Below are 57,671 nucleotides of genomic sequence, written 5' to 3' on the forward strand. Positions count from 1 at the left end.
TTGTGATGCTTCCCATATTGCAGCAGAACTTGTGGTGCGTTATAAGTCTGGGAATGAAAGAAAAGCAATTCCCGCACTTGCCTTAAATAGTGATCAGGCTGTTCTCACTGCTTGTTCTAACGATTACGGTTACGAATATGTATTTCAAAGACAAGTACAAGCCTTTGGAAAACCTACTGACGTTTTTGTAGGACTTACCACTTCTGGAAATTCGCAAAACATCATTTTGGCGGTGGAGGAAGCTAGAAAAATTGGAATGAAGGTAGTGCTATTTTTAGGTGGTGATGGTGGGAAACTAAAGGGTAAAGCCGATGTGGAAATCATTGTCCCCTCAAAGGTTACTGCAAGAATCCAAGAATGCCATATCCTGATTGGACATATCCTTTGTAGCATCATTGAAAAGGAACTCTTTGGCCTCGATTGATTCAAATGTGATCCAAATCAAAAATGCAACCATCGAAACAAAGGATGGGTTAAAGATTTGGAAGGGAATTACTTTAGAGATACAAAGAGGTTATATCCACGGCATTATCGGTGAGTCGGGTTCGGGAAAGTCAACGCTCGGATTCTCATTGTTTGGGATGGTGCCGAAGGGTTGTCATTTATCCTATGAAAGATTTAGAGTTCTTGGGGAAGATGTTCGTTCTAAAAACCTGGGAACCAAACTTTTTATGGTTCCGCAAAATCCCAATTCAGCTTTCCATCCGTTTCGCACCATCAAAGCACAGGTCCAAGATTTTTTTAAATTATCGGGTTTTGAAAATATTTCTTATGAATCTTTGTTTTTGATTTGGGATCAGTTATCGATTCCTAGAAATCATTGGAAAGTCTATGCAAGGACTTTGTCTGGTGGAGAAAAACAGAGAATTCTACTTTCCTTAGCTTTTTTAAGAACCCCAGAGATTTTGGTATTAGATGAACCTACCACGGGACTCGATGCCTTTTCGGAAAAAATTGTCTTGGAAACCGTCCAAAACCTTGCAAAAATGGGGATGACAGTTGTTTTTATTACACACGAGCTTCGGATCGTCGAAAGTCTGGCCTCTCAAGTTACGATAATGAAACAAGGGGAAGTCATAGAAACCATTTCGGTTCTAAACCACAACCTGGAGCCAAATACAGAATATGGAAAACAACTTAAGGAAGCCTCTCTACTATTTCAGTAATTGGACTTTTCTGTTTTTAGTTCTAATTCCCTCAGTTCTTTTCGCAGAACCTGGATTAAGTCTTAGGTCAGTGGATACGGGTTCGTATCCAGAAGTCAAAATTCGATTCCACTCCAACCATTCTTTTGAATCCCAAGGTTTTGTGATTTCAGAGCAGATGGGTTCCAATTCTCGCCTGACTGATTCCTTTCACCTTCACAAGACAGAAGTGAAAAACCCCGTACATTTATACATTTCGATTCCAAGTTATACCAATGCAGAAGATCGTCGTTGGCTCATACAATTAGCAAACCAATTGGTGAAAGTAAGTGAACAAAGTGGCGGAACATCCAAGTTACAAATTCAGTCGGACGAAAATAAACATTTTTTTGAACGTATTCGCTCAAACGTACTTGATATTTCCTTTCCTTTTCCAAAAGTTCCCCCGCCTAACTATCCCATTCGAAACTGGGAAAATTTCCTTGCGGGGATAAAGAAAAACCAAACCACGGAAGATCATATCCTAGTTTTTGTAAGTTTTTCACCTGAATGGCAAGATCGATTTGAAATTCCAGAACTTGCCAAAAGAATTCGCGAAAAGAATTTACAATTGATAGTGCTCGCACCGAGCAGTTTGGAAGCGACTAAACTTGCCAGTTATGCGAATGGAAGGCATTATCCTATTTCTAAACCGAATAGTTATTCTGAGTTGTTTTCGTATTTACGAGCTTTGGGTGAAACAGATTACGAACTAATTTATGTTTCCCCTTGGAAACTCTCTAGGTGGAAAACAAACTTTGTTTCCGGTGGATTTGCTACAGGTGACCAGGGCATTCGCTTAGAATTTCAATATGAACTTTCCTTTTTAAAAAGTTTATATTTACATTTATCTGATCCTTTGTTTTTCTTTCCTGTTAGTTTTTTTCTCATTTTTCTTTGTTTGGCGGCATTGTATTATTTGCGTGGGTATGAAGAACCACGCCCAGGTTTGGTAACCCTTCCCAACCAAGAGTCTGATTTTTCGGAAAGGAAGGAAGAACTCGAAGTTTATGACAGGATGTATGGGGAAACCATGGAGAAGGCCGCGCGCGATCGAGAAATCGCTGTTGCCATTGCAGAAAAAGAATCACTTCCAGGTGTATCCTATTCCTATGCGGTCCTTATGCGAAAAGATTCTAATCATAATCCGATTCAATACGTATTGCAGTTTGATGAAGTGACCATTGGAAGTTGGGAATCTAACCACTTGGTACTTGATGATCCGAATGTTGCGGGAATTCATGCAAAGATAAAAAATAAAAAGGGAAAGTATATATTGTTTGATTGTGTCTCCGAAACTGGGGTATACTTAAATGGAAAAAAATTACTTCGTCCTAAAGTTCTTCATAATTTAGATGAAATTCAAATTGGGAAAACGATTCTTTCGTTTCGAGGCAGGTAGAGTTATGGTTCGGATGATACAAATGAGACTCGTTTTCCTTTTGGTTGTTTCTTTGATTTTTTCTACTCTGTTTTGTTCGGGAAAAACAGCAAATAACGATGCCACAACTTCTCTATTACTTGCCAAAGAATCAGGTGAAAACGGATGTACTGTGGCAGGACTTGGAACTCAAATCAAAGCAGGTTATACAGGAATTACTACGACAGCTAAAACAGTATCTTTTTCCCTTTCGGGTGATACTCACTATGCGGTGTTGCAAATTGCAGGTGCCCAAATTGCCACAAGAGTCGTACTTTCACGTTATGCGAAAGTTGCAATTTATGTTTCGAGTAGTTGTCCTCTGGATTTATCCTCAGCAGTATTAGCTAAAGAAGGTACAGAATATACTAAGGTAGACTCACCGGCTACCATCATCAATTTTACAAAATCGGGAAGTTATTTAATTTATCTTTACCAAAAAGAAGATCCTACCACAAACCCGTTGACCGTTCTTACCGATGGAACACCCGTCCAAGCGATTTCCGATTCGGATTTGACGGACATACTGAATGGAGGTTCCACAAAAACATTTAAGTTTGCCTGTAATTTGGGTTCGGGAGTTTGTCAGAATTACTACGGGTTTCTGACAAGCTGTCTTTCGGGAACGAAACAAACATCCAAATGTACAGAAACCAGTGCTGTCGGTTCTTGTAAAGTCACTCAGTCCAGTGTAGGATTTATCATTAGCGTGTATACAGCTCCTCTGACTGGTGGAGGTGGGGGAACTGCGGCTGCCAATTGCACTGGTCTTTCTGGAACCTATGTGGATGGGGCTACCATCCAAACCCCTTAGAACTTATCTATTTTTTCAAATTCCCTGGACATACCACCCCATGTCCGAGTTATGACTGGAAGTGGGGGAGTCTAGTTATGAAAACCATGTTTGAGAAGATTTGGAATGACCATTTGGTTCACGAGGAAGATGGAACCTGCCTCATCTATATTGATAGACACCTTGTCCATGAGGTAACAAGCCCACAGGCTTTTGAAAGTTTAAAACTAACAAACAGAAAAGTGCGTAGACCAGACGCAACTTTTGCTACGATGGACCACAACGTATCCACAAGAACTCGGGATTGGAAATCTGTAGATCCCATCTCTGTCCTTCAGATGCAAACTCTTATGGACAATTGTAAAGAAAACGGAATTACATTATTTGATATCAACCATCCGGACAATGGAATTGTCCACGTGGTGGCACCAGAACTTGGTTTAACTCATCCTGGTATGACCATTGTTTGTGGGGATTCCCATACAGCCACTCATGGTGCTTTTGGAGCTCTTGCTTTTGGAATCGGAACCTCAGAAGTAGAACATGTTTTGGCAACACAAACTCTTGTCCAAAAGAAACCAAAAACTTTAGAGATTCGAGTGGATGGAAAATTATCTCCCCTTGTTTCTGCAAAAGACATAGTCCTTGCCATCATTGGTAAAATTGGCACTGATGGGGCAACAGGATACGTGATTGAATTTACAGGAGAGGCCATTCGTTCTCTCAGTATGGAAGGTCGTATGACCATTTGTAATATGGCGATTGAAGCGGGTGCTCGTGCCGGTCTCATTTCTCCCGATGACACTACTATTAATTATATTAAAGGAAGAGATTTTGCTCCTAAAGGTGATGCCTTTGAAGTAGCAGCTGCTAAATGGAGAGCTTATGCTACTGATGCTGGTGCTAAGTTTGATAAAACAGTAATACTCAATGCGAGTGAAATTGCACCTATGGTTTCTTGGGGAACCTCACCTGGCCAAGTCATTCCTGTAACAAACGTAGTTCCAAGTCCTTCTGATTTCACAGATCCTGTGCAAAAAAAATCAGCAGAGTCCGCTCTTGCTTATATGGATTTAAAACCGGGTCAAAAACTATCGGATGTTAAGGTAAATAAAGTATTTATTGGTTCTTGTACGAACTCAAGGATCGAAGACCTTCGTGTGGTAGCAAATACAGTCAAAGGTAAAAAAGTCAGTAAAGATGTAGAAGCCATCATTGTTCCAGGTTCTGGTCGCGTGAAACGACAAGCCGAACAGGAAGGCCTAGATAAAATCTTTTTAGAAGCTGGATTCCAATGGCGTAATCCTGGTTGTTCTATGTGTCTTGCCATGAATGACGATGTTTTATCGCCAGGTGATCGTTGTGCTTCCACTTCCAACAGAAACTTTGAAGGAAGACAGGGGAAAGGGGGACGCACCCATTTAGTCGGACCAGCAATGGCAGCGGCCGTGGCAGTGGAAGGACATTTTGTAGACATTCGGGAGTGGAAATAAGATGAAAGCATTTACAAAGTTAAAAGGAATCGCGGCTCTTTTAGATAAGGCAAACGTAGACACAGACCAAATCATTCCTAAACAATTCCTTCGCAAAATTGAAAGGTCAGGCTTTGGCCAACATCTATTCCATGACTGGCGATTTTTGGATGACGCTGGTAAAAAACCAAATCCAGAATTTGTTTTGAATGCAGAAAGATACAAAGGTGCCAATATCCTTGTCACAAGAGATAACTTTGGATGCGGATCTTCCAGAGAACATGCTCCTTGGGCCTTAGAAGATTACGGATTCCGTTCCATCATCTCTCCTTCCTATGCAGATATTTTTTATAATAACTGTTTTAAAAATGGAATGTTACCCATTGTTTTATCGGAGAGCCAAGTAGAAGAAATTTTCCAGGCCATCGATAAAAAACCAGGTGCCAACTTGGAAATCGATTTGGAAAACCAAGTGGTCATTACCGAAGAAGGGAAAAAATATCCGTTTGAAGTGGATGCATTTCGTAAACACTGTTTGCTCAATGGTTTGGATGATATTGGACTGACTCTCCAAAAAGCAGATTTTATTCAAAAATTTGAGGAAAAGAACCAAAAAGAAGTTCCCTGGTTGTATGCAAAGACTGTATAATCGCCGTATGAAACTGTTTTCAATTTTACTCGGATTTTTACTCGTATCAACCAGTCTTTTTGCTGATGAACTTTTGATCCAGGACACCAAACAGGGGTTAGGGAGAGAAGCCATTCGCGGAACTACGGTTGTGGTTCATTACACAGGAAAGTTAACCAATGGAAAAGTATTTGATTCTTCTCTTGATCGCGGCGAACCTTTTAGTTTTCAATTGGGCCAAGGACAAGTCATCCAAGGTTGGGAAAGAGGCATCGTGGGAATGAAAGAAGGTGGGAAACGAAAACTGACGATCCCTCCACAATATGGATACGGCGCACGCGCAGTTGGTCCCATTCCTGCCAACTCAACTCTTGTATTTGATGTGGAACTGATTAAAGTAAAATAAATGATAGATCCAATTTCCAAAGGCATCGATGACTTAGGCAACAGCTTACTTCAGGCTTTGAACAATGTACAAGGTATCTTTGGAAAGGAACTTTCTGTTGCCAAACCCATTGTAGACAATGTCCTCCAACTGATTGGCAATACCCCTCTCATTCGGTTGAATCGGATTGGTTCTGAATATACAGGGGTTCAGTTTTATCTAAAAGCTGAATTTTTAAATCCTACTGGCTCTGCGAAAGACAGAACTGCTATTGCGATGTATTTGGATGCCGAAAAAAGAGGGAAACTAAAAAAAGGAATGTCTGTAGTGCTTGTTGGTGCTGGATCTTCCTCGGTTAGTTTCACTTGGATTGGAAAAGTAAAAGGATATCCTGTATTCTGTTTGGTTCCACTGCAAACTTCCCCAGAGCGCATCCAGTTATTACGTAGTTACGGGGCAGAAGTGACTGTCACCAATGAATCAGATTTGGGCCGTCTTTCTGAACTTGCAGAAGATAAAGCTAAAAAGTTAGGTGGATGGATTCCTGATGAAGCATCCAATCCAGCAAATCCCAATTTTCATTTCAAAACGACAGGTCCTGAGATCTGGAGAGACTTACAAGGGAAAGTGGGAGCTGTGATTTCGGCACCGGGATCCGGTGGAGCGATCACTGGAATTGGGCGATTTTTAAAATCACAAGACCGCCGGGTGAAAGTCATTATTGCGGGAAAACAAAACTCGCCTTTTATGGAATATGGAAAAACTGACAATCCAAAAGAAAGAGAAAGAATCCAACTTCCTGCCGTTTATGATCCCAAATTAATTGATCATTATTTTCATGTGACGAAAGATGAAGCCTTACACCTGCAAGCTGACCTTTACGAAAAGGAAGGAATTTTTGCAGGACTTACCACGGGGACAGTCATCACAGGAGCTCTTAGGTTTTCGGAATCTATTCCTGAGTCCGAAAGAAACGAAAGAAATCCTTTTAATATCGTGATTTTATCCCCTGATCGGGATTAAGGTTTTTCGCTAAACAGTTTTTTTAGTTCTTCAAGAGAACTTTTTGCTACGGTTTCGCCTAATTGGATAAATTCCGCACTCCGCCAAAACTCAAACCAATTGGAATTGGGTAGAATTGGATTCAAATACACATCTGCTTCCTGTGCACTGTATTTTCCAATTCGATACTGCAGGGAATACAAACTATTTACAATAATATCGAGAACATTCAAATTCAATAGTTTGTTTGTTTTCATCTCATCTTTGGAACTAGGCATGGAATTGATGGCGATGATTTTCTGAATTCCTTCTTGGGTAAGAGCAGAAACGGGAAGAGGGTTCACAATTCCACCATCTACATAGGTTTTTCCGTTTTCTTGGGGTTGGGGTACAAACACTCCTGGGATTGAGATACTTGCCATCACTGCATCTAATACCTTTCCTTCGGAGAGGACAATCTCTTGTCTTGTGGAAATATCACAACTAATGAGTCTTAGTTTGATCGGCAGGTCTTCAAAATATAAATCCCCCAAATATTTTTCAAGAAGTGACCTAACATGTTTTCCATGTAAAAGTCCTTGGCCAGGAAAAGACAGGTCCACAAGTTTAAACATTTTGAATATACTATCAATTTCACCAAGTAGTGGTAAGATCCCTTTATAACCTAGGCCACTAGCCCAAAAGGCACCAATGATTGCACCAATACTTGTTCCTGCAATCATATCGGGAATGATTCCTTCTTCCTCCATAACTTTCATGATTCCGACTTGGGCAAGACCTAATGCCGCACCGCCCCCGAGGGCCACACCCATTTGGACTCCCGAAAGTTCTCTTGCTTTCCGCCGGATATAAATTTCCCATTTCCCGTGATCGACGATATCTCGAATATTTGTTTCATGGTAGAAAATTTCGTTTTCTTTGGATTCTTTTGTAATGGAATCGCAGAGATTGTTTTTTTTATCATTTGATAGATAGTTTTCTATATGATCAGCTTCTTCGATTAACAGTCGTTTGAGTTCTTCGTCCGTATCAGGAAAAACTTCTAAAAAAATAAAGGAATGACTGGCATAATGTTTTCCTAAGGTTTCTTTAATACGTTCCGAATCTTTAAATTTATAAGACTTTTGGTATGGATTTTCAGTTTGTCCATTTTGCGTAAAATGGAGAACCACAGATTTTTTTCCTGATTCCTCTTCGATGGATTTTACTAAATCTTTTGCTAAATGGTCTTTTGCCATCGGGTCAGAATGCACCAAACAAACGACGGAATTACGAAAGTATTCCCTTCCTCCAAGTAGTTCACCTCGAAGAGACTTGGTTAACATTTTAGAAAAGGTGATCGATAAATAAGGTATTTTTTGGATTAACTTTTGAAACTCTGTTTGGGATAAAACTAAAAACCTAGATTCGGAAACTGTAACTGCTGTATGACTATGTTTTTCTCCAGTGAGTAGGGATTGGATTCCAAAATACTCCCCTTTTTTCAGGTATTGTACTTCTTCTTCGCGTTTGCCTTCTCCTTTTTTGGGAAGAAACAATTTAATCCCACCAGACAAAATTAAAAATAAACTTCGGTTTCCATCTCCCGCACTGAAAAGAACCTCTTCGCGTTCGGATTCGACAATATGAACCGCCTCGGCCACCCAAACCTTTTCTTTTTTCGATAAACTTCGGAATAGGGGTAAGCTGGAAACGAGGTGAATTTTCCCTTCTAAATCTTTCATAAGGACCTTTTCCACCAGAGTTTCAGATAGGAAAGAGAGAGAAATTTCGTTTTTTATACGTTTCTAAAAATTTTCGTTGACTATCTATATGTTAAGTAGTAGATATATGTTTAGTAAACAGGAGTCTATATGATCACACATTTGAAAATTAAAGATTTTGCACTCTTCGAATCCTTAGAACTTTCCCTTTCGGATGGTCTCACTGTCTTCACTGGTGAATCCGGTGCAGGAAAATCCTTAATTTTCGATGCATTGGCTTCTCTCTTTGGGGGACGGTGTTCGACAGCGAACATTCGCCAAGGAAAAGATCGTTATTCATTACAGGCAGTCCTTTCCCTTGCGGGGCAAAACTTGGCCAAAGATTATTTGATGGAACAAGGCTTTCGTTATACAGGAGATGAAATTGTAATCACCAAAGAACTGATGAAAGATGGAAAAGCAAGGGTTAAAATTGGTGAGAGTTTAGCATCTACCTCTCACTTACGTGAGCTTGGGAAAACTATGGCAGAGATTCATTGTCAGAATGAACAACTCTTTCTACTAGAAAAATCCAACCAATTAGAATTTTTAGATCGTTATGGCAATTTGGAATCTTTAAAATTTAAATTCAAATCTGCTTTACAGCAATATCGACATTGGAAACAGAAACTCATTGATTTTGAAGAAACCAGAAGGACTATGCTTAAACGGAAAGAAATCCTCGAATATGAAATCGAAGAGATTGAATCCGTTTCTCCCAAAGAAGGCGAAGACGAAAGTTTATCTACTGAAGAATCTCTATTAGCAAATGGAGAAAAATTAGCAGAAAACTATCGTTTGGTGTTAGAGGAGTTGGTAGAAAAAGAAAATTCCATTTTGAAAGTTTTTCCAACCTTAATCCACGCCATCCAAAAAGTTTCCATTTTAGTTCCAGAAAAAAAGGAAATGTTAGAAGAATGGGAAGAGGTATATGACAGATTAAAATCCCTGAAATCAGTCATCAGGGAGGAAGAAGAAGAACTTTTTTTTAGTCCAGAAAGGTTGGATATGGTTCAGTCCAGACTCCAAGATATAAAAAAACTAAAGAAAAAATACAACGTTAGTCTTACAGAAATCAATCTATTGTTAGAAGAGAAAAAAGCAGAGTTAGAACGTTGGAATGAACAAGCTGGGGATGAAGATTTTTTAAGAATCAAAAAAGACCAATGCCTTGCTGAGTTGAAAGAACTTGGATTTCAGCTTTCTAAGTTGCGCCGCAATGTGATTTCCCAGTTCGAAGAAGATGTCCAAAAAGAAATGGCTGATTTGGGGTTGGAAGGTGGCAAGCTCCAGGTAGTTCTTCGTTGGGAGGAGAACCCAGAGGGTGAGGTGGAAGAAGGTTCCAAGTCTTATTTTCTTTCTGAGTCTGGCCTAGACCAAATCGAGTTTTACTTCAGCGCCAATCCAGGGGAAAAACCACGCCCACTCAGAAAAGTTGCTTCGGGAGGGGAATTGTCACGGGTCATGCTGGCACTTCGTAGTGTCCTTGGAAAACAGGCACCTTCTCCGCAAATGTTAGTTTTGGATGAGGTGGATACCGGACTCGGTGGCGAGGCAGCGGAGGCAATGGCAACAAAGCTTAAAAAACTAGCAAGAAACTCACAAATCCTTCTCATCACACATACGCAGCAAGTGGCGGCTACCGGCCACCACCAAATCAAAATCGAAAAACGTCAGGAAGGTGGTAGGACAGTGTCTTATGCCTCACTCCTTGACTTTGAGGAAAGGAAAAGGGAACTGGCGCGGATGATTGGTGGTAAACAACTGACCTCTGCGGTGCTTAAAGCGGCGACAGATTTACTGATGAAAAAAGCGGGGTAGTGTCGTAAAAATAGTATTTGGCGAAAAAGGGAAGACTGAAAACTCTATTCGTAATCCTTCAATGGGGTCCCATTCATGTTTTTTCCTTTCGCTAAATCAGATTCAATCATTTCCTCGGTTCCTCCGCAAACCATTCCTATTTTAATCATCTTTGTATCCATCGTAGGTTTTACGATCATAGTGGAGAGACTTGTATATTTCTTCCGACTGAAAGCGATTCCTCAGGATCACTTTCGTCGTGTCAGAGAACTTGCTCGGGAACAAAAATGGGATGAAGCCAAGGACATACTTGGTCAAGACATTCAGTCTCCTGCTGCAGTTCTTTTGCGAATGGCATTTGACCTCAAAAGACGTGGAGTCCAGTTTTGGGAGGAAGACATTCGCCAAGAAGGATTCCGCCAAATTTATCTAATGGAAAGATATTTAACAGGTCTTGGTACTATTGCCACCATAGCTCCGTTACTCGGGGTTCTTGGGACAGTCATCGGGATTGTTCGATCCTTTGCAGAAGGTGCCGGAACCCAAGGTGCAGAAGTTGGTATTTCGGAAGCCTTAATTACCACTGCAATGGGACTTGGAATCGCCATTCCTGCTTACATTTTTTATAATCTTTTCTCTCGTATGAAAGAGGAAAGAATTACAGAAATGGAAAACGTTACTGATTTGGTGTTACCACACCTAAACAAATAAACAAACTAAATGAAATTTCGCAAAACGCAAAAATCATTTAATAACATCGAGCTTGCACCTCTCATTGATGTTATCTCCTTTATAGTGATTTATTTTTTGATGAATGCAACTTTAGAGAAAAACACTGCTTTGAAAGTAGAGTTACCGCGCTCTTCTAGTGTTGCTAAAGAAAAACAAAAAGATGAACTTGTGATCACTGTAGATAAACAAGGTAAAATATATTTAGATCAAAATTCGGAAGCGGTTCCGCTAGAAGGACTTACCGAAAAGATCAACGGATTTCTTGGTCCTGAAAAAGAAAGAGATCCTAAAAAAAACAAAGTCATTATTCGTGGAGATGGTGGTGCGTCCTACCAAGTTGTGGTTAAGGTAATCGATGCAGTTAATGCTGCGGGTGTTAGTCGCTTTAACTTAGCAATGGTAAAAGGCACATCTAAGTGATTCTTTGAATATTCGAAAAAAAATAAAATTTGTAAGTTTCTTTGTTTTATCTCTCCTGTTACTTGTTTCGGCAGAGTGGGTATCCCTTTGGTCGAATCGATCTATATATATAGATAAAGTCATTACCAAAATTGAGTTTAAAGGAAATATCAATACTTCCTCAGACGATATTTTGGATTTGATGGATATGCGTCCAGGGATTCAACTTTCTCAAGGACTTTTGAATGCCGATATGCGCGCATTATTTGTTTCTGGATATTTTTATCATATTGATATCCAAGGAGAGGCAGATGGTGATGGCGTAAAAATCTTAGTTGTAGTTAAAGAAAGACCGCGAGTCAAAGATATTGATTTTATCGGTGCCGATGAAGTATTTCCTTCAGACTTAAGAGATAAAATTCCATTAAAAGAAAACGAAGTCATTACGCCGAAAAAAGTAACTCTTTCCAAAGAAGTGATTTTGAAAAAGTATCGCGATGAAGGTTTTTTCTTAGCTTATGTTCGTTTTGAGACAGAACCGGTAAACCCTGAGACTAATACTGTTAAGGTGAAGTTTATTATCGATGAGGGTGAGGAAATCCCCGTCAGTAAAATTAACATCTTTGGAAACAGTGAAATAGATACTTATGATATCCAAGGGATCATGGATCTAAAAGAAAGTGGTATTATAGAATCGGGAGTATTTAAGGAATCTGCATTTGAATCTGATAAACAAAAAATAGCCGCTTATTTAAAATCCAAAGGATATGTAGATGCTGAGCTAAGCAACGAAGGAACTAATTGGGAAATTCGCTGGGAAAATCCACAAAAGAAAGACAAACGTGTTGTTATTGTTAATTTTAAAATCATAGAAGGTGAACAATACTTTTACAACGGTTACTCCACAAGTCATGATATGACCATAGCACCCAATGGGATGCCACAATTTTTGAATAAAGAAAATAACCCTGTTGGCACACCAAAAGAGGAATGGTCTCCGGTTTACCCCATAAAGTATTTGGAGGATCAATTTGAATTTGCGCCTTCCGATGTGGGTGAAGTATTTGATGAAACCAAATTCCAAAAAGACCGAGCTTCAATTAACGAAGCTTATTCGGCAAAAGGTTATCTATTCGCTCAGGTAATTCCGCGAAGAAAGGTAATCGAACTAAGTGAAGGCTCTATCTCTCGTTATGAAAATTGTGACAAAAGAGGTAGTGCCGATGCCATTGCTGATTGTAATGAAGAACATAGCCGTTTGAACGTTGCCAAACTCAGAAAGATTTATGAAGAAGAACCGAAGTTAAGAGGAAAAAAATTCATTCATGTGGATTTTACCATTCGTGAAAATAATCTAGCGTTTATCGAAAATATTATCATCAAAGGAAACAAAAAAACGCAAGATAGAGTGGTTCGTCGTGAACTCCTTTTTAAACCTGGAGACCTTTTTAACTCCACTCTTGTAAACAGATCCAGGGAACGTATTTTTAACTTAGGGTATTTTAAAGAAGTAAACTTTAATATGCGACCAGGTTCCGACGAAACCAAAATGAACTTGATTATCGAACTTGTGGAACAACCAACAGGAACGGTTTCGATGGGTGGTGGTTATGGAACCATTACAGGTTTTTCTATCTTTACTCAATTAGGTGAAAATAACTTAAACGGAACGGGCCAACAGATCAATGGTCGTGTGGAGTTTGGACCTATCCGAAGATATTTACAAATTTCCTGGACAGAACCTTGGTTTATGGACAAACCTTGGTCACTCACACTCTCTGCATTTTATTCTTCTAGAACTTTGTTTGTGGGTGCTACTTCCATTACAGAAAACAACAACCAAGGGATTAAAGAAGTTGCCTCCTATGAACGTTCGGGTGTGGGTGTGAGTGCTGGTCTTGGGCACCGTTTTCTCATTAACTGGACACACTTTCATCGTTATTCGCCTTCCTTTTTTGCATCGACAAGGCCTACCTCGCTGGTATCGGATCAAGTATTGGCGGAAGTGGACCGTGGTTGGCAATTTCGTTCTCAGTTGACCAATGGTATCGCTTATGATAGCCGCGATAACGTATTTAACTCTACGCAGGGGTTCAATTTAATTTTTTCTGTAGATAACGTAGGGCAATTTCTTGGTGGAGAATCTCACTTCGACCAATTTAGTCCAATTTTAGAATATTATCATACCTGGTTTGATTATACGTTTTTTGGCCTTATTCGTAAAAACGCTCTTAGGCGATGGCGTGTGGTTCAACAGTTTAGGACTTCTTCTGTTTTTACATTTGAAAGGACACCGAAATACAAAGCACAAGATAAAGAAAGAATTCCTTATATTCAGGTGCAAGATCGTTTGTTCCTCGGTGGGTATGAATCTCTCCGTGGTTGGTTTTTTGATGATAAATACTATCCTGATGAATGGAAGGACGGTGCTTCGAGTAGGGTACTTTTTACCTCGGAACTTCGTTTTCCGATCGAACCTTCTTTACTCTGGTTTGTAGTTTTCTTCGACGGTGGAGCTATGTATGAACAAATCAATCGGGCCGTCGGGGAAAGAAAAGAATTCTTTAAGAACTATGATTCACTCGTTCGTGCACAGCGGGCTTCGGAACCAGTGGAAACTTATTTATACGAAAATTATAATTCATACGGACAAAAACTACCCGAATCACCACTCGTGGTGAATGATCCAGGAAATTTGGTACTTTCTAGTAAAAATCTATCGATGCAAAACTTCCGATTTTCTTGGGGTTTTGGACTTAGGATTCAAATTCCTGTATTACCTCTTCGTTTGTATTTTGCGCAGAGAATCCGTTATACGGGAGTGGAAGATAGACCTTTTGGACTTTATCCCGATAACAATAGTTTCCAATTTGTATTTGGTATTGGGGATATGCGGTTCTAAGTGGAGTTAGTTGGACTCAATGCAGAGCAAAAAAAAGCAGTTGAATCGGTAGAGGGACCATTACTGATTCTTGCAGGTGCGGGCTCGGGAAAAACTCGAGTGATTACTTACCGGATTGCAAATTTAATTTTAAATCATAAGGTTTATCCAAACCAAATTCTTGCTGTTACTTTTACGAATAAAGCTGCCGAAGAAATGCGCAGTCGCTGCCGGAGTTTGTTACCCGAAGGAAACGGAGAACCATTGGTTCGAACTTTTCACTCTCTTTGTTTGTATTTATTAAGACGAGAAGGAAAGGCCCTGGGGCTTGGGAATAACTTTACCGTTTATGACAGTGATATGCAAGAATCCCTTATCAAAGAAATTCTAAAATCCAAAGATATGGATACAAAGGAATTTCGTCCTTCCAGTTTAGCTAATATTTTTTCTCAAGCAAAGGATTCATTTTTAACCGCTGAAGAGTATGCCAAAAAAAAAGCAGATGATTCTTATACCAAAACAATCGCTTCTGTTTTTTTAGAATATGAAAAACGAAAAACATTGCGAAATGCGTTGGATTTTGGAGACCTGATCCTAAAAACCGTGATTTTATTTAGAGATTTCCCAGTTATTTTGGAAAAATACCAAAGGTTATGGAAATACATCATGGTAGATGAATACCAAGATACCAATAAAATCCAATACCATTTAGTCCAATCACTTTCTTCCTTTCATAAAAATCTATGTGTGGTTGGGGATGATGACCAATCCATTTACTCCTGGCGTGGTGCAGATATTTCGAATATTCTAAACTTCAAAAAGGATTACCCCGACGCGGTTGTTGTTAAATTAGAAGAAAATTATAGATCTACTAAAACCATCATTGAAACTGCAGCTGCTTTAATTTCCAATAATAAACAAAGAACAAATAAAACCCTTAGGACAGAAAATCCTTTGGGAGATAAAATCAAACTCACTTCTTATCAAAATGAAATGGAAGAAGCGGAAGGGATTGTTCAAAAAATTCAATTGGGAGTAAGAAAGGGCCAAAAGTATTCCAATTTTGCCGTATTCTACAGAACCAATTCCCAATCTAGATACTTTGAAGAGGCACTTAGAAAAAGAGCCATTCCCTATAAGATTTTTGGCGGGTTTCGATTTTTTGACAGAAAAGAAGTAAAGGATTTAATCGCTTATTTGTCAGTGGTAGTCAATCCAGTAGATTCCACATCTCTACTTCGAATTATCAACTCACCGCCTCGTGGTATTGGTGAAACAACTGTGAGTCGACTCTTATCTCATTCTGTTAATGAAGGTGTTTCTTTGTTTGAGTGTTTAGGAAAGGCAGTTCCAGAAATCAAAAAAGGCACCTTGCAAAAGTTAACTTCTTTGCATCGAATGTTTGATTCGGCAATGGAAGACCTTGGTAAAAAAACTCCTTCCGAGATTGCTTATGAAGTTTTGGAACATTCCGGGTATAGGGAATTTTTAGAAAATGAAGGAACAGAAGATTCCTTTTCTAGGCTTTCCAATTTAAATGAATTTGTAAATGCACTAAAAGAATTTGAGGAAAATAATCCAGAGGCCACACTAGAAGAATATCTTGCTAATATTTCTCTCATCACAAGTGAAGACAATACTAAAGATTTACCTGATTATGTGATTCTAATGACTGTTCACAATGCCAAGGGACTAGAGTTCCAACATGTTTTTATGGCTGGAATGGAAGAGGGAACCTTTCCTCATTTTCTGTCGATTGATTCTCCTGATGGATTAGAAGAAGAGAGAAGGTTGGCTTATGTGGCAATCACTCGGGCCCGAAAAAATTTAGAGATTAGTTTTTCTCGGTTTACCAGAAAATTTGGAGATGTGGATGCAAGGCTTCCTTCACAATTTTTGGAGGAGTTACCTAGTGAATTCATAGATGGTGAATTTACTGAAAATCGTTATGGAGTGAGAAGACCCGAATTTACGCCGAGAGCCGAAAGGTTTAAAAAATCTGAAGAAAAATTCGAATCCGTGCAGGCGAAAGTGGGTGATGGTGATTTCCAAGTGGGAACCAAGGTTCGTCATAAAGTCTACGGAGATGGACGAATTTTATCCATTTCTGGATCCGGAGACAATCGAAAAGTGGAAGTTCGATTTGGCTCTCATTTAGATAAAAAATTCTTATTGGCATATACACCATTAGAGATAATTTCATAAACAAGAAGAGGAATGACTATGAAGCGGTTTTGGATTTTAAGTATGATTGCATTGTTTCCTGTAACTTTGGTTTTTGCGCAGCAGAACTCTGGTTTGGCGGAAGAGTTTACAAAGTTAGAAGATTATCTTAGGAATCCAAAACTTACTGAGGAACAGAAAAAAAAGAATTTTGAAGCCAATATGGTTAGTTCTGTCCGAAGTACTCTTTCAAAACGATTGGTGAATCCAAAAAAAGAATTAAAAGATCTTAAATTTCAGGACTTACAAACGGAACGTCCAGAAGGCACTAACACATTTTTTGTAAAGTATAAGAATTATTATTTTCAATACCAATTCCCTGTGGATCCAGAAACTTATGTGACTTCCCCCTCTGAGGAAATTGTTTTAGAAAAACCTGAAGGTTTGGATTTAGGATCCAACGCTCATAAAGAAGAAAAAAAGAACTAGGATTATAAATTAGGACGGAATGGAAGAAAACGATTTTAGGGAAGTTTGGCGGTGGGTTTTATCTGTTGGAGATTCCATTCTTTCCATTTACAAATCGGACTTTCAGATTCGTGATAAAGGTGGGAATGATCCCGTTACCGAAGCTGATTTATTTGCTAGTGAATTTCTTTTCGAAAAAATCTCAACTAGGTTTCCGAGTCATGGTTTTTTGTCAGAAGAAAAAACAGATTCAGCAATTCGATTAGAGAAAGAATGGGTTTGGATTTTAGATCCTATTGATGGCACTCGTGAGTTTGTTAAAAAGAATGATCAGTTTGCTCTAAGTTTGGGTCTTGTACGAAATGGAGAGGCCATTTGGGGTGTGATTTTTAATCCAGCAACAGGTGAGTTTTTTTCTAAAAATCGAAATACCTTTTTTGCAAAACTTCAACCTCCTTTTGCTACAGAAGAGAATTTTAGAACTTTAGTTGTGGAAAGTACTTCCGTATTACATCCGTTAGAGGAAGCAGTGCCGATCGCAAGTAAGCCGGTTTTACTTGTTTCCTTATCGGAAATGAAAGAAGGTTTATTTGCCGATTCCTTTTGGCAGGATGATTTTCAGATTCGTTCTATGGGTAGTATTGCCTATAAGTTAGGGCTACTTTCTGCCGGTTTTATAGACCTAATTGTTTCTTTAAAACCTAAAAATGAATGGGATATTTGTGGTGGAATTGCTCTACTCGATGAAGAGAATTTTACTTGTTTTCCATTAAAAGATAATGAATATCATTTCAACCAAAAGAACACACTTTCTTATGGTTTGGTTGCGGGAAAAAAATCGGCAGTTCAATATTTGGAATCAAAAATTGACTTCCATCAACTGTCGCTTAAGGTAAAGGAACGATGGTAAGAACCAAACGAATTGGCCTTGATGCCAGGCCGCTTTCTACTCGTGTTTCTGGTGTGGGCCGGCTTATTGCAGAAACCTTAAAGGCTTTTCCTCATAAAGACGAATATGATTTCATTTTGTTTTCCCATTTACCAATTCACGAAGACCATAAAGCCGTATTGGATTTACCTAATGTAACTTGGGTATCCGGTGGCGGTTTCTTAAAATGGAAGGGGGGATTGTATTATAATTTTTACATTCCTTTTTATTTGTTCAGTCATAGGTTTGATTTGTTTTGGGGTTCCCAACAGGTATTACCACCTTTTTTGCCAAAGGCACTTCGTGCTGTTTTAACATACTGCGATTTAGTTTTATACTTATACCCTGAAACTATGCGTTGGATCGCTAAAGTTCAACAAAGACTGTTCCAAAGTTATTCTGTTAGGCGGTCAAGTTTTATACTTTCTATCTCAAAACAAACGAGCGATGATATGTGCCGTAAGTTCGGATACCCAATAGAAAAAACAGGTGTATCTTATCCCGGTGTGAATCCTACGGAAATGTTAAAACTTTTGGAATCAAAACCTTCTAATCGTGTGACGGACTTAGGTAATGATTTTTTGTTATCTGTTTCGACGATTGAACCAAGAAAAAATTATCCATTTTTATTAGAAGTATTTCGAGAATATCGTAAATTGGACCCCCATCATTACCGTCCTTGGGTGATCGTAGGAAAAATTGGTTGGGAGTCCTCTGAGTTTATAGAGGAACTTTTACAAGAACGTGCCTTATATAAGGACATACATATTTTAGATTCTGTATCTGATTCTGAATTACAACATATTTATAAAAAAGCAGGTTTGTTTGCCTTCGCCAGTAAATATGAAGGATTCGGAATTCCTATGGTGGAAGCAATCTTTCATGGATTGAATTGTGTTGTTTCTGATATTCCCACTTTTCACGAAATTGGAAAACAAGGAGTTACTTATCTACCTTATAAAACCAAAGAAGATGCAAAACTTTGGGCAGAGGCGATCAAAAAACATTTTGAGAATCCTAAACCACTGGATATATCGATTTCTGAATTTACTTGGGAAAACGCAGCCAAAATCACGGAGGAAGTTTTTAGAAAAGTTTTAGAGGAAGGAGAATAGGCCGTTTTTTTTTGTGACCACGCCTGAATAAAGAATTTTGGATTTGTCTGACTTTGGAAGAACGTGCAAATGAAACCGGTCTTTTGTCATGGCTTGGATTTCACATTCCCAGTCGGCATCTTTTGCAATCAGTTTGATTCGGTCGCAAAGCACTTCCGATTCCAATATCCAAGTGAGAGAAAATTCAGATTTCCCTCGTTTGAAAAGGGATTTGATTTCCTTTGTATTTGCTTTCCAAATAACAGTTGTTTCATCTCCTGATTCGTATGGTTGGATCGTAGACGGAATCATAGAAATTCCTTTTCCTTTCCAGTTTCCCTTTACGTAATCATTCCATTCGTCTAAGTTGGAAAAGTAATTATAAATTAATGAATTCAAACAGGAAAACCAAAACTTTGAGATACGTTAAATCCAGTTTTTATCTGATCTTTCTTCTTTCTCTCCTTTTTTGTAAACCACAAGGAGAACCTGATGATTTTTATCCAGAACCTCTGACCAATGTGGACGGCGCTACGGAACGTATGGAAACTTTTAAGGGTAAGGTCCTTGTTTTGGATTTTTGGGCCACTTGGTGTGAGCCTTGCGCGAAGGCTGTTCCCACCATCAACCAGTGGAAGTCTTCGGTTTCCGAAAAGGATTTTGTCTTTCGAGGGATTAATACTGATACATCGGAACCTATAGAAAAAATCAAAAAAGATATGGAACGTTTGAAGATGAGTTACCCCACCTTACTGGATAAAGACTGGAAATTGACAGATTTCTATCACGTCGAAGGAATTCCTTGTCTCCTTGTCTTTGATAGGTCCGGTAAGATTGTGTATCGGCAGTATGGATTGGTAGGATCGGACCTTTCGGGGCTTGTCATTCGTTCTCATGTATGGGCTGCGTCCGATCTGCCATAATTGTGCAATGCGAAACAACATTTTGATTTTCCTTTGATTTCAATGACAAGATTGAAAATGTCTTGACTCATGTTCTTTAAAAAAGTCCCTTAAAGATACCTTTTTACGTTTTCTTTTGAGAAAGGAGTCAGAATAATGCCAGCCAATTTGCCCGAACTCTTCCAGCAGAGTGCTGAAAAATTTGGGAACCGCCCCGCGTTCGTCAGTAAAGACGAATCTAAATCCTATCAACCCGTCACTTTTAAAGAAGTATATGATCTTGGTATCAACTTAGCAGAAGCTCTCATTGATTTGGGAGTAGCTGCAAAAGAAAATGTTGCCTTGCTTGCCGATAACCGATTGGAATGGATTGTTTCCGATTATGGAATCCTCATGGCCGGTGCTGCAGACGTTCCACGCGGAACAGACATTACCGATTCAGAAATTGCTTATATTCTAAACCATTGTGAAGCAAAGGTGATTTTTCTTGAGAACGATAAAATGCTCGAGAAATTTCAAAAGAACCGCTCTCAATTAGAATTTGCTAAAACTCTCATTGTTATGGATAAAAAATCCACAGCAACTGGTGTATTAAAACTTTATGATCTAATTGAAAAGGGAAAAGAACTTCGCGCCAAAGGTTCTAAAAAAGCAGAAGAGCGAATGAAAGCCATTGCTCCTGATGACCTTTTTACAATCATTTATACTTCTGGAACCACAGGGATGCCAAAAGGTGTTATGTTAAAACATAGCAACATGATCCACCAAACCTCTGTGATCTTAGGAAGTATGATCGAAATTAAGGAAGACGAAAGAATGTTGTCTATCCTTCCTGTGTGGCACGTATTTGAAAGAGTATTTGAATACTTAGCCATCGCTGCAGGTTGTGCTACATATTATACCAACGTCCGTGATTTGCGAGATGACATGAAAAAGGCAAAACCTACTTTTATGGCTTCTGCTCCAAGACTTTGGGAAAGTATCTACAACGGAATTTATACAAGAATTAATGATCCAAAACAAACTCCTGCGATTCGTCGTGGTTTGTTTAATATGGCTTATTTTTTCTCCAAACACTTCAATGCGGCTACAAGGTTTTTAAAAGGAAACCAAGTGGATTACGTGGGAAGAAATCCTATTGTTTCTTTATTCAAAGGTTTCTACTACTTAATTGTTGCAATTGTCCTTGCGATTCCTTATTTCCTTTTGGATTTGGTTGTACTTTCCAAAATTCGTGAGGCTACTGGTGGGGAACTAAAAGCTTCCGTATCTGGTGGTGGAGCTCTACAAAGACATGTGGATGCTTTCTTCAATGATATTGGAATCAATGTTTTGGAAGGGTATGGAATGACAGAAACTTCACCGGTCATCTCGGTTCGTACTTTCAAAAAATTAGTCCAAGGTTCTGTTGGGGTGATCACTCCAGAAACTTCGGTGCAAATCCGAGATGATTTGGGAAAGGTTCTCACGCATGTGGATGCCAACCAAAAACTCATTTCTGGAAAATACGGAGCACGTGGGGTCATCCATATCCGTGGACCTCAAGTGATGAAAGGGTATTACAAAAACCCAGAAACTACGGCAAAAGTTCTAAAGGATGGTTGGATGGATACAGGAGATATTGGAATGTTCAATTTCAAGAAAACCCTGACCATCACAGGCCGTGCCAAAGATACAGTGGTTCTCCTTGGCGGGGAAAACGTAGAGCCGGTTCCAATTGAAGACAAACTCACTGAGTCTCCTTACATTGCACAAGTGATGGTGATTGGACAAGACCAAAAGAACTTGGGTGCGCTTGTGGTTCCTGATTTTGAAAAATTGACGGAGTGGGCCAAAGAAAACGGAATTTCTGAGACTGACAAACAGAAACTCATTGAAAATCCGAAGGTTCTTGATTTCTACAAAAAGGAAATCAAAGCTCTCAACAATACGAAAACGGGATTTAAGTCTTTTGAGCAAGTGACTCCGTTCATCCTCATTACCAAGCCTTTTGAAGTGGGTGATGAATTGACCAACCTTTTCAAAATGAAACGCCACTTGATCACAGAAAAATACAAAGACAAAATTGCTGCTTTGTATGCTGCCGATTAAGTAAATTTAATTCCTAACCGCCTGGTTCACAGGCGGTTTTTCCTCTTCCCTTTTTCCCTTCCCGTCGATATTCTAACTGTGAATCGACCGGACGGATCTTTAGTTTCCTCATCTACAGGCGTTTTTTACCCCTACCAACACCAGGACTTTTATGCGATGGATTCCTTGTTTTTATCTCCGTTGAAACAAGAAGAAGTTTGGGACTTCCAATCGGTGAGCCAAGTCCATTTGGGATTTTTAGGATTTTTAACATTAAGAAGTTTTTTACGAGAGAGTTTGTCTTTACCCAAACTCCAAGTGAAGGGACTTTCCAAATTTTGGAAAACATACTTAGCCAAAGTAAATTTTTTAGGCAAAGGGGTTCCTTGGGAATCTCAAGAATTTATCCCCAATTTAGTTTCTGATTCACCTATCCCTGCACTTTCGTTGGGTGGAAAGGGACATTGGTCCTGTGAATTTCACTGGGAAAAACAGGAGAAAGACACAACTTCAGTTTTCTTTTCCGCTACCAACAAACAAAGCGAAGGTGATATTGCCATTAGTGATTTGATGAAAGATTTTTTGCAATATTCACAAACCGATCACTACTTGGAACGTGCATATATTCGCAAAGAAAACTCTAGTTATTTGTATTTAAATTCTAAAGAAACAAACCCTCGGGTTTTCTTTCGAGACAATCCAACTGATATGCCTGAATTTTTGTTTTTAGTAGCTGAGTTAAAAACTAAATCACCTATTCACCCAAATTAAGTCCAAGTAAAACCGTCTTTAAAAGATCGGCTTTGGTTTCTAATTGGGTGGTTTCCAAAATCGTTTGTTTGGTTTTAAAATCAAAGTAGATGAGTGAAGCTATAAAATCAACGGGATAAGGATGAACCAAAATTTGATTCATTTTAAGGATTAAATCTTCCTCGGCACCTTCGGCAAGTAAGATTCGTTTGGTGAGAACAAGTAATTCTTCAATTTTCTCTTTTAAGGTTTCCGAAACATTTTTATTCCTTTGATGTTCCCTGCGGACAATTTGTGCGATATAAAATGGTTCTGTGGAATCTAAACTGACAATTTCAGCAGTTCCAATTCCTTCTAAAATAATATTGGATCTCCCATCTGATAAAGATTCTCTTTGGATGATATGACCATATCCCACCACTTCTGGAATGGGGGGAAAACCTGGTCCTACCCAATTTTTGGGATAGGGAGCCATTCCCATTTCCCCACCGTTTTCTATACAAAAATCTAACATCATCCGGTACCTGGGTTCAAAGATATGGAGAGGCAAAAACATTCCCGGAAACAGAAATACATCTGGCAAGGGAAATAGAGGTAAGGGGAAGGTTGACACAGAGAAAGGTTTTAGATTCTATGTTTAGTTGTAAACCAATTCAAGGATCTGGCTTTGTTGAAAATTAAGAAAACTTCACTTCGTAAATCTTTCGAAGATTTAAACAAAATCAAAGTGCTTGTGATTGGAGATTTGATTTTAGATGAATATTTGATTGGTTCTGTGGAACGAATTTCTCCGGAAGCCCCTGTCCCTGTGGTTTGGGTTCGAAACGAAAAACAATCCTTAGGTGGATCGGGAAACGTGGTACAGAATTTATCTGCCATCGGAGTCTCGGGGGTAGTCTTTGGAAGGATTGGCGAGGACCAAGCAGGGGATTCTTTAGAAGGGCTTTTACTCAAAAATTCAGTTTCCAAAGAAGATTTAGTTTTATTAAAATCCAAAAACCTTCCTACAATTTTAAAAACAAGGATCATTGCCACCCACCAACAGATTTGCCGAGTAGACCGGGAGGAAGTGGTTCCTCTCTCAAAAGAGGAAGAAAGTTCCGTTCTCAATCAATTGGAGATAAAACTAAAAGAATGTTCTGCTGTCATTTTATCAGATTATGATAAAGGATATCTCACACCTTCCCTCATTCAGTCCGTCATTGCCCTTTGTAATCAAAAAAATAAAATTGTGACGGTAGACCCGCAGGTCAGTCATTTTTTCTTATATAAAAACATCCATATCATGACCCCAAACCACCATGAAGCTGGGAAGGCACTTGGAAAAAAACTTCTGAGTGATTCTGAAATTGAATCTGCCTGTCGGGAAATTTCAGAAAAACTTACACCCGATGCCATGATGATCACTCGCGGAGAAAAAGGAATGTCCATTTATGAAAGAAAAACGGATTCCTTTTATCATATCCCCACAGTTGCCAAAGAAGTCTTTGATGTAACCGGTGCGGGGGACACTGTCATTACCACTTACACTGCTTTTGTGGCAACAGGAATGTCCATAGCCGATGCTGCTCTTATATCCAATGTGAGTGCTGGAATCGTAGTTGGTAAGTTAGGTGCTGCTACGGTCACACAAACGGAAATTGAAGAGGCCCTGCAAACTCTTGGATATTTGGATGTAACCACATGAGTTATTACGATCAAGTCCAATCCAAAATTGTTCCCTTCGATCAAATTGAATCCAAAAGAAAGTCACTCGAAGGCAAACGAATTGTTTTTACCAATGGCTGTTTTGATATTTTACATCCTGGCCATGTGAGTTACTTAGCCCAAGCAAGAGACTTAGGGGATATATTGTGGATTGGCGTGAATGAAGATGCCAGTGTTAGGCGACTGAAAGGCGAATCTCGTCCCATCAATTCTTGTGAAGACCGAATGTTCGTTCTTGCTGGACTCTTATCTGTGGATTTTGTATCTTCCTTTGCTGAAGATACCCCGCTCGAAATTTTGAAAAAAGTAAAACCATCTGTCCATTCCAAAGGGGGAGACTACCAAGTGGAAACCCTGCCGGAATACCAAATTTTAAAAGAGATGGGTGCGGATATTCAAATTTTGCCTTTTGTGAGTGGAAAATCCACTACCAAGATTTTAGAAAAAGCTAAATCTCCTTCCTAAACGTATTGATTTTGGACCCAAATCCCGCCAGTCTGTAAAAAACATTCTTTTTTGAGGTCCATTTTGTCCAAGACCAGATATATTTTTATTACCGGTGGCGTTTCCTCTTCTTTGGGAAAAGGGGTTACCGTGGCAGCTCTCGGTTGTTTGTTAGAAGCCAGAGGTTATACCGTCTCTTTACAAAAAATGGATCCTTATATCAACATTGACCCAGGTACGATGAGTCCGTACCAACATGGGGAAGTGTATGTGACGGAAGACGGAGCAGAAACCGATTTAGATTTAGGATATTACGAAAGATTTACCAAATCCAAATTTTCTAGAAAAAATTCTGTATCCACAGGCCAAATTTATCATGCGGTGATTGAAAGAGAAAGAAAAGGTGATTATTTAGGAAGAACCGTACAGGTTGTACCACATATCACAAATGAAATTCGAAATCGAATTTATAACCTAACACGCGACCAAGAAACAGACTTTGTGATTGTGGAAATCGGGGGAACGGTTGGAGACATTGAGTCGGTTCCATTTCTTGAAGCCATCAGGCAAATGCGTTATGAACATGGTGCAAACCAGGTTTTATTTTTACATTTAACTCTTGTTCCGACGATTACGGCTGCTGGGGAAGCAAAAACAAAACCAACCCAACACTCGGTAAAAGAACTCCTTGCTCTTGGAATCCAACCAGACATTTTAATTTGCCGAATCAATAAACCAATGTCCAAAGAGATGAAAAATAAAATTTCTCTCTTTTGTAACGTAAAAGAACAAAATGTAATCTCTGCCGTAGATATTGATACTTCGATTTATGAAATTCCTCTCATGTATAGAGAAGACAAATTAGATGAAGTGGTTTTAAACGCACTTGGTATGGATCTTCGTAAACTAAATTTTTCCCAGTGGGAAAATATGGTCAAAAAGATTCGAAATACAAAAAAGACCGTAAAAGTAGCGTTAATTGGAAAATACATTTCCTTACAAGATGCCTATCGTTCTGTTTATGAATCTCTTGCTCATGGTGGGATTGCCAATGACGTAGAAGTAAACGTTGTTAAAATCAATCCAGAAGATATTGATTCTAAAAATATCAAAGAACTTCTCAAAGGTGTTCATGGAGTTTTGGTTCCTGGAGGATTTGGGGAACGTGGGATTGAAGGAAAAATTGCTGCGATTCATTATGCCAGAACCAAACAGATTCCTTTTTTTGGAATTTGTCTTGGGATGCAGTGTGCTGTGATTGAATTTGCAAGAAATGTTCTTGGATATAAAGATGCTAACTCAACCGAGTTTAAACCCAATGTAGAATATCCTGTAATTTCTATGATTGAAGAACAAAAAGAAATCGAACGTATGGGTGGAACAATGAGGCTAGGTGCTTATCCTTGTGTAGTTAAAAAAGGAAGCCTTGCTTATTCCGAATATAAGTCTGAAAGAATTTCTGAAAGACATAGACATAGATTTGAATTCACTTTGCGTTTCAAAGATGATTTTGAGAAAAAAGGAATGAATCTTACTGGATTTTCGCCTGATGGAAGTTTGGCGGAGATAGTAGAGGTTCCCAACCACCCTTGGTTTGTTGGTGTGCAGTTCCATCCTGAATTTCAATCCAAACCGACGGACCCACATCCACTTTTTGCCGGATTTATACGTGCGGCATCCAAACTAGCTAAAAAAACGGAGGATTAAGATGTACGATTTAATTGAAGAAAGAGAATTTTTCGGTAAAAAAATCGGGGGTCGAAATCCCTTCTTTTTAATTTCCGGACCATGTGTGATGGAAAACAAAGACTTACTCGACAGAGTTTGTGGAGAGATGAAAGCCATTTGTGATGATTTAGGAATTGTTTATATTTTTAAGTCTTCGTTTGATAAAGCTAACAGGTCTTCTATTAATTCTTATAGAGGACCTGGTTTGGAAGAAGGAAGAAAACTCCTAGATTTTATCAAAAACAAATACAATGTACCTGTCCTCACAGACATTCATGAAACCATCCAAGTGGATCCTTTAAAAGAGACTGTTGATATTTTTCAAATTCCAGCTTTCCTTAGCCGCCAAACTGATCTCATTGCAAAAGCAGCAGAAACGGGAAAATGGGTGAATGTCAAAAAAGGCCAGTTTATGGCACCGGATGACACCCGTCATATCAAAACAAAAATTCAAGAGTCTGGATCTGAAAAGTATATGGTGACCGAAAGAGGAGCCAGTTTCGGTTATGGTAACTTGGTGTTTGATTTACGTGGGATTCCCATGATGCACAAACATGGAATTCCGATTGTATTTGATGGAACTCACTCGGCACAACTTCCTGGAGCGGCAGGAAATATCACGGGCGGTTTACGAGAATTTATTCCTCATATGATGAGAGGAGCCGTTTCAGTAGGTGTGGAAGGACTTTTTATGGAAGTACATCCTGACCCAGAAAAGGCACTTTCTGATGCCACCACTCAGTTCCCACTAGCAAAAGCCAAAAACCTTTTAACACAACTACTCGAACTCGATCGTTTAGTTAAAACCAAATTTTTAGAGGCCTGAAGTTTCCTTTATGATGCGAAGGATGATGATTCCTATTTTTGTTTTGGCAATGGTTCATTGCAAAGATAAGGAATACCTTCGCATTGAAGTGGAAAAGGAATCTGGTTCCATGATCTCTATGAGAAATTTTTCTCGTGCTTCTTATAAAGATTCAGGTGAGTTAGAATGGAAATTAAAAGGTGCTGAATCTTATATATTTCCAAAGGAAAATAAAACTATTGTTTATGGTTTTGAGTTTAAACAGTTTGAAAAAGGGAATGTGACTTCTGCGATGACAGGAGATCGCGGAGAAATCAATCATTCTACAAAAACAGTAGTTTTAAACGGAAAAGTTAAATTAAAAACAAACGATGGTAAATACATCGAATCAGAATCTTTGACTTACAATTTAGATGAAAAAACCTTATCTTCGGAAGATGATGTATTAGTATATTCTGATGGAACTACCATTCGTGGAAAAGGATTAAGAGCTGATAAAAGTTTGAATAAGTTTACCATCATCCAACCGAAAGCGGTCACGGTTGGTGGAAGTAATCCTTTAAAGGATAAACCATGAAAAAACTAATTTTACTTTTTGTTTTTTCATATTCTTTTCTAAACGCCAATCCTTCTCCTATTCCTTTGTTATTTGGATCGGAAGATTTTTTGAAAAAGGAAGATTCTATCTTTTCTCCAGAGAAAAAAAAAGAAACCAAAGATAAAATACCTGTGATGTGGGGAGGAAGTAGCCTTACCCAAGAAGAGAGAACCATCAATGGAATTCCCATGAAAGTTTTTATTCTCGGTGGTGGTGCTTATATCATGCATAAAAACATAAAACTCAGTGCTCGCGAAATTGAAATCATTGGGGAAGACGCTCTTGTTGGAAACTTAAAAGGCCAAGTCATTGTAGAAGACTTTCAAAACGGGGTTACCTTAACTGCATCCAAAGGGATTTATAATAAAATGGCAGGGACGGTGAGCCTTGAGAATCACCCGGTTCTTTTGCAAAAAAAAGATGGGAAGGTTGTTAGAATCCAGTGCGAATCCATCGTTAGGTATTTGGAAGAAGCCAAAACAAATTTAGCCGGGAAGGTCGTGGTAACTTCAGATGAATTTCAAGTATTTGGGGAAGATGCAATCTTTTCAGAAAAAGACGATAGGATGGATCTATCGGGTGAACCATTTCTTTTTTCAGAAAATCGTTTTTTAATTGGTCAAACCTTAACTTACTTTGTAAAAGAAGGAAGCATCCAACTAGAAGGTGATGCCACAATCTACCAAGTATCGTATGAAAACAAAAAAGATAAAGAAAAGGATACAAGCTCTAAAGAACGTGTAGTCACCCTCTTTACTGGGAAAACATTAACCCATCAGAATAAAGGCAAAGAAACAGTCACTTCTATGAACGGGGATGCCTTTATGTATAGAAAAACTTCTGAGTTTCGAGCTAACACTTTAGAAAGCAGACGTAATAATAAAGATATCAAAGCTACAGGGAATGTAAGTTATTTAGATAAAGAAAATGGATATCGTATGGAGGGAGGGCTTTTGTCTTACGATAAAGATAAAGGTTATTCTTATTTAACGGAAAATCCACGTATCGTTTTTTTAGATAAAAAAGAACTGAATGAAAAAGGGCAGCTAACAGCGGTTTTTCTGGAAAGGTTTGATGAACGATTTGAAACTGTGGCTCGGGGTGATGTTCAGGTGGAAACCCAATCAGCAACCGCAACTGGCGAGTTTGCAACTTATTATGAAAAAAAAGATGAATTGGTTTTGGAAGGAAATCCAACTTTGGTTAAGGACAGCACTAAGGTTTCGGCAGGAAAAATCATTCTCTTTCCAAAATCTGATAGAGCCTATCTGACAGATGGACTCAAGGTAATACCGAATGGCGAAAAAAAGTAAACCGCAATCAGTAGAAAATGAAATGGATCCGAATGTAAAAACATTCCGGATGGAAAATTTAGTAAAAATTTATAACAAACGCAAAGTAGTCGATGGTGTTAGTTTTTATATAAGAAAGGGCGAAATTGTAGGTCTCCTTGGTCCCAATGGAGCCGGAAAAACAACAAGTTTTTATATGAGTGTTGGTTTTGTCACACCAGATGAAGGTCATGTTTTTATCGATAACGAAGATCTGACAAAAGCTCCCATGCATATCCGGGCAAGAATGGGTGTAGGATATTTGGCACAGGAAGCAAGTATCTTTCGTAAACTTACTGTTGCCGAAAATTTAGAGGCCATTCTAGAAACCATGAACCTTCCTGGAGATGAGATCATTCGTCGCAGGGATGAACTTCTTATGGAGTTACAGATCATGCGAGTGGCAAACCAAAAAGGGTACACATTGTCCGGTGGAGAAAGAAGACGTTGTGAAATTGCACGGGCCCTCGTCACCAATCCGGATTTTATTCTTTTGGATGAACCATTTGCGGGTGTAGACCCCATTGCGGTTAAAGACATTCAAAATGTAATCCAATCCTTAAAGGAACGGGGACTGGGAATTTTGATTACTGACCACAACGTAAGAGAAACCTTAAAAATTACTGACAGAGCTTACATCATGTATAGTGGACGGATTTTGATTTCGGGAACTGCTGATGATTTAATCAACGATCCAGAAACAAGACGAATTTATTTGGGTGAGGATTTTAAACTCTAAATGAAACTCGGGGCTTCACTTACACATCGCCAAACGCAGAAATTAGTGATGACCCAGGACTTACGTCAGTCCATAGAACTTTTGTCTTTATCTACCTTAGAACTTTCTGATAAAATTCAAAATGAATTATTGGAAAACCCTCTCTTAGATGAAATGGGTACCGATGAAAAAACAAAGATGCCCGAACTTTTTTCTATCGATGAGGTAAAACGTTTAGAAAAATTAAATCACGAAAAAAGCACAGATGTCAATTGGCAAGATTCTTATTCCTTAGAAGGCCCCCGTTCTTATGACACGGAAGCGAGTGACAGAAACCAAAAATACATAGAATCATCCACTCGCGGGGAAACCTTAGAAGAACATCTGCTGAGTCAATTGAGAATGATCAAACTAACTAAGTTGGAATTCGAAATTGGGGAAGTCCTCATTAGTATGATCGATGATAAGGGTTTTATTACCGATGATTTGAGTTTGGTTTCAAAAGAAATGGGATTTCCAGAATCAAAAGTTAGGCGAGTATTGCAGGTAATCAATGAACTTGATCCCATTGGGATTGGAGCTCGTGATATGCAAGAAACCTTACTCATCCAAGGAAAAATTCTTTTTCCAGATAATACACTTTTGCACCAATTGATTGGAGAATTTCTCTCGGACTTAGAGAAGGTAGATTATAAAAAAATTGCTAAAAACCTTAAGATTACCGAAGAAGAAATCCTTACCTTAGCAAGGCTCATTAAAAAATTGGAGCCCTATCCGGCGACAACCTACCAAGGTAGAAAAATTGATTATGTTGTAGCCGATGTTGTTGTGAAAGAAGTTGGAAATGAGTTTAATATTTTTATAAACGATGAATGGTTACCTAAATTAACCATCCAAGAAGAATACCGCGAACTTTTAAATCATAAACTCCCACCCAAAGAAAAAGAGTATTTTCAATCGAAATTTAGTTCAGCCCAGTGGCTCATTCGTTCCATTCAACAAAGAAGGCAAACTTTACAAAGAGTCGTAAGTTGTATCATTGATTTTCAAGTAGATTTTTTTCGCGGTGGGATTGGGTTTATCAAACCGCTTACTTTAAAAGAAGTGGCTGAAAAATTAAATTTACATGAATCTACTATTTCTCGCATAACAACGAATAAATATATTCAAACCACATGGGGAATATTTGAACTCAAATGGTTTTTTTCTTCTGGAGTTAAGTCGGCAGAAGGCGGAAAGGAAAGTTCGAAAAAAATTCATGAGATCATTCGTAATTTGGTAAAAGATGAGGATGAAAACAATCCTTTGTCTGACCAAGATATCGTTGAACTTATGGAAAAAAAAGGAATTGAAATTGCTCGTCGGACAGTCGCAAAGTATAGAAAAGTCTTAAGAATTCTACCTTCGAATGAAAGAAAGCGGATTAGTTCTCTAAAGGGGTAAACCTATGCCAGTTCCTGGGATCACTGTTGACACAATTTTAAAAGATCATGAAGATCTCCAACTGGTTTTGATCACTGGTGAAGCAGGGCTCACCAATCGTATCAACAATGCGGAAATCAACCGACCCGGATTATCGCTGACTGGTTTTTTTGATTTTTTTGCCAATGATCGGATTCAGATTTTAGGTAAGGGAGAATGGGCCTACTTAAACTCATTACCAGAAGACAAACTCCAAGAAATTACTGATAAATTTTTTGAGTTCCATTTGAACTGTATCATCTACACACACGGGAATGAACCGCAGAAACCTTTTGTTGAAAGAGCAAAAGCAAAAGGAATTCCTCTTTTTAAAACAGAAATTGCCACACATAGATTCATCACTCTGATCTCCCAAATTTTGGACCGGGCTCTCGCACCACGTACGATGCGTCATGGTGTTCTCATTGAGGTATTTGGAATCGGAACCTTACTTACGGGGCGATCTGGTGTTGGGAAAAGTGAAACCGCCCTGGAACTCATCGAACGGGGTCATAGACTTGTTGCCGATGATATGGTGGAAATTCGTCGTTTAAGTGAAAGTTATTTGATTGGGTCCTGTTCTGATTTACTTCGTCATCATATGGAAATTAGGGGACTTGGAATTTTAAACATCAAAGATTTGTTTGGTGTAGGTTCTGTAAGAGATCATAAACTCATTGAACTCATAATCAATTTAAAAGAATGGGAAGAACAAACGGCAGGAGAATATGAAAGGACTGGAATCGAACAAAGTATGGAAGAGATTCTGGGTGTTTCCGTTCCTTATATTGAAATCCCAGTGAAACCCGGAAGAAATATTCCTATCATTGTGGAAACAGCAGCTATGAACCAACGTTTGCGTAAAATGGGGAAAAATAGTGCGAAAGAATTTTCGAATAAACTAAATACATATATCCAACAGAGTACCATTGAAACAAATCCAATTAAAGATTAAAGAAGACAGTAGTGGACTTCATGCAAGGCCTGCTTCCTTGTTTGTAAAGATGGCAGCAAGTTTTCCTTGCGAGATCTTTGTTGTCAAAGATGATATTGAAGTCAACGGAAAGTCGATTATGGGGCTTATGATGTTAGCCTTGGGGCCTGGATCGATTTTTTCTGTAAAAGCGGATGGGAAAGGAGAAGAGGAGGCACTTCTTGCTTTAGAAGCTTTGGTTGAAAGAAACTTCGAAACTAATGCCAATTAAATTTTATAAGTTTTTCCCCCGTTTGTCGGATGAAAACCGCTATTACTTACGAGATATATTTATATTTTTTCTAACTATAGCAATATCTGTCGGTTTTTCTGAGTTGGTATTTTTTCGAAAGGAAGAAGATATCTCTTTTTTCTCCAAACTAGACACCTATTTATTCATCCTTATTCCATTTTTTATCCTTTCCCTTATATTAAGTTATGTTTATAGGAATCGCCGTAATAGAGAAACGGGAAAAATTAGAAGTTCAATTCGTTACCGACTAACTCTTGCTTTTTTATTTGTGGCTCTAGTTCCTTCTTTACCAATTTTTATTTTGTCTTCAAATCTTACAGGACGACTCATTGAAGGTTTTTATAGAGTTGATATATCTAATGCTCTTCGTTCTGCTAATTTAATCATACAAAATGAAGAAAAAAATATTGAATCTGAGTTTTTAAAAAAAGTAAATATTCTACGATCAAGGTTAGAAGGTAAAGAAAACGATGGGTATTCTGTATTTCAAAAAGGGATAGAAAACGGAATTCTTGAAAAAAATGAATACTACTTTGGATATGTAGAATCTAACAAACTCAGGTTTGAGTCAAGGGGACTATTTCGTAGTATCGAAAAACTTGAGTTTTTAGATACAAAATATAAAGGTATTTTTGTGAGTAGGCTTTATCTTCGGGATAGAGCCTATATACTTTCTAAATTCTATTTAAAAGATGGAGTCGAGGTTTATATAGGTCAGCGAATCCACCAAGGAATGGAGGCAGATGTACAAAATATAGTAAATGCAACATCCACTTATGAAAAAGTGAGCCTTTGGAAAGAAAAAATACCGTTCAGTGTTCGCATTACTATTGCTACGTTTTCTGCGGCAATGTTTCTGATTGCCATACTATTTTCATTTTTGTTTGCTCGTAGGATTTCCAAACCTATTATTAATTTAGCGAATGCAACAAAAAAAGTTTCTCTGGGTGAATCCGACATTCGTTTGGAAAAAACAGAAGAAGGGGAGATGGGGATCCTCATTGATAGTTTTAATCAAATGGTCAGTGATTTAAATGCAAAATCGGAAGAACTAATGCATACCCAAAGGATTGCTGCTTGGAAAGAAGTGGCACAGAGAATGGCCCATGAAATTAAAAATCCCCTAACCCCCATTCAACTTTCAGCACAAAGAATTCAAAGAAAGTTTCAAAATCCAAAGTCTGTCAATTTAGAATCGGTTATTTTTGATGCTACAGAAACTATCATTGGACAAGTGAGGGTTTTGGAACATCTTGTAAAAGAGTTTAGTGAATTTGCACGGATGCCAGTTCCTGTGCTTATCAACCAAAACCTAAATCCAATTTTAGAAGAAGCAGTGGCCTTATTTAAAGATACCACCGATATAGAATTTGAATTAAAATTGGCTGAAAATTTACCGGAAGTATTTCTCGATAAACGACTGTTTCTTGGTGTGATTAATAACTTGATAAAAAATGCAGTTGAGGCTATCCAGTCAGCAGAAAATCCCAAAGAGGAAATGGATATTCTAAGTCTCAAACGTAAAAAAATTCGAATCATGTCTAAATTACAGAAGAAAGCTCTTCGCAAATCCATTGTCATTGAAATTGATGATTCTGGTCCTGGTTTGAAACAAGAATGGAAGGATAAAGTATTTGAACCGTATTTCTCTACTAAGGAAAACCATGGTTCAGGAATTGGCCTTGCGATTGTTCAAAAAACTATCATAGATCATCATGGACATATAATTGTCGAGGATTCGAAGTTAGGTGGTTGTAAGTTTCGGATTGAACTTCCTTTGGATAACCAATAATGCAAAAAAACATTTATATACTGGATGACGAAAAAGAAATTCGAAAATCACTCCGAGTGATCCTTGAGGATGAAGATTATATCGTTGAGGATTTTGCTAATGGTAAGTCTTTATTGAAAGCTTTGGCAAAGGAAAGACCGTCTTTGGTTTTACTAGATGTATGGGTTGATAAAGAAGACGGACTTACCATTCTTGATGAGTGCAAAAAACTTTATCCTGGTTTACCAATTGTGATGATTTCTGGTCATGGGACCATTGAACTTGCCGTAAGTGCCACTAAAAAAGGTGCAGTTGATTTCCTCGAAAAACCTCTCTCCATAGAAAAGGTAATTCAAACCATTGAATCGGCGCTTGCAAAAACCAAAGATTATGAGATTCCAGAATTCCAACTGGAAGTAGATGAAATTTTAGGGGAATCGTTATCAATCAAACGAGTCAAATTTGCCATTTACCAGGCCGCCCAAACAAATGCTCGTGTTTTTATTTCTGGTGAAAATGGAACAGGAAAAGAGTTAGCGGCTAGGTCCATCCATCAAAATTCTAAAAGGAAAAATGAACCTTATATCGAATTTAATTGTGCGTCTGTTTTGGAGGAGACCTTAGAACAAGAGTTATTTGGTGTTGAAATACGCGAAGCCCAAACAAAAAACGAGATAAAAATTGGGAAATGGGAATCGGCACAGAATGGAACCTTGTTTTTAGATGAAGTTTGCGATTTACCTCTTTCTATCCAATCCAAAGTTTTAAAAATTATTCTCGAACATAAGTTGGAACGTGTGGGTGGAAATGATTCTGTACCCGTTGATGTTCGCATCATTGCAGCAACAAATTCGAATGTAGAAGATGCAATTCGGGAAGGTAGATTTCGAGAAGATTTATATTACGCTTTAAGTGTGATTCCTTTAGAAATGCCACCGCTCCGAGATCGTAACCAAGACATCCCTTTGTTAGTAGAGTTTTATCTAAAAAAATCTATTTCGGAGAATCAACTTTCTCCTAAAACCATTGATAGAGAAGGTTTGGATGCTCTCACTTCCCATTTTTGGCCAGGAAACGTGAGAGAATTAAAAAATATTTTAGAAAGATTGAGTATTCTGGTTCCAGGAGAAACCATACGTGTCAAAGATGTAAAGGAAGCTCTTCATGGATTTAAAAAAGCCAATGAAATGGTTGCCCGTGGGGATTTAAAACATGCTAAAGAAGAGTTTGAACGCCAATATATCATCAAAACCTTACAGATTTGCGAAGGGAATGTGACAAGAACATCCAAAGCTTTAGGAATTGAAAGAACTCATTTGTATAGGAAATTACGTTCCTTAAATATTTCTGTGGAACAGTTGAACGAAGGTTAGTATGGATCAAAAATCGATTTTAGAACGTTTTACTGACATTCTTAAAGAAACAAAATTTTTAATCCAAAATAAGGCCGTTTCTGTATACCGATTTCAAGAGGAACAAGATCCAAACGACTTTGTTTTTCCTTGGAAATCAAAAATACCCGAATCCATCGAAATCCAAAAGAAACTACAGAAAGAAAACCAAAGAAAAAATAGAGACCTTGTTAATTTTTCATGTACGCTTTGCCAAGGGAAACTCAGTGGAGTCCGTCAGTTCCTTCATAAAGGAAGAAAACCTGTTTTGGTTCTTCATTATTCTGGGGCAACTGGTCCTAAAGAAAAACCATTTACTAAAACCAAACCAAACCAAATATTTAAAGATAAACTAACTGAAGGTAGCTGGAGTGAACTCATTCAGAAAGTGTTTGGATTTTCTTTTGAAGAGTTTTATTACCAAGAATATCCTGCTTGTAATTTTTCTAATACCGATTCGAAGGAAATCGATTGGCAAACTAGAGTAGAAAATTGTAAATTGCATGTAAAGGAAACAGTGGAAGAATTTGGAATTCAATTCATTGTGATTTTAGGATCTTCCGCTAAATTATTGTTCGGTGCTGAGAAAGCAAAAGAATTTCTTGGGAAACAAATAAACTGGGATTTGTCTGGACTTTCCATTCCGATTGTCACCACAAGATCCCCAGAAGCCCTTGTTTTCCTTGGTGAAAAGGCTAAAAAAACTGATTCGGAAAGTAATCTTTTCCAATATGGAAAAGAAAAACAGGAATTGGAAGATAGTTTTATCTCCCACCTTTCTCTTTTGAAACCATATCTCTAATATGATTCAATTTGTGGAGGTCGCCCTCAATTTATCTTGGGAAAGTCGAACTTTAACGTATGAAGTTCCACATCCAATGGAAAGTTTACAAAGGGGAGTTCGTGTTCTTGTTCCTCTCAATGGAAAAGAATGGGAAGGGGTTGTCATCGAAGTTCATTCGAATGAACCTAATTATGAAACTTTATCTATCTTAAAACAAATTGATTTAGAACCAGTCCTTACAGAAGAACAATTGGATTTGGCTGAGTGGATGGCTGAAAACTATTTGTCTTCGCTCGGTGAAGCCCTGTTTCTTATGGTTCCGAAAGGAAAAAAAAGAAAACAGGATAAACAAAGTCCCATACAAATCCAATCGGATTTATTACATACTTTAAATACTTCACAAAAAAAGGCTTTGGATGAAATAAGGTCCAATCAAAAATCCAACACACATTTGTTATATGGAATTACTGGAAGTGGGAAAACAGAGGTTTATTTACACCTGATGGCAGAGGTTCTTTCTAAACCCAAAGGATCTGTGATTTTTCTTGTTCCCGAAATTTCACTCACTTACCCGACCATCACAAGGTTTGAAAGAATTTTTCCAGGTCAAGTGGCGGTTTTACATTCCCATCTTAGAACTTCGGAAAAATTCCAAAACTATTTGGATTTAAAAGAGGGAAAAAAACGGATTTGCATTGGAACTCGTTCTGCTGTGTTTGCTCCCTTGTCCGATATCGATTTAATTATTTTAGATGAAGAACATGACGGATCTTACAAAGAACATGGAGCTCCTCGTTACCATGCCCGCCAAATTGCATTACAAAGAATTTTAAAAACTAACGGTAAATTATTGTTAGGTTCTGCTACACCGAGCCTTGAAATTTTTTACTTAGCAAAAGCAGGCCAACTTGGTTATTCGGAACTAAAAGAAAGGGCCAATCCGCACGCCACTCTTCCCACTGTGGAAATCACAGAGAAAAAAGAGGATAGTGAACTTCTTTCAGGAGATTTACAATTTAAAGTGGCAGACCGTTTGAAAAAGGAAGAACAAACCATCATCCTTCTCAATCGCCGGGGGTATAATCCTTTTATTTATTCTACAACCACAAAAGAATTCATCCATTGTCCAAAATGTACCGCCACACTTTGTTATCACTCAGATAAAACCGTTCGTTGTCACCTTTGCGGGTATAAATCGACTTTTAGTAACTTAAAACAAATTCATGGAGATGATTTGGATTTGTTTGGTGCAGGAACTCAAAAATTAGAAGAGTATTTACTTTCTCATTTTCCAAAAGCAAGGATCGAACGTTTGGACCAAGACAGTTCCAAAAATAAAGAAGTCACTCGTGACGTACTGGAAAAGTTAGGGGAAGGAAATTTAGATATCCTAACAGGAACCCAAATGATTGCCAAAGGTCTTGATTATGCCAATGTCACTCTTGTGGGAATATTAAATGCCAATCATGGATTAGGGGTTCCTGACTTTCGTAGTAGCGAAAGAACCTATTCTCTGATTTCGCAGGTAGCAGGAAGGGCTGGCCGGGGTGAAAAAAAAGGGGAAGTCCTCATCCAATCCAATGATCCCGAACATCCAGTACTTAAGATGGCGATGGAACAAAACTATCCTGCTTTTTTTGATTGGGAGTTAACATTTCGAAGAGATTTGTTTTATCCACCTTTTTCTCGTTTGGCGAGACTCGTTTTTAGGTCTAAATATGAAGAAGTTGCTAACAAACAATCTGTGGTTTATGCGGAAACTTTAAAAGAAAATATGGATGCATCTGTTACCCTTCTTGGGCCAAGCCAATGTCCGTTTTACAAAATCGATAATAATTTTCGTTATCATATTCTTTTAAAATCAAAATCCATCACTAGCTTACGAAATCTTTTACGCGAAACAAAATCAAAGTTTAACGTTGATTCCAAATGTTATATTGAATATGATTTGGATCCCTTAGAACTTGTTTAATAGGAAACATTATGAAACTTTCAATTGGATACTTTGGATCCCCGGATCACTCGAAAGAATTACTATCTATCTTACTGGATGTCGGAATCCAAGTGGATTTTGTTGTGACCAATATTGACAAACCGGTGGGAAGAAAACAAATCATCACACCCACACCTGTAAAGGAACTGGCCATTGCCAAGGGAATTCCTGTCATCCAATCTCCGAAACTAAGGACCGATGAAGAGGCACAAAAACAGATTTTGTCCTATGGTTCCCCCGTTCATATTGTTTATGCTTACGGATCGATTGTTCCAGAAAATGTTTTCCAAGATCCAAAATTCGGAAGTATCAATCTCCACGGAAGTTTATTACCGAAGTATCGGGGGGCCTCTCCCGTCCAAAGTTTCCTTTTAAGTGGGGAGGAAGAGTCCGGATTTACGATCCAGTTTTTAGCTAAGGAAGTGGATTCGGGAGATATCATTTCCCAAAAATCTTGGAAGGTGGGAACATCAGAAACCACGGCTTCTCTTCTGCAGGCCATCACGAAGGAAGGGGGAAAGGAGCTCATTCGGCTTTTAAGGGAACTGGAATCTACGGGAACCGCTTGGACTTCGACGCCGCAGAATGCCAATGAGGCCACTCACTGCAAAAAAATCACAGCAAACGACCGTCCCATCCAATGGTCGGAACCTGCCAAAAACATCCACAACCGCATTCGTGCCTTGTATCCAGATCCCTTGGCTGTGACCGACTTTCGAGGCAAAAAACTGATTCTTATTTCTTCTTTTCTTTTGGATTCCGAAAGTGAGCCGATTCCCATTCCGGAGGGCCTCAGACCGGGTTCCTTTTTCCTATACCAGAAAAAAAGGCTTTTCTGTCTCTGTGGAGACGGAAACCTGCTTGGTATAGATACCTTACAACCCGAAGGGAAAAAACCCATGAAAGGATTTGAGTTTTTTAATGGGGCGCGGGTTTTAGCCGGAGAATCATTTACGTGAAAGAAAAGTTTCTAAAAATCCTACCTTACAGTGGTTATGTTCTATTTGTTAGTTTGGGACTCCTTGTTTTTTTTGTCGCAGCCTTTCTTGTGGTCGTAGTTCGAACCAAAGAAGAACAAAAGGTAATGATGCCTTATGTGATTGGCAAAAACTACATCGAGGTTCATAACGAATTACAAAGACTCCAACTCAAAGTCCGTTTAGAAACCCAAAGAATCCCTGAAAAAACAGATGGGATCATTCTTGCTCAATCCATTGATCCCGGTAAGGAAGTCGAAGCTGGATCCAAACTTTATCTGACAGTGAATATTGGATTTGATCGGGTGACCATTCCCGATGTCAAAGGACAAGATCTAAAACGTGCCAAAGCCATTTTAGAAAAGGTACTTTCTGGAGAAGTGTATGTCCCTTTACAAATTGGTGGGATCACCTATGTGCCTGCTGTGGGTGATGAACCCGCTGATACGATCATTGACCAAATTCCTGCTCCTGGAAAAGAAACTCATTCCGGAGAAAAAATTTACCTACTTGTTACAGAACCAAATATAGAAAAAAAATCCACCCAATCGGCAAATGAACCATTGGATTCCACAAAATTTGTGGGAACTCCTGTTCCTTTTTTAGTCGATTTTTTACAAAGAAAGAAAATCCCTTATCGAATTAAAGAAGCCACCAAACCAGAGTTTCGTGAAGAACATGGTCTTACTTCTACCTTTGAATTAAAACCTACCGGTGCGGAAGTGGGTGCTTTCTTTTTGAAACCTTCTGAAACTTTTGTTCAAGATTATGAATTTTTGGAATATGAAGTGGATGATGATGATCTTTACTCAGCAAAAATCACTTATACAAAACCTGGGGATGATACAGAAATCGAAAAAGAAATTTTCACCAACCAAAAACTAAATGAAGATGAACCAGTTCGATTTCTCATCCATCGAGCCGGGAATGTAAAGGTTACACTTTTCGGTAAAGAAACCGGTGTGGCCAAGGTTTGGAAATTAAAGGGAACTTATTAATATGAAAATTTCAGCATCGATCCTTGCTGCAAAACTTACGGGACTCTCAGCGGAGCTTCCGACTTACAAACAAGAAAATATCGACCTCATTCACATTGATGTGATGGACGGAAACTTTGTCCCGCAAATCTCTTTTGGGGAAGCCTTTACAAAAGAAGTCAAATCACATACCCAAATTCCTTTGGATGTACATTTGATGGTGAGTAACCCAGAACTCCACGTTCCCAAATACTTTGAGCTCAATCCTTATTGTATCACTTTCCATATTGAAACCACAAACTTCTCTGTAAGACTAGCAGAAGAGATCCGAAAAGCAGGAATCAAAGTGGGGGTCTCTCTCAATCCCCAAACTCCACCGGAATCCATATCCCAAATCCTTCCGTATTTGGATCTTGTTTTACTCATGACTGTGGACCCTGGATTTTACGGGCAGTCCTTTGTAAAATCAGGATTTGAAAAGATCGCAGCAGTGCGTAAACTCACGAAACCCTATAATATCGAACTAGAAGTGGATGGGGGAGTAAATGAATCCAATATAGAGGAGCTTGCCAAACTCGGTGTGGACATTACGGTAGTGGGATCTGGTCTCTATAAAACAGGAGATCCGAACGCACAGGGCAAAAAATTAAAAGAACTCGCTGCAAGTGCTAGAACTCGCTCTTGACAGATCGTCCTTATTTAAAAAACTCGCTATAAAAGGGGTATTTTTCCTTGGTTAAATTAAGATTACAAAGAACGGGAACAAAAGCAGACCCGCACTATCGCATTGTAGCAGCAGACATCCGTGCTCCACGTGACGGAAAGTTCATTGAAGCGATTGGACATTTTCATCCATCTACTTCTTCTGTGAAAAAAGCAACTTTCAACGAAGAAAAAACTCTTTCTTGGTTAAAAAAAGGTGCTCAACCTACTGATACAGTTCTTGCTCTTTTGAAAAAAGACGACGTTTGGTCAAAATTCAAAGGTTAATTGATACATGGAATCCTTAGTTCGTTATATCGTTACATCTCTCGTTGACCAACCAGAACAAGTGGCTGTCAACCAAGTCCCCGGAGAGGAAGAAACAGTGATCGAACTTCGGGTAGCACCAAAAGACCTAGGGAAGGTGATCGGAAAAAACGGAAGGATTGCAAAATCTTTACGTACTGTTTTACAAGCAGCCGGAACCAAACAAGGCAAAAACTATACTTTAGAAATTGTCGACTAAACCAAGTTTAGTGAAAGTGGGGGTCATTGGATCCTCACATGGAATCAAAGGGTTCATCAAAGTTTTCACTGAAGGTGATACCTTAAATTCCGTCAAACCACCGTTTACCTGTACCGTCGAAGACCCTCGGGGAAATCAGTCTACCATCCAAATTGAGGAAATCAAACCTAACGGAAATCATTTCCTAGTCAAACTAAAAGGTTTTGAAACTCCGGAAACTGTCATCAAATACCGTGGATTCTCTTTATTATGGAAAAGGGAAGATTTACCGAAACCCACCGAAGGCGAAATTTACACCGAAGATTTAGTCGGCCTTCTTGCCATTTCCAAAGAAACGAGCCAATCGCTGCATTATGTTGTGACCCAAGTCATAGACAACCCAGCGCATCCTATTTTAGAACTAAAACCAAAATCAGGCGAAGGCGAAACAATCCTCATTCCTTTTCTCAACCGGTTTGTCGGTGATTGGAATTTAGAATCCAAAACCTTAGAAATCATTCATTGGGAGCAGTGGTTTGAAGTTTAATTTCATCACTCTTTTCCCAGAAAAAATTACCTCTTACTTTGATACAGGAATTCCAGGCAAAGCCGTAAAACAAGGGGTTGTGGAAATCAATACTGTCCACCTCCGTGACTTTGCGGATAACAAACACCAAAAGGTAGATGATACTATTTATGGTGGTGGACCAGGGATGCTTTTGCAAGTGGGACCCATTTACAGGGCTTTAGAATCTCTCGGAGAAAATAAAGGGAAGGTCATCCTCCTCAGTCCTTCAGGGGAACTGTTTAACCAGACTTTGGCCCGAGAGATTTTCGAATCTTCTGAGACTTTCACTTTGATTTCTGGATATTACGAAGGGGTCGACCATCGTGTCACGGAGCATTTAATTGACAGGGAAGTGGCCATTGGAAACTATGTTATTTCATCGGGGGATTTAGCTGCTCTCGTTGTTGCTGATTGCCTATCTCGGTTTGTTCCGGGATTTTTAGGAAAAGAAGAAAGCCTTCTCGAAGAATCGCACAATGAAACAGAAGAATTAGAATACCCTCAGTATACAAAACCCTATGATTTTATGGGTTGGACCGTTCCTGATGTGCTCCTCGGTGGACATCATGAAGAGATCCGGAAATGGCGGCAAAAAAACCGCAAAACAAGAAATCATTCTTAGAGGAAGCCATGAATCAGATTCTAGAAACAGCACTCGCAGGCGAAGCAAAGAACGAACTTAATTTCGAAATTGGTGATACTGTAAAAGTTCACTACAAAATCGTTGAATCTGGAAAAGAACGTGTTCAGGTTTACGAAGGTATTGTGATCTCCATTGCGAACAAATCACAAAGTAAAACCTTTACTGTAAGACGTGTGTCTTATGATATCGGAGTGGAAAGAATTTTCCCACTTCATAGCCCGCGCATTGCAAAGATTGAACTCGTTCGTAAAGGATCTGTTCGTCGTGCGAAACTTTTCTATCTCCGTGATAAAAAAGGAAAAGCAGGACGTATCAAAGAAAGAAAAGGCGGACAAGCGATTGTTGCCAAAGACAAAAAGAGACAGGATGAGGCTTCTAAAGCCGCTCTTGCACAAGCAAAAGCTGCAGAAGCACCTAGCGCATAATTTCTCTTGAAACGGTCGTCACTCGGCCGTTCTTTCCTGAATTCCAAATCCCACACCTGACCTGCTATTCTCTAGATGAAGCAGGTCGTGGTACGCTTGCTGGCCCCGTCTCTGTGGGTTGTGTTTCCTTTGATCTCCCTACCTTAGAGAAAATCAAAAATGGCGAAATCCTAAAAGGGCTTCGCGATTCTAAAAAAATTCCCGAACCCAAACGTCTGGAACTTAGAACAGAAATCCTAAAGTATGTAACATACTTTCGTGTGACGTTTGTTAGTGCCAAATTCATTGATAAGTTTAATATCAACCAAGCCATTTTTTATGGGATGAACCGCTGTTTGCCGACAAACCCACAACCATTTGAATCCAAAACTACTGCGCATGAAAAATTACATTTGTCCAATTCTACTTACGATGGAGAGGCAAATCGCAATGAAGACAAATGGTTAAATACTAAGGCTTATCTCCTCGCTGATGGAAATTATAAACTAAAAATTACTAAACCTATAGAAGGTTATTTCTCTCTTCCCAAAGGGGATGATTTAATTCCTTCTATTTCTGCGGCCTCCATCCTTGCCAAAACCTATAGAGATGAATATATGGAAAAAATGGACTTAAAATACCCAGGTTATGGGTTTGCCAAACACAAAGGATACGGAACCGAAGAACATAGGGAGGCTCTTTTGAAACTTGGAATTTCTCCGATCCACAGGTTGAGTTTTTGTAAATTTCTCCGAAGAGAAGGGAGTGAGCCCTCTCTTTTCTAATTTCCATTCTCTCCCGCAAATTTTTTCTTTGGGAAAATTGACCCACCAGAGTAAGGATCACTTTTTCTCAAAAGAAACCAACAAATCCGGACAAGGGTTACTCCCTTTGGAAGGAAGTTATCCCAAGTCCAAAATAAGTGCCACACAAACAAACGATGGAAACCGTATGATTTCTCTTCTGGCAAAAGGTTCCGATCCGGAACTGCAAACCAATATAAGGAAAGTGGAAAATCGTTTTCGATGGTCTCAGTGGATCTCTACCCAATCTGAATCGAAAACATTTGAGGTTTCTGAATTAAAACCCATTTGGAATTACCTATTGGGGGAAACTGGATTTACCGATCTTCTTTCATTTTTGGATCCAGAGGCAAATGAATTTTTACAAATGGTGGTAGAACCGAAAAACAAAGGTTTGGTTCTCTATGTGTTTTGGGAATCCAAGGAGACTGGAGCCATGGGAATTCAGTTTCATTATGATCCTGAAAAAGAGAAACCGGTAATTGTTCATATCACAACAGAAACTTCCCTCGAAAACGAGAGTATTCGCAAATCATTATTAGGTCTTGTTCGGGACTTTCCCCAAATACAATCGGTGCAAATCGAAACCTGGAATGAAGACGCATTTAACGGAGATTACAGATGAAACAAAAGATGGCAGCTCTTGCCTATGATCCAACCCGGAATGTGGCACCGAAACTTGTGGCTAAGGCAGAGGGGAGGTTTGCTGAAAATTTGATTCGGCTTGCCAAAGAGTCGGGAGTTTTAGTCATTCGAGATGAAATGATGATACAAACCTTAGATCATCTCCCTAATGGAAAAGAAATTCCCAGGGAATTGTATGAAGCCGTAGCTTCAGTGTTTCGAATCCTTGTTTTAGAGAGACAAAAGAAAAACAATTGATGTTTCTACGCTTCTTACTAGGATTTACGCAATTATGCGGAAAATCTCCATACGTGACTTAGAACCTGGATCCAAGTTCACAAAGTCAATTTATTTGGATAAAGATACTGTTTTTGTTGGTGCCGACCAACCGATCACACAACAAGACTTAGACCGTTTGGTCCAATTTGGAATCACCTTTGTTTTAACCGATGGAGAAAAGGTTACGGCCGATGGACAGGATAAAACTTCTGCAGGGGCCGGGCCTGGTTACTTCGATACCAACTTACCTTTTTACCAAGATGATGAAAACTCCACTCGCTATAAATATCTATTGGAAAAAGCCAATACCGCTAAGGTCGAGTTTAACGCTGTATTTAAAGATTGTTTTGATTTAGTTCAAAAAACTTATCGTTCTGCATCTGAGGGTCGTTATACGGAAATTAGGGAATTTAGAGAAATTGCGGAACGTATCGCAGACCATACAAAAGCAAACTCCCAAATTTCCATTTTACTTTTATCCCATTCTCATTCAGGTTATTATTTATACACTCATATTTGTTATGCGACATTTTTTTCAGTGATGCTTGGAAACTTTTTAGAGTTTTCCAGACCCAAACTGATCGATTTGGCCTTGGCTTCACTTTTTGCCGACATTGGTATGGTAACAGTACCTGAAGAAGTATCCGAGAAAAAAGGTGCCCTTTCTGAATTAGATTTAAAAACTATCAAACGCCATCCTGTGACTGGTTACCAAATTCTCACCCAAAGGTTAAAATTAAAAAACTCACTCGCCATTGTTGCTCTCCAACACCATGAAGCGGTGGACGGATCCGGGTATCCGCAGCGAATTCTTGCCAACCAAATTGAAGAACTCACCAAAGTGTTTATGATCGGTGACCAATTTGCTGCCATGATCCATCCAAGACCGTACAGACAGGCTGTGTTACCTTATGAAGCAATGAAGATTATGATCAGTGAAAACGTGAACCGTTTTGATTTAAAAATGGTTAGGTTATTCTTAAATAAACTTTCTATGTTTCCTGTGGGGTCCGGTGTGGTTCTTTCTGACCTAAGAATGGGTATGGTCATTGAATCAAATAAAGACAAACCACTTCGTCCCGTTATTCGAGTCACAAAAGATGCTGAAGGAAAACGCCTCAAACATCTAGAATTTGTGGATCTCATGAAAGACCTCAATCTCTACATCCAACAAGCAATTCCATTTTCACAGATTTACTGATCCTTTCTCATTTGGAGATCTGCGATATGCGGAAAAAAACGGATCTAGGTCGGTCGGGAGAAGATTTGGCAGCGGAATTTTTGGATTCATTGGGTCATACCATCCTCTTTCGTAATTTCAGAAAATCATTTGGGGAATTAGACATAATTAGCCTCGAGAACGATTCACTTCATTGTTCTGAAGTGAAAACATGGGACATGCGCAGTGGATTTCATCCTTTAGAATGTTTTCATGAGACAAAACGCAAAAGAATGCGGAAGGTATATTACTATTTACTAAAAGAAGTTCCTGCCTTTTGCCACCTAACACCTTCGTTTAATTTGATCCATATCACTGAAAAAAAGGAAGTTCGTTTTTATTCGTCAATCTTCTAAAATACTTCATCAAGGGATTTTTGTACTGGGCCGATTGGTTTTGTATCCCTAAAGGGAAAACGCTCTCAAGGATGAGGGTTTGATTGTTACAAGGAAGTAACCGTATGAGTCAATTTAGTATTTTTGGGAATTTGGCAGAAACCGACGAATTTGGTCCAGATCCGGTTTTACTCCGGAAAAGGGGAATGGCCTCAACCGTTCAGAAAAAATTCGAAAATTACAAAAAAAAGATCGATGATCCAGCTTACATGGATTATGCGATTAATAAAATCGCGATGGAGATTTCGCATTTTATTTCGAAGTAATTACCCTAGGCTATAAATCCACTGGTAACCTATACAATATTCAACAGCCTCCCAGATATGTGCTTCCTTGGTTCGGGAGGATAAATCCCAATCGGCAATGGTCCTTGCAAGAGAAATGATTTGTTTTTTCTTTCGTAAGGACAGTTGTTTGGTTCGGTTTTCTGTGTCTAAAATTTTTTGAATTTTGATTTCTTCATCCTCAGGACTTTTTCTAGTTTTCTGAAAGGTTACACGCTCTAGTAGAATCTTTTTCATTTTATGTTCTTCTAATTGAATACAACGATCATTTGTCGTTTCGAATAACGTTTGAAAGATGGTAATTCGATCTAAAAAAGCTCCGCTAATTTTTTGTAAATACAAACGAATCTTTTGCAAAGAACAATGGCAGGTATGGTGACTATGGTAGTTTCCGCAAGGGCAGGGGTTTGCGGAGAGCATTAAGGTGAAATCCGTTTTTAATTTAGTTTTTTCGTTCATCCTAACAATTTCTAAATAGGAATCTTCCATAGGCATTCGTAAACTTTCCAAAATTCGATCTTTAAATTCTAAGGCTTCATCTAAATAAAGAATTCCACCATAAGCTTTGGATATCTCACCAGGTTGGAAAGGTAAACCGCCTCCTACAAGTCCTACTTCTGTTGCGGAATGGTGTGGGGCGCGAAAAGGGCGATTGCGACTGGGAATTTCAAAGTCTCCTGCGGAAGTCCAAATGCCTTGCTCGTTTGGATCTCTCGTTTCTTTCGGAGGAAGTAAAGATTCTAGCATTCTATGCAACATGGTTTTTCCAGAACCAGGACTTCCGAGGAGTAGGCTATGGTGTCTGCCAAGAACAGCATACAGAAGACCTTGAAAGGTTTTCATTTGGTAAGGGTCTAAAAAAACTTTTTCCCAGGTTTTCGATTCAGAAACGGGAGGGGGTATCTCTTGGTTGTGAGGGGAAGACTGGCCTAGATATCTAAGGCCTTCTAAATGGTCCAAAAAATAATATTGGCCTTCCGGCAGGGTTTCTTTTCGTAAAGAAGTGGGAAGACAAAAAGCAACAGTTTGGTTGTCCCGGTTTTGCCAGAGATAAGGGAGAAGTTCCTGGCCTCCGAGGACCGATCCATCCAAACCAAGTCCACCTAAAAAAAAGATACGTCCCTCTGGGATTTTGATTTGTTCTGTTGCTTCTAAGATTCCCACGGCAATGGCCAGATCCAAACAAACCATCCGTTTGGGGATATGGGTGGGTTTTAAATTGATAATGATAGTTTCTAGTGGGAATAGGTAGCCAGATGCCTCTAAAGCCAAACGGATGCGGTCTCTGGACTCTTTTGTGAGTGAAGTGGCACAACCTAAAATTTGGAAATTCGGGAGACCTCTTCGGATTCCGACTTCTACCTGGATTTCTTTGGTTCCATTCCATTCGTATAACAGACTGCCAACTTCAGCTCGTTTGGGACTCACAAACCAATAGGGGTATGTTTCTTATCTTTTGGGCCAAAAAATAAAAAAGACTTTTCATAATTGAGGCATCATGGTGACTTTTCCTCAGAGTTTGCTTTGAATTGTAGTGTCATTCGTGTAATTCCCCTCGTCCTTCTCCTTGTGTTCAGCCATTGTTCCCAAAGGTTGATTAAAAAGGAAAGATTAAGGGAAATCAATGAATACTATGATGGAAAAACCTATTCCTTACAAGAAGAGATCAAGTTCTCGGAAACAGAAGTTTGGAAGAAAGGGACCTTGGTGAAGATTTATATCGAATCCACCCCCTCACTTTTGAAATTGAAGGTGTATCCAATCGCCGAGTCTAGAGAATCTTCTGTGGGAAAATTGGCTGCCTATATCATCAATGATGATGTGAAAAAAAAGCAGTATGACCTGGAAGATGTCGAAGAGTGGGTTTCGAAAAAATTCACTCTGGTTGAAACCGGTGTTAAAAAAACAAAGAAATAAAGGTTTGGGAAGTCTCCATTGTTGCAAGTTTTTCGTTTTCATTCTTTCTTTGTTTCTAGTTCAAGATTTCTCCCCCTAATTCCCGATATTTTATCTGTGAAGATCCTTCGGTTGGTAATCATTTCCCTTTTAGCCCTTTCTACAACTGGGCTTTTGGCCAACCCATTCCAAAAAATTCATTCCGAAATTAATGAGTCCATTCCAGGAAATGAATCTGCCATGTTTCGTCTTTTTGGTTCCCAATCCCAAGAATCAGAAATTCATAAACTTTTTTCCGTGGGTGTCAACCCGTCTGGTGAAGAGGAAGAGGTGGAACTGGCTTCTTTGGATCTACCCAAATACATAGATGTATCGCCAGTTGTGAGTAACACCGTCGTCCATGAATCTGGTATCATCATCAAAAAATACGCAGTCCAAAAAAAAGACAATCTATCAAAGATTGCACGATCCTTTTCTATTGAGTTGGCAAAACTTAAAAAACATAACGGACTCACTAGTGACCAGTTGAAGATTGGCCAAGTTTTGGAAGTTCCTGTCCAAGTGAAAAATGCATCCTCTTCTCGAGTCGTTTTAAAAAAGATTTTCATTATGCCCGTTCCACAAAGCCGAGTCACATCTCGTTATGGAAGACGTGTAGATCCTTTTAATAAATACAATCGTGTGTATCATACGGGACTTGATCTTGCCGCTAAAGTGGGAGCACCAGTTCTCTCGGCAGCAGATGGGGAAGTTGTATTTACTGGTCGCAATGGGGGATATGGAAACTCCGTTACGATCCAACACAAAAATGGTTATAAAACAGTTTACGCCCACTGTTCTCAGATTTTAGTTGAGGTTGGGGAAACGGTGAAGATGGGTCGTGTGGTTGCCCTTGTCGGAAGGACAGGAACAGCAACAGGAGCACATCTGCATTTTGAAGTGTTTCGAAACGGGAAGATTATGAATCCCGAGTCGGCTCTTAGCATCACGGAAAAACAAGTCACTAGGCTCCCTAAATCTGAAGTAGCTGGAATGTAATCGGAGCCGACCTCCGGTTTGTGGGGAGCATGAATTTAATCCTTCAAAGAATCCAATCGAGTCAGTTTTTGACATTGATTCCGGCGGTTTTACTTTTTTCCTTTTCTCTTGCCTATCTTTTAAAGTTGGTTTTGCTTCTTTTGTTTTCTACAGAAACAGGAATTAGTGTCGCGGGTGCCAAACCCAAACAAATGCGCCAAGAAGTGATTTTGGCTGTGAGTACCTATGAAGATATAGTCACAGGAAACCTCATTCGGGGCCAAGTATTCGATCCTAATGATGCCACCAAACGCGGGGCAGATGGCACACCCCTTGATCCTGAAATTGCTCAGGACAATGGAGACGATGACCAAATGCTTATCACAGGGACTTTGTCTGGCCATTGGTCCTTTGCTCGTGTTACCATCCGCGAAAAACAAAACAATGATTCCGAAGAATATGGAACAGGGGAGATGGTCGGTGGCTATAAAGTCCAGGCCATTGAACAGCATTATGTGGTATTGAAAAAAGGTGGTTTAAGCCTTCGAGTCAATATCGGGGAAACTCCCGCACAAGCCAAAGAACGAATTCGACCAAAAGATGCAGCAGCTGTTGCCAATTTGGGACCCTCTAGCCAAACCGTCCAAAAAGTTCTTTCCCGTGAGGACGTGAATCGCAAACTCAAAGATCCGAATACTATCTATAAAAATGCAAGGTTTGGCCCACATTTGGTAGACGGAAAGATCGAGGGTTACAAGATCTATCAGGTGGCAAAAGACCATGTCTTTTATGCTCTCGGTGCACGCGGTGGCGATATCATCAGAAGGGTAAATGGAATGCCACTCAACGAAACAGAGAAAATGTTGGAAATTTGGGGATCGATCAAACAGGCCCCGAAAATTACAGTGGATTTAGAAAGACAAGGCAAAATAATCACATATGAATTTATCATTCGGAATTAAAATGAGAAATCGTCTTCCTTTAGTAGTACTTAGTATTTGCCTTTATGTATTTGCGACACCTGGTTTTTCTCAAGAAAAAGGAAAACCAAAGGCCAAAGCGACGTCGCCAGAGCCCGCCAGTTTTACCGCAGATTGGAGAGATACAGAACTCAAAGACTTTTTAATGGGGATGAGTGCCATCATCAAAAGAAACATTTTGATTGATGATGCGGTAAAAGGAAAAAAGATAACGATCATCTCTCAAAAACGAGTGAAAATCGATGATGCTTACGGGTTTATGAAATCCGTTTTAGAAACGCAAGGGTTTGGTCTGATTGAAGAAAATGATCTGATCAAAGTGGTAAAAATAAAAGATGCTCTTGCAAAGTCTCCCATTGTTCGTATAGGAAAAGACCCTGTTTCCGAATCTGAAGTTTCTCTCAACAAAACCATCACTCAAATCGTTCCTTTAGAATATTCGAATGCTGCTGAACTCGAACCCATTCTTAAAAGAGTCACATCTCCAGATACTGATATCATCATTCCTAAAAACCAAAATACTTTGATCTTTTCAGGTTCAACCTCTGATATTAACAAATTACTGAAGTTAGTTGATAATTTGGATGTACGAGTGGATGGCCCAGGATCCATTTCCTCTGCAGGTGATATTCATATTTATACTTTAGAATACAATGAAGCAGAAAAGTTGGCGGCCATTTTGGTAAAATTAGATATGCCGGATGCACCAACAGCGCCGACACAAAGTGGACAACCAGGAGAACCTGGCCCAGATGGAAAACCAAATCCTCCTCCACAACCGGTAGCCCAAGCGCAAAAAATTCCTGGCAAACAAGATAAAATCAAAGCAGTTGCCCATAAAGAATCTAACTCACTGATTGTCACAGCTTCTCCCCAGGAATGGGAAGAAATTAAAAAAATCATAAAAATTCTGGATACACCCAGAAAACAAGTGTTACTGGAAGTGCTGATTGTTGAGCTAAGTTCCACTGACCTTAACGATTTTGGTATCGATTGGCGTTACCAAGAACTTGCGTATGGACAGTTTAACACAGGTCTTGCGGCACAAGGGGGGGTCATCGATAAAAATGGTCGACCCACTAACGTAAATACTTTGTCAGGTTTCTCTCTTGGATTCATACGTCGTGGGGGACAACAAATCATTGGTATTTTAAATGCGAACTCGACCAATGAGAATTTTAACGTATTGTCAGCACCTCAGATTTTGACTTTGGACAACCAAGAAGCAGAGATCAACGTGGGTCAAGATGTTCCTGTGCGAACTCAAAACCGTAACGCTGGTCTCGGTGGTGACAATGCGGTCACTGTGGCAAACTTTGAATACCGTCCTACAGGAATTAAACTAAAGTTCACCCCACATATCAATAAAAACAATCGTATCACTTTAGATCTTTACCAAGAGATCAAAAACGTAGCAGGGATTTCTTCGGAAGCAACAGGGGGAAACCCAACCTTTAACAAACGAGATATTAAAACTACGATCGTTGTGGATAATATCCAGACCATCGTGATTGGGGGATTACTTTCCAATGACAAACAAAAGAAAGTGCAAAAGATCCCAATTTTAGGGGAGATTCCGTTACTAGGAACACTATTCCGAAGGACTACGAATCAAAACCGAAAAACCAATTTAATGGTATTTTTAACACCGCATATTCTAGACGACCGTGATAAATCGGATCGTATTACCATCCAAAAGAAAAATGAACAAGAAAGGATGGTCGACGAACGAGAAAAGAAACTACGATGAGAAAGAGTTTAGGCCAAATCCTTTTAGAAGATGGGATCCTTACCATTAAGGATCTTGAAGATATTTCCAAACAACAGGAAAAAACAAATCTTCCCATCACTCATATCATCCAAAAAAAAGGTCTCGCTTCCGAAACTGATATTTTAAAAGCACTTGCAAAACTCCACCGTATGGAGTTTATCGACAAACTAGAGTTTGTTGGTAACGAAGATGTATTTGGCAAAATTCCCTTAAAACTTGTCCAACGCTCTAAAATTGTACCAGTTTCAGTCAAAGGCAAAAAGGTGGTAGTTGCCACTTGTGATCCGACAGATCTTCATCCAATGGATGATATGAGATCCTTCCTAAAAGGATACGAAATCCAGTTCGTTCTTGCCACCGAAAACGAAATTATGAGAATCATCCATTCTCAATTCGACAAAACTACTGCCGAAGCCAAAGAGATGATGGATGAGATGGATGGAAGTTTTGGGGATCTCTCCGATGCTTTTGAGTCCGATGCACTAGATTTATCCAATGAAGCTCCCATCATCAAGATGGTGAATGTAATTTTGTCACAGGCAGTATCGGAAAGAGCCTCCGATATTCACGTGGAACCCTTTGAAAAATCCGTTGTGGTTCGTTATCGTGTAGATGGGGTTTTACAAAAAGTTCTCAGTCCACCTAAGTCTTATTTGGCGGGTATTTCTACACGTATCAAAATCATGTCGAATTTAAATATTGCGGAAAACCGTTTGCCGCAAGATGGACGGATTAAACTTCGGTTAGCTGGGAAAGATGTGGATGTTCGGGTTTCTATCATCCCTTGTCAGTTTGGAGAACGTATTGTAATGCGTATTCTAAACAAAACAGACCAAAAGTATTCCATTGAAACTATGGGTTTTAATAAAGAAATCCTAAATGATTTTAAACATTTAATCTATAAACCTTATGGAATTATTTTGGTAACAGGTCCCACAGGTTCTGGTAAATCAACGACACTCTATTCTGCACTTTCTGAAATTAATACCGAAGAACGAAATATCATTACTTGCGAAGATCCGGTGGAATACCAAATGGATGGAATTTCCCAGATGCAAATGAATGAAAAAATTGGGCTTACCTTTGCTGCTGGTTTACGTTCGATCCTTCGTCAAGATCCGGATGTTGTGATGGTGGGGGAGATCCGTGATGAGGAAACGGCAAGGATTGCCATCCAAGCTTCCCTTACAGGTCACTTAGTGTTTTCCACCTTACACACCAACGATGCTTCATCGGCTGTCACAAGGCTTGTGGATATGGGGATTGAACCATATCTCATCACAAGTTCTGTGTTAGGTTTTATGGCCCAAAGACTTGTTCGGGTCATTTGTAAGGATTGTAAAACATCATACAAACCAACCGATAAAGACCTAGCCGGTCTTGGAATCCAAAGAAAAGAATTAAAAAATGGTGTTTTATACAGGGGAAAGGGTTGTGCTTCTTGTCTAAATTCCGGATACAAAGGCCGAACTGGTTTGTATGAACTTCTCACCATGAACGATGAAATCAAACGTGCCATTTTGCAAGGGGCAGATGCCAATCGAATTAAAGAAATCGCTTTGAAAAATGGTCTTTCGACTTTGCAGGAATACGGCAAATTTAAGGTGATCGAAGGTGTTACGACTCCAGAAGAGGTCCTTCGGGTTTCTTAATTTTTATGCCACTCTTTACATACGTCGCATTCAATAAAAAGGGCAAAGAAGAAAAAAATATTATCGACGCCCCAAATTTGCAAGCGGCGCGTAACAAACTAAAGGCGAAAGGTCTTTACGTTCGATCAATCCAGGAAGATAGAGAAAAAGAAGAGAGGGAACTATTTCCTTTTTTATCTAAATTATTATATCGGATTCCCAGAAAAGAAGTGGGACTATTTTGTAAACAGTTAGGAACTCTTCTTGGTGCCGGAATTCCTCTAGATAAATGTTTGTTATCGATCATTGACCAAGTAGAGAATATTTACTTCAAAAAAGTTTTGATTGAGATGCGAGCGGACATCACAGAGGGAATGAGTCTTTCTGAGTCCATGAAAAAACATAAAACTGTTTTTCCTGACCAATACCCCAGTTTGATTTCTGTTGGTGAATCGACAGGAAATTACGAAAACACCTTACATCGTTTAGCGGAACTAGAAGAAAAATCCTCTGAATTAAAATCTAAAGTCCAAGTGGCGATGATTTATCCCATGATTATGGGTTTACTTTCACTTGGTGTATCTATCTTCCTACTCGTTGTAGTAATTCCGCAAATTGAACAGTTGTTTGCTTCTTTTGATGCGAAACTTCCTCTACTCACAAGAGCTGTGATATTTTTATCTTATGTTTTAACCAATTATTGGTTTTTTATTTTGGGAGCCCTTGCTGCTGGTTTTCTTGGATTTATGAAATGGAAAAGTTCCGGGGAAGGGAAAAAAACTTGGGATAAATTTCTTTTAAGATTACCCGTGATTGGAACTTTACTTAGAAAAATTTTAGTTTCTAACTTTGCAAGAAACCTATCGATCCTTCTTTTAAACCGAGTGCCACTCATTGTGTCTTTGAATATTGTATCTGATGTTGTGGGCCATACTGTTTTTAAGGAAGAAATTGCCTCTGCCATCGTCAAAATTAAAGAGGGGGGAAAACTTTCTGACTCTTTACAAGGGTCGCAAGTCCTTTCGCAGATGGTTCTTGGGATGCTCAGTGCCGGGGAAGCCTCTGATAAGGTCCCCGAAATGATGAATAAACTCTCGGAAATCTATGAATCCGAGGTGGATACGGCAATAAAATCTTTGACCCAATCATTAGAACCAATGATGATCATTGTAATGGGTGGAATTATTTTTACCATTATGGCGGCGATTATGACGCCAATGTACAAACTAACTCAAGAAATCCAGGGGATGTAGAGTTTATGAAAACTAAAGGGAAACACAGAAAGATTCGTGAGGGATTAACTCTAATTGAGATTACCGTGGTAATGCTCATTTTAGGATCACTTATGGCAATTCTTTACTCCAGTATTGGAAACAGGGGTGAAGGCGAAAAAAAATTGAAGCTGAAAAATGATAGTGCGGTTCTAAAAACTGCATTGGAAAGATATTTAGAAGTGTATGATAAATATCCATCCGAAGAACAAGGTTTACAAGCTTTAATTGAAAAACCGGATGATGATAAAATTGGCGATGATTACGAACCTATTGTTCGTGAAAAAGCAGTTTTAAAGGACCCGTGGAAAACTCCTTACGTATTAAAGTTTGAAGGAGCCGTCCCTCAAATTCTTACATTAGGTGAAGATAAAAAAGAAGGTGGAGAAGGAAAAAATAAAGATTTTAATATCCTTTCACCGGATGATTACCCGGCAGCCTTCCGATAAAATTTCGGTTGTGAAAACCAAACGGAAATTACGCGACGGTCTCACTCTGATTGAGATTGCCGTGGTAATTTCCATCCTTGGTCTGATTATGGTGATTGTCGGAGGATCTCTTCGTAACCTAATCATTCCATCAACAGAAGACATTGCTGTTAAATTACAGGAATCTTTTAAATTCGGATACAACAAAGCTCAGTTAACAAACCAAGCAGTTCTTTTCAAATACGATTTTGAGAAAAGGGAATACCAATTTTTTCTTTTAAAGAGAGAAGAAGGTGGTCTGGAAGAAGAACCAATTTTAAAAAAATCCACACTCCCATTTTATTCCAAAATTGTGAAAGTGCGGGATTTAAATGGAAAACCTAGGTCGGAAGGAAAATTACATATTGTTTTTACCCCGCAAGGTACCACGACCGATTTATTTTTATATGTCGGATCTGATACAGAAATTAAAAGAACCATTCAAATTTACCGGTATGGTGGAAAATTCAAAATCCATAAAACAGAATATTTTCCAGAACCAGAAACAACTCCCATTCAAAAAGTTTCTTATGGCCTCGATGAACGTGATGAACAAGTAGATTCCAATGCAAAACCTCAGTCGAAGTAAACTAAATTCACGAGGATTCACTCTCTTTGAAGTTACAATCGCTATGGCTATGGCTGCGATGGTGATGACTTATACCTATTCTTTGATTGCGGAAGGAATCTCTTATCAGAAAAAAGCAGTTTTGCTGGCGAATGCAGTACACCTTGCCAAAATAAAAATGGCACAAGTGGATTCCTCCACCACTATGCAAACGGATACAACTCGCGGCTCAATTGATGCCTTTCCTGGATATACCTTCGAAACTGAAATTAAAGAAGAAGAAATGGATCTTCTCAAACTTGCTGGCGGACCTAATGCCGATGAACTTCGAAAAAAAGCACCTAAGGATATGTTAGGTGATAAAGACGTTGGATTCAGTGATCTTATGAAAAAAAGAGGTCAGAAAAAAAGTTTTGAGACCGGGGGAGTTCTTAAAGTATTTAGAGTTAAGGTTTCTATCTTTTATATGGATGGGAATAAAAAAGAAACCTATAGTGTGGAAACATTCAGGAGTACAAAATACTAATGACAGCTTTGTGTTTCAACATTGTCGATCAGGGGAAATCAAAATTCCGCAAAGGGTTTACCTTGGTAGAAATCTCCATAGTCGTGATGATTATGGCAGTGATTTTCACGGGAATTTTTTCTGTTTTTTATACGGCCAATAAAATCTCCAAAAAAGGTGCTTCCAATAAAGGTGCCAATAGAAAGGACATTTTATACGCTATGGAGAACATAAGAGGAACTCTTGCCCGTACTTATTTTATCGATAACCAAAAGCGAATTTTATTTGTAGGGAAACAAGACGGTGTGACTGGATCAAGGAATGATCGAGTTGTGTTCGCTACATCGAATCCTAATTCGGAAGAAGAAGGACAAGCTTCTGTCAGGGAAGTTTCTTTTTATTTGCGTAAAATGCC

The 57,671-nt window shown here is 39.0% G+C and carries 61 protein-coding genes (2 of these 61 cut by a window edge); 57 read left to right on the plus strand and 4 right to left on the minus strand.

From position 1 onward, the window contains the following. From EHR07_RS05840 to EHR07_RS05875, 8 genes are all read left to right on the plus strand, one after another. Window positions 1–424 carry the 3' portion of an SIS domain-containing protein gene (locus EHR07_RS05840; protein ID WP_135744205.1) on the plus strand. It extends 164 nt beyond the left edge of the window, so the window shows 424 of its 588 coding nt (coding positions 165–588); the start codon falls outside the window, past its left edge; its stop codon occupies window positions 422–424. Then, a complete protein-coding gene (locus EHR07_RS05845; RefSeq protein WP_135744206.1) occupies window positions 411–1,166 on the plus strand; it encodes an ATP-binding cassette domain-containing protein in 756 nt (251 codons plus the stop codon). The genes EHR07_RS05840 and EHR07_RS05845 overlap by 14 nt, the downstream gene beginning before the upstream one ends. After that, window positions 1,126–2,586 (plus strand): FHA domain-containing protein, encoded by a 1,461-nt coding sequence (locus EHR07_RS05850; RefSeq protein ID WP_135744207.1) that lies wholly within the window; start codon window positions 1,126–1,128, stop codon window positions 2,584–2,586. The genes EHR07_RS05845 and EHR07_RS05850 overlap by 41 nt, the downstream gene beginning before the upstream one ends. A gap of 22 nt (window positions 2,587–2,608) precedes the next feature. Beyond that, the gene (locus tag EHR07_RS05855) at window positions 2,609–3,418 is read left to right on the plus strand and encodes a hypothetical protein (protein WP_409035727.1); all 810 of its coding nucleotides are present in this window, start codon (window positions 2,609–2,611) and stop codon (window positions 3,416–3,418) included. Between the two features lie 77 nt (window positions 3,419–3,495). Beyond that, the gene (gene leuC, locus EHR07_RS05860; RefSeq protein ID WP_135744208.1) at window positions 3,496–4,890 is read left to right on the plus strand and encodes a 3-isopropylmalate dehydratase large subunit; all 1,395 of its coding nucleotides are present in this window, start codon (window positions 3,496–3,498) and stop codon (window positions 4,888–4,890) included. A gap of 1 nt (window position 4,891) precedes the next feature. After that, window positions 4,892–5,518 carry a 3-isopropylmalate dehydratase small subunit gene (leuD, locus tag EHR07_RS05865; RefSeq protein WP_135569680.1) on the plus strand — a complete coding sequence of 209 codons (627 nt, stop codon included), beginning with the start codon at window positions 4,892–4,894 and terminating at the stop codon, window positions 5,516–5,518. A 7-nt stretch (window positions 5,519–5,525) separates the two neighbouring features. Beyond that, entirely contained in the window at window positions 5,526–5,903 is a 378-nt protein-coding gene (locus EHR07_RS05870) for an FKBP-type peptidyl-prolyl cis-trans isomerase (protein WP_135744209.1), read from the plus strand. Then, complete coding sequence (locus tag EHR07_RS05875) at window positions 5,904–6,905, plus strand: PLP-dependent cysteine synthase family protein (RefSeq protein ID WP_135744210.1); 1,002 nt, start codon at window positions 5,904–5,906, stop codon at window positions 6,903–6,905. On the opposite strand, the gene EHR07_RS05880 is transcribed toward EHR07_RS05875, so the two are convergent. Further along, window positions 6,902–8,608 carry a patatin-like phospholipase family protein gene (locus tag EHR07_RS05880; RefSeq protein WP_135744211.1) on the minus strand — a complete coding sequence of 569 codons (1,707 nt, stop codon included), beginning with the start codon at window positions 8,606–8,608 and terminating at the stop codon, window positions 6,902–6,904. The genes EHR07_RS05875 and EHR07_RS05880 overlap by 4 nt on opposite strands. Before the next feature lie 129 nt (window positions 8,609–8,737). Between EHR07_RS05880 and recN the strand changes: the two genes are divergently transcribed. From recN to EHR07_RS05920, 8 genes are all read left to right on the plus strand, one after another. Continuing rightward, window positions 8,738–10,447 carry a DNA repair protein RecN gene (recN, locus tag EHR07_RS05885; protein WP_135744212.1) on the plus strand — a complete coding sequence of 570 codons (1,710 nt, stop codon included), beginning with the start codon at window positions 8,738–8,740 and terminating at the stop codon, window positions 10,445–10,447. Between the two features lie 75 nt (window positions 10,448–10,522). After that, window positions 10,523–11,137 (plus strand): MotA/TolQ/ExbB proton channel family protein, encoded by a 615-nt coding sequence (locus EHR07_RS05890; RefSeq protein WP_135744213.1) that lies wholly within the window; start codon window positions 10,523–10,525, stop codon window positions 11,135–11,137. A 9-nt stretch (window positions 11,138–11,146) separates the two neighbouring features. Beyond that, window positions 11,147–11,578: an ExbD/TolR family protein gene (locus EHR07_RS05895; protein WP_135744214.1), complete on the plus strand. Its 432-nt coding sequence runs from the start codon at window positions 11,147–11,149 to the stop codon at window positions 11,576–11,578. A 4-nt stretch (window positions 11,579–11,582) separates the two neighbouring features. Continuing rightward, window positions 11,583–14,459 carry a BamA/OMP85 family outer membrane protein gene (locus EHR07_RS05900; RefSeq protein WP_135744215.1) on the plus strand — a complete coding sequence of 959 codons (2,877 nt, stop codon included), beginning with the start codon at window positions 11,583–11,585 and terminating at the stop codon, window positions 14,457–14,459. Beyond that, window positions 14,460–16,643 carry an ATP-dependent helicase gene (locus tag EHR07_RS05905; protein WP_135744216.1) on the plus strand — a complete coding sequence of 728 codons (2,184 nt, stop codon included), beginning with the start codon at window positions 14,460–14,462 and terminating at the stop codon, window positions 16,641–16,643. 18 nt (window positions 16,644–16,661) lie between these two features. Continuing rightward, a complete protein-coding gene (locus EHR07_RS05910; protein ID WP_135744217.1) occupies window positions 16,662–17,090 on the plus strand; it encodes an LIC11625 family surface-exposed protein in 429 nt (142 codons plus the stop codon). 19 nt (window positions 17,091–17,109) lie between these two features. Continuing rightward, complete coding sequence (locus EHR07_RS05915; RefSeq protein WP_135744218.1) at window positions 17,110–17,979, plus strand: 3'(2'),5'-bisphosphate nucleotidase CysQ; 870 nt, start codon at window positions 17,110–17,112, stop codon at window positions 17,977–17,979. After that, window positions 17,973–19,112: a glycosyltransferase family 4 protein gene (locus tag EHR07_RS05920; RefSeq protein ID WP_135744219.1), complete on the plus strand. Its 1,140-nt coding sequence runs from the start codon at window positions 17,973–17,975 to the stop codon at window positions 19,110–19,112. Before EHR07_RS05915 ends, EHR07_RS05920 begins: the two co-directional genes overlap by 7 nt. On the opposite strand, the gene EHR07_RS05925 is transcribed toward EHR07_RS05920, so the two are convergent. Further along, entirely contained in the window at window positions 19,095–19,490 is a 396-nt protein-coding gene (locus EHR07_RS05925; RefSeq protein WP_238753955.1) for a hypothetical protein, read from the minus strand. The genes EHR07_RS05920 and EHR07_RS05925 overlap by 18 nt on opposite strands. Between EHR07_RS05925 and EHR07_RS05930 the strand changes: the two genes are divergently transcribed. The 3 genes from EHR07_RS05930 to EHR07_RS05940 all read left to right on the plus strand — a co-directional run bounded on the left by EHR07_RS05930 (window position 19,481) and on the right by EHR07_RS05940 (window position 22,834). Continuing rightward, window positions 19,481–20,014 (plus strand): TlpA family protein disulfide reductase, encoded by a 534-nt coding sequence (locus EHR07_RS05930; RefSeq protein ID WP_135744220.1) that lies wholly within the window; start codon window positions 19,481–19,483, stop codon window positions 20,012–20,014. The genes EHR07_RS05925 and EHR07_RS05930 overlap by 10 nt on opposite strands. Window positions 20,015–20,149: 135 nt before the next feature. Next, window positions 20,150–22,084: an AMP-dependent synthetase/ligase gene (locus EHR07_RS05935; RefSeq protein WP_135744221.1), complete on the plus strand. Its 1,935-nt coding sequence runs from the start codon at window positions 20,150–20,152 to the stop codon at window positions 22,082–22,084. A gap of 78 nt (window positions 22,085–22,162) precedes the next feature. Continuing rightward, a complete protein-coding gene (locus EHR07_RS05940) occupies window positions 22,163–22,834 on the plus strand; it encodes an LIC11631 family protein (protein ID WP_135744222.1) in 672 nt (223 codons plus the stop codon). On the opposite strand, the gene EHR07_RS05945 is transcribed toward EHR07_RS05940, so the two are convergent. Next, window positions 22,818–23,369 (minus strand): LON peptidase substrate-binding domain-containing protein, encoded by a 552-nt coding sequence (locus tag EHR07_RS05945; RefSeq protein WP_238754011.1) that lies wholly within the window; start codon window positions 23,367–23,369, stop codon window positions 22,818–22,820. The genes EHR07_RS05940 and EHR07_RS05945 overlap by 17 nt on opposite strands. 114 nt (window positions 23,370–23,483) lie before the next feature. Here EHR07_RS05945 and rfaE1 point away from each other — a divergent pair, with 114 nt between their 5' ends. The 28 genes from rfaE1 to EHR07_RS06085 all read left to right on the plus strand — a co-directional run bounded on the left by rfaE1 (window position 23,484) and on the right by EHR07_RS06085 (window position 47,132). After that, on the plus strand, window positions 23,484–24,500 hold the full coding sequence (gene rfaE1, locus EHR07_RS05950; protein ID WP_135744403.1) for a D-glycero-beta-D-manno-heptose-7-phosphate kinase: 1,017 nt from the start codon (window positions 23,484–23,486) through the stop codon (window positions 24,498–24,500). Then, window positions 24,497–24,985 (plus strand): D-glycero-beta-D-manno-heptose 1-phosphate adenylyltransferase, encoded by a 489-nt coding sequence (rfaE2, locus tag EHR07_RS05955; protein ID WP_135744224.1) that lies wholly within the window; start codon window positions 24,497–24,499, stop codon window positions 24,983–24,985. The genes rfaE1 and rfaE2 overlap by 4 nt, the downstream gene beginning before the upstream one ends. Before the next feature lie 63 nt (window positions 24,986–25,048). Further along, window positions 25,049–26,671: a CTP synthase gene (locus EHR07_RS05960; protein WP_135744225.1), complete on the plus strand. Its 1,623-nt coding sequence runs from the start codon at window positions 25,049–25,051 to the stop codon at window positions 26,669–26,671. A 1-nt stretch (window position 26,672) separates the two neighbouring features. Further along, entirely contained in the window at window positions 26,673–27,518 is an 846-nt protein-coding gene (kdsA, locus tag EHR07_RS05965) for a 3-deoxy-8-phosphooctulonate synthase (RefSeq protein ID WP_135744226.1), read from the plus strand. Between the two features lie 10 nt (window positions 27,519–27,528). Next, entirely contained in the window at window positions 27,529–28,074 is a 546-nt protein-coding gene (lptC, locus tag EHR07_RS05970; RefSeq protein WP_135744227.1) for an LPS export ABC transporter periplasmic protein LptC, read from the plus strand. Beyond that, window positions 28,071–29,408: an LptA/OstA family protein gene (locus tag EHR07_RS05975; protein ID WP_135744228.1), complete on the plus strand. Its 1,338-nt coding sequence runs from the start codon at window positions 28,071–28,073 to the stop codon at window positions 29,406–29,408. The genes lptC and EHR07_RS05975 overlap by 4 nt, the downstream gene beginning before the upstream one ends. A gap of 49 nt (window positions 29,409–29,457) precedes the next feature. After that, window positions 29,458–30,165, plus strand: coding sequence for an LPS export ABC transporter ATP-binding protein (gene lptB, locus EHR07_RS05980; RefSeq protein ID WP_135592366.1), 708 nt, complete (start codon window positions 29,458–29,460; stop codon window positions 30,163–30,165). Next, window positions 30,166–31,587: an RNA polymerase factor sigma-54 gene (rpoN, locus tag EHR07_RS05985; protein ID WP_135744229.1), complete on the plus strand. Its 1,422-nt coding sequence runs from the start codon at window positions 30,166–30,168 to the stop codon at window positions 31,585–31,587. 4 nt (window positions 31,588–31,591) lie between these two features. Beyond that, window positions 31,592–32,560 (plus strand): HPr(Ser) kinase/phosphatase, encoded by a 969-nt coding sequence (hprK, locus tag EHR07_RS05990; RefSeq protein ID WP_135744230.1) that lies wholly within the window; start codon window positions 31,592–31,594, stop codon window positions 32,558–32,560. Then, entirely contained in the window at window positions 32,535–32,810 is a 276-nt protein-coding gene (locus tag EHR07_RS05995; RefSeq protein ID WP_135744231.1) for an HPr family phosphocarrier protein, read from the plus strand. Before hprK ends, EHR07_RS05995 begins: the two co-directional genes overlap by 26 nt. Continuing rightward, window positions 32,800–34,623 carry an LIC_11548 family sensor histidine kinase gene (locus EHR07_RS06000; protein WP_135744232.1) on the plus strand — a complete coding sequence of 608 codons (1,824 nt, stop codon included), beginning with the start codon at window positions 32,800–32,802 and terminating at the stop codon, window positions 34,621–34,623. Before EHR07_RS05995 ends, EHR07_RS06000 begins: the two co-directional genes overlap by 11 nt. Beyond that, entirely contained in the window at window positions 34,623–35,975 is a 1,353-nt protein-coding gene (locus tag EHR07_RS06005) for a sigma-54-dependent transcriptional regulator (protein WP_135744233.1), read from the plus strand. Before EHR07_RS06000 ends, EHR07_RS06005 begins: the two co-directional genes overlap by 1 nt. A 1-nt stretch (window position 35,976) precedes the next feature. Then, on the plus strand, window positions 35,977–36,795 hold the full coding sequence (locus tag EHR07_RS06010; RefSeq protein WP_135744234.1) for a hypothetical protein: 819 nt from the start codon (window positions 35,977–35,979) through the stop codon (window positions 36,793–36,795). 1 nt (window position 36,796) lies between these two features. Continuing rightward, complete coding sequence (priA, locus tag EHR07_RS06015; protein WP_135744235.1) at window positions 36,797–38,749, plus strand: replication restart helicase PriA; 1,953 nt, start codon at window positions 36,797–36,799, stop codon at window positions 38,747–38,749. 11 nt (window positions 38,750–38,760) lie between these two features. Next, entirely contained in the window at window positions 38,761–39,729 is a 969-nt protein-coding gene (gene fmt / locus EHR07_RS06020; RefSeq protein WP_135744236.1) for a methionyl-tRNA formyltransferase, read from the plus strand. Beyond that, window positions 39,726–40,745, plus strand: coding sequence for a PASTA domain-containing protein (locus EHR07_RS06025; protein ID WP_135744237.1), 1,020 nt, complete (start codon window positions 39,726–39,728; stop codon window positions 40,743–40,745). The genes fmt and EHR07_RS06025 overlap by 4 nt, the downstream gene beginning before the upstream one ends. 1 nt (window position 40,746) lies before the next feature. Next, window positions 40,747–41,409, plus strand: coding sequence for a ribulose-phosphate 3-epimerase (rpe, locus tag EHR07_RS06030; RefSeq protein WP_135744238.1), 663 nt, complete (start codon window positions 40,747–40,749; stop codon window positions 41,407–41,409). A 47-nt stretch (window positions 41,410–41,456) separates the two neighbouring features. Further along, complete coding sequence (gene rpsP, locus EHR07_RS06035; protein ID WP_002973959.1) at window positions 41,457–41,714, plus strand: 30S ribosomal protein S16; 258 nt, start codon at window positions 41,457–41,459, stop codon at window positions 41,712–41,714. A 7-nt stretch (window positions 41,715–41,721) separates the two neighbouring features. Then, complete coding sequence (locus tag EHR07_RS06040; protein ID WP_135744239.1) at window positions 41,722–41,952, plus strand: KH domain-containing protein; 231 nt, start codon at window positions 41,722–41,724, stop codon at window positions 41,950–41,952. After that, on the plus strand, window positions 41,942–42,478 hold the full coding sequence (gene rimM, locus EHR07_RS06045; RefSeq protein ID WP_135744240.1) for a ribosome maturation factor RimM: 537 nt from the start codon (window positions 41,942–41,944) through the stop codon (window positions 42,476–42,478). The genes EHR07_RS06040 and rimM overlap by 11 nt, the downstream gene beginning before the upstream one ends. Beyond that, window positions 42,468–43,121, plus strand: coding sequence for a tRNA (guanosine(37)-N1)-methyltransferase TrmD (trmD, locus tag EHR07_RS06050; RefSeq protein WP_135569621.1), 654 nt, complete (start codon window positions 42,468–42,470; stop codon window positions 43,119–43,121). Before rimM ends, trmD begins: the two co-directional genes overlap by 11 nt. Window positions 43,122–43,129: 8 nt before the next feature. Further along, window positions 43,130–43,567, plus strand: coding sequence for a 50S ribosomal protein L19 (gene rplS / locus EHR07_RS06055; protein ID WP_167481627.1), 438 nt, complete (start codon window positions 43,130–43,132; stop codon window positions 43,565–43,567). 113 nt (window positions 43,568–43,680) lie between these two features. Beyond that, window positions 43,681–44,331 carry a ribonuclease HII gene (locus EHR07_RS06060; protein WP_244288916.1) on the plus strand — a complete coding sequence of 217 codons (651 nt, stop codon included), beginning with the start codon at window positions 43,681–43,683 and terminating at the stop codon, window positions 44,329–44,331. Between the two features lie 37 nt (window positions 44,332–44,368). Next, window positions 44,369–44,974, plus strand: a complete 606-nt coding sequence (locus tag EHR07_RS06065) for a hypothetical protein (RefSeq protein WP_238777813.1) — start codon at window positions 44,369–44,371, stop codon at window positions 44,972–44,974. Next, window positions 44,971–45,231 (plus strand): EscU/YscU/HrcU family type III secretion system export apparatus switch protein, encoded by a 261-nt coding sequence (locus EHR07_RS06070; RefSeq protein WP_135744243.1) that lies wholly within the window; start codon window positions 44,971–44,973, stop codon window positions 45,229–45,231. Before EHR07_RS06065 ends, EHR07_RS06070 begins: the two co-directional genes overlap by 4 nt. 34 nt (window positions 45,232–45,265) lie before the next feature. Continuing rightward, window positions 45,266–46,453: a cyclic di-GMP phosphodiesterase gene (locus EHR07_RS06075; RefSeq protein WP_135744244.1), complete on the plus strand. Its 1,188-nt coding sequence runs from the start codon at window positions 45,266–45,268 to the stop codon at window positions 46,451–46,453. Between the two features lie 26 nt (window positions 46,454–46,479). Further along, window positions 46,480–46,827 (plus strand): YraN family protein, encoded by a 348-nt coding sequence (locus tag EHR07_RS06080; RefSeq protein WP_135744245.1) that lies wholly within the window; start codon window positions 46,480–46,482, stop codon window positions 46,825–46,827. Between the two features lie 104 nt (window positions 46,828–46,931). Beyond that, window positions 46,932–47,132 carry a hypothetical protein gene (locus EHR07_RS06085; RefSeq protein WP_135569609.1) on the plus strand — a complete coding sequence of 67 codons (201 nt, stop codon included), beginning with the start codon at window positions 46,932–46,934 and terminating at the stop codon, window positions 47,130–47,132. Here EHR07_RS06085 and EHR07_RS06090 read toward each other — a convergent pair whose 3' ends face one another. Then, window positions 47,133–48,578 (minus strand): ATP-binding protein, encoded by a 1,446-nt coding sequence (locus EHR07_RS06090; RefSeq protein ID WP_135744246.1) that lies wholly within the window; start codon window positions 48,576–48,578, stop codon window positions 47,133–47,135. It abuts the gene before it with no gap. A 120-nt stretch (window positions 48,579–48,698) separates the two neighbouring features. Here EHR07_RS06090 and EHR07_RS06095 point away from each other — a divergent pair, with 120 nt between their 5' ends. The 10 genes in view from EHR07_RS06095 to EHR07_RS06140 are tightly spaced (at most 29 nt apart) and all read left to right on the plus strand, a layout consistent with a single transcriptional unit that may run on beyond the window. Beyond that, window positions 48,699–49,067 carry a type II secretion system-associated lipoprotein gene (locus EHR07_RS06095; protein ID WP_135744404.1) on the plus strand — a complete coding sequence of 123 codons (369 nt, stop codon included), beginning with the start codon at window positions 48,699–48,701 and terminating at the stop codon, window positions 49,065–49,067. Window positions 49,068–49,085: 18 nt separating this feature from the next. Next, the gene (locus tag EHR07_RS06100; RefSeq protein WP_135744247.1) at window positions 49,086–50,084 is read left to right on the plus strand and encodes a peptidoglycan DD-metalloendopeptidase family protein; all 999 of its coding nucleotides are present in this window, start codon (window positions 49,086–49,088) and stop codon (window positions 50,082–50,084) included. A 29-nt stretch (window positions 50,085–50,113) separates the two neighbouring features. Further along, entirely contained in the window at window positions 50,114–51,025 is a 912-nt protein-coding gene (locus EHR07_RS06105) for a general secretion pathway protein GspC (protein WP_135744248.1), read from the plus strand. A gap of 1 nt (window position 51,026) precedes the next feature. After that, a complete protein-coding gene (gene gspD / locus EHR07_RS06110; RefSeq protein ID WP_135744249.1) occupies window positions 51,027–52,793 on the plus strand; it encodes a type II secretion system secretin GspD in 1,767 nt (588 codons plus the stop codon). Then, window positions 52,790–54,466, plus strand: a complete 1,677-nt coding sequence (gspE, locus tag EHR07_RS06115; protein WP_135744250.1) for a type II secretion system ATPase GspE — start codon at window positions 52,790–52,792, stop codon at window positions 54,464–54,466. The genes gspD and gspE overlap by 4 nt, the downstream gene beginning before the upstream one ends. A gap of 5 nt (window positions 54,467–54,471) precedes the next feature. Continuing rightward, on the plus strand, window positions 54,472–55,698 hold the full coding sequence (locus tag EHR07_RS06120; RefSeq protein ID WP_135744251.1) for a type II secretion system F family protein: 1,227 nt from the start codon (window positions 54,472–54,474) through the stop codon (window positions 55,696–55,698). Between the two features lie 5 nt (window positions 55,699–55,703). Continuing rightward, window positions 55,704–56,165 carry a type II secretion system protein GspG gene (locus tag EHR07_RS06125; protein ID WP_035983713.1) on the plus strand — a complete coding sequence of 154 codons (462 nt, stop codon included), beginning with the start codon at window positions 55,704–55,706 and terminating at the stop codon, window positions 56,163–56,165. A gap of 10 nt (window positions 56,166–56,175) precedes the next feature. Beyond that, entirely contained in the window at window positions 56,176–56,772 is a 597-nt protein-coding gene (locus tag EHR07_RS06130; RefSeq protein WP_265397362.1) for a pilus assembly FimT family protein, read from the plus strand. Then, window positions 56,750–57,277 carry a prepilin-type N-terminal cleavage/methylation domain-containing protein gene (locus tag EHR07_RS06135; protein WP_135744252.1) on the plus strand — a complete coding sequence of 176 codons (528 nt, stop codon included), beginning with the start codon at window positions 56,750–56,752 and terminating at the stop codon, window positions 57,275–57,277. Before EHR07_RS06130 ends, EHR07_RS06135 begins: the two co-directional genes overlap by 23 nt. Next, window positions 57,277–57,671 carry the 5' portion of a type II secretion system protein GspJ gene (locus tag EHR07_RS06140; RefSeq protein WP_135744253.1) on the plus strand. Its footprint extends 277 nt past the window's final position, so 395 of the gene's 672 nt are visible here — the first part of the coding sequence; it begins with the start codon at window positions 57,277–57,279; its stop codon lies off the right edge, out of view. Before EHR07_RS06135 ends, EHR07_RS06140 begins: the two co-directional genes overlap by 1 nt.

It is taken from the genome of Leptospira bandrabouensis, assembly GCF_004770905.1.
Classification (GTDB): Bacteria; Spirochaetota; Leptospiria; order Leptospirales; family Leptospiraceae; genus Leptospira_A; species Leptospira_A bandrabouensis.

Coding starts and splice junctions, on each gene's coding strand:
- EHR07_RS05850 (WP_135744207.1), top strand. CDS start 1,126: ATGGAAAACAACTTAAGGAAGCCTCTCTACTATTTCAGTAATTGGACT.
- EHR07_RS05855 (WP_409035727.1), top strand. CDS start 2,609: ATGAGACTCGTTTTCCTTTTGGTTGTTTCTTTGATTTTTTCTACTCTG.
- leuC (WP_135744208.1), top strand. CDS start 3,496: ATGAAAACCATGTTTGAGAAGATTTGGAATGACCATTTGGTTCACGAG.
- leuD (WP_135569680.1), top strand. CDS start 4,892: ATGAAAGCATTTACAAAGTTAAAAGGAATCGCGGCTCTTTTAGATAAG.
- EHR07_RS05870 (WP_135744209.1), top strand. CDS start 5,526: ATGAAACTGTTTTCAATTTTACTCGGATTTTTACTCGTATCAACCAGT.
- EHR07_RS05875 (WP_135744210.1), top strand. CDS start 5,904: ATGATAGATCCAATTTCCAAAGGCATCGATGACTTAGGCAACAGCTTA.
- EHR07_RS05880 (WP_135744211.1), bottom strand. CDS start 8,608: ATGAAAGATTTAGAAGGGAAAATTCACCTCGTTTCCAGCTTACCCCTA.
- recN (WP_135744212.1), top strand. CDS start 8,738: ATGATCACACATTTGAAAATTAAAGATTTTGCACTCTTCGAATCCTTA.
- EHR07_RS05890 (WP_135744213.1), top strand. CDS start 10,523: ATGTTTTTTCCTTTCGCTAAATCAGATTCAATCATTTCCTCGGTTCCT.
- EHR07_RS05895 (WP_135744214.1), top strand. CDS start 11,147: ATGAAATTTCGCAAAACGCAAAAATCATTTAATAACATCGAGCTTGCA.
- EHR07_RS05910 (WP_135744217.1), top strand. CDS start 16,662: ATGAAGCGGTTTTGGATTTTAAGTATGATTGCATTGTTTCCTGTAACT.
- EHR07_RS05915 (WP_135744218.1), top strand. CDS start 17,110: ATGGAAGAAAACGATTTTAGGGAAGTTTGGCGGTGGGTTTTATCTGTT.
- EHR07_RS05920 (WP_135744219.1), top strand. CDS start 17,973: ATGGTAAGAACCAAACGAATTGGCCTTGATGCCAGGCCGCTTTCTACT.
- EHR07_RS05930 (WP_135744220.1), top strand. CDS start 19,481: ATGAATTCAAACAGGAAAACCAAAACTTTGAGATACGTTAAATCCAGT.
- EHR07_RS05935 (WP_135744221.1), top strand. CDS start 20,150: ATGCCAGCCAATTTGCCCGAACTCTTCCAGCAGAGTGCTGAAAAATTT.
- EHR07_RS05945 (WP_238754011.1), bottom strand. CDS start 23,369: ATGTTTTTGCCTCTCCATATCTTTGAACCCAGGTACCGGATGATGTTA.
- rfaE2 (WP_135744224.1), top strand. CDS start 24,497: ATGAGTTATTACGATCAAGTCCAATCCAAAATTGTTCCCTTCGATCAA.
- kdsA (WP_135744226.1), top strand. CDS start 26,673: ATGTACGATTTAATTGAAGAAAGAGAATTTTTCGGTAAAAAAATCGGG.
- lptC (WP_135744227.1), top strand. CDS start 27,529: ATGATGCGAAGGATGATGATTCCTATTTTTGTTTTGGCAATGGTTCAT.
- EHR07_RS05975 (WP_135744228.1), top strand. CDS start 28,071: ATGAAAAAACTAATTTTACTTTTTGTTTTTTCATATTCTTTTCTAAAC.
- lptB (WP_135592366.1), top strand. CDS start 29,458: ATGGAAAATTTAGTAAAAATTTATAACAAACGCAAAGTAGTCGATGGT.
- rpoN (WP_135744229.1), top strand. CDS start 30,166: ATGAAACTCGGGGCTTCACTTACACATCGCCAAACGCAGAAATTAGTG.
- hprK (WP_135744230.1), top strand. CDS start 31,592: ATGCCAGTTCCTGGGATCACTGTTGACACAATTTTAAAAGATCATGAA.
- EHR07_RS06000 (WP_135744232.1), top strand. CDS start 32,800: ATGCCAATTAAATTTTATAAGTTTTTCCCCCGTTTGTCGGATGAAAAC.
- EHR07_RS06005 (WP_135744233.1), top strand. CDS start 34,623: ATGCAAAAAAACATTTATATACTGGATGACGAAAAAGAAATTCGAAAA.
- EHR07_RS06010 (WP_135744234.1), top strand. CDS start 35,977: ATGGATCAAAAATCGATTTTAGAACGTTTTACTGACATTCTTAAAGAA.
- priA (WP_135744235.1), top strand. CDS start 36,797: ATGATTCAATTTGTGGAGGTCGCCCTCAATTTATCTTGGGAAAGTCGA.
- fmt (WP_135744236.1), top strand. CDS start 38,761: ATGAAACTTTCAATTGGATACTTTGGATCCCCGGATCACTCGAAAGAA.
- rpe (WP_135744238.1), top strand. CDS start 40,747: ATGAAAATTTCAGCATCGATCCTTGCTGCAAAACTTACGGGACTCTCA.
- EHR07_RS06040 (WP_135744239.1), top strand. CDS start 41,722: ATGGAATCCTTAGTTCGTTATATCGTTACATCTCTCGTTGACCAACCA.
- rplS (WP_167481627.1), top strand. CDS start 43,130: ATGAATCAGATTCTAGAAACAGCACTCGCAGGCGAAGCAAAGAACGAA.
- EHR07_RS06070 (WP_135744243.1), top strand. CDS start 44,971: ATGAAACAAAAGATGGCAGCTCTTGCCTATGATCCAACCCGGAATGTG.
- EHR07_RS06075 (WP_135744244.1), top strand. CDS start 45,266: ATGCGGAAAATCTCCATACGTGACTTAGAACCTGGATCCAAGTTCACA.
- EHR07_RS06080 (WP_135744245.1), top strand. CDS start 46,480: ATGCGGAAAAAAACGGATCTAGGTCGGTCGGGAGAAGATTTGGCAGCG.
- EHR07_RS06085 (WP_135569609.1), top strand. CDS start 46,932: ATGAGTCAATTTAGTATTTTTGGGAATTTGGCAGAAACCGACGAATTT.
- EHR07_RS06105 (WP_135744248.1), top strand. CDS start 50,114: ATGAATTTAATCCTTCAAAGAATCCAATCGAGTCAGTTTTTGACATTG.
- gspD (WP_135744249.1), top strand. CDS start 51,027: ATGAGAAATCGTCTTCCTTTAGTAGTACTTAGTATTTGCCTTTATGTA.
- gspE (WP_135744250.1), top strand. CDS start 52,790: ATGAGAAAGAGTTTAGGCCAAATCCTTTTAGAAGATGGGATCCTTACC.
- EHR07_RS06120 (WP_135744251.1), top strand. CDS start 54,472: ATGCCACTCTTTACATACGTCGCATTCAATAAAAAGGGCAAAGAAGAA.
- EHR07_RS06125 (WP_035983713.1), top strand. CDS start 55,704: ATGAAAACTAAAGGGAAACACAGAAAGATTCGTGAGGGATTAACTCTA.
- EHR07_RS06135 (WP_135744252.1), top strand. CDS start 56,750: ATGCAAAACCTCAGTCGAAGTAAACTAAATTCACGAGGATTCACTCTC.